Raw genomic sequence first — 57671 nt, 5'->3', positions numbered from 1 at the left:
ATGAGCGCCCTGAGAATATCCGGCTAAGAAATATTCATCATAACGCTTGATGTTCAGTTGTGCCAGTACTTTATTGGCAGCGGTGATAAAATCTATGGTTGCTCCGGCTTCTGTGGCATAATCTACATATGGGTGAGTTCCGTCCCCGGTTCCCATCCCTACATAATCAGGGGCCATCAGAATATACCCGTTGAGTACATACGATAGTTCAACAACAAACCCAGCGGTTAAAGCTCCTTTGAAATTAGACGGAACATTATGCCTGCTGTCTGTAGTTCCATGGTCAGATACCACTGTTGAGAGTTTAAAAGGTACATTAGGATACATGAGTAATCCGGTAGCTTTTACAAGAACGTTGTTCTCATTTTTGGTGTAATAGGTGATTTTGTAACCTTTCAGCCCGATATTGAAACTGTTCAGGTAGTTGGCAAACTCAGGAGCATTCTGATCACCAAGATTATTGGCTATAAAATTGATGACTCCCTGTGGTGTTAAATCCAGTTTCTGTTCGGCACTTACAACATCACCCGCCTGCTGGGCAAAGTAAAATGGAGCTGTAAGACTTAGTAAAAAAGTTGTGATTTTTTTCATATTGTTTGTTTTTGTGTGGTATTAAAGTAATAAATTTAATAAAACAACAAAAACTTTGTAAGATCAATAATTATTCATTGAATATAAAATCCCTGCAAAGTGAGTAAACAAAAGAGTCTGACCATTGGCCAGACTCTTTATTATTTATATTGGTATATTTTTTTAGAAAGCGTTGATTCCTGTAATATCCAATCCGGTGATCAGTAAATGCACATCATGGGTTCCTTCATAAGTAATTACAGATTCCAGGTTTGCGGCATGTCTCATCATCGGGAATTCACCCATGATTCCCATACCTCCAAGGATTTGTCTTGATTCTCTTGCAATGTCAATCGCCATTTTCACGTTATTACGTTTAGCCATTGAAATCTGGGCTGGAGTTGCCTTATGGTCGTTTTTAAGGTTTCCTAGCTGAAGACACAGTAACTGAGCTTTTGTAATCTCTGTTAAGAATTCAGCTAATTTCTTCTGCTGAAGCTGGTAAGAACCGATTGGTTTTCCAAACTGTTTTCTTTCTTTGGAATACTGAACGGCAGTACAGTAACAGTCAATGGCAGCACCTATTACTCCCCAGGAAATTCCATATCTTGCAGAATTCAGACAAGATAAAGGTCCTTTCAGTCCTGTTACTCCAGGAAGAAGGTTTTCTTTCGGAACTTTCACGTTGTTAAATACCAGTTCTCCGGTTTTGGAAGCTCTCAAGCTCCATTTATTATGAGTTTCAGGAGTGGTAAAACCTTCCATTCCTCTTTCAACGATCAATCCCTGTACTTTGCCTTCCTCATTTTTTGCCCATACTACAGCGATGTCGCATAAAGGAGAGTTGGTGATCCACATTTTTGCTCCATTTAAAAGATAATGATCTCCCATATCTTTAAAATAAGTTTCCATAGAACCAGGATCAGAACCGTGGTTAGGCTCAGTCAATCCAAAAGATCCGATCATTTCTCCTGCAGCAAGTTTTGGAAGATATTTCTTTTTCTGTTCCTCAGAACCGAATTCGTTAATAGGGAACATCACCAATGAACTTTGTACCGAAGCAGCAGAACGTACTGCAGAATCTCCTCTTTCCAGCTCCTGCATAATCAGACCATAAGAAATCTGATCTAATCCTGAACCGCCATACTCAACCGGGATATAAGGTCCCAATGCTCCGATTTTCCCCAATTCTCTCATAAGATTAGGAAGATCTGTATGATTTTGAGCGGCCTGATCTATCTGCGGCATGACAAAACTTTCAACCCAGTCTCTCACAGATTGGCGGATTAGTTTATGTTCTTCAGTAAGTAAAGCATCAATTCCATAATAATCAGGGATGCTTGTAAGAGGATAATATGACATGATTTTTTGATTTGGTTAAAAGTAACATTTTTCGTGATGTTCTGAAAATTTTTTTAAAAACTTGTTTTACTATTGATTTTCAGAGGGCTACTGCTACTTTGTTGATGATTTGAGTTAAATTTATATTTTTATGACTCCTCATCATTAGAGATGGGATACTGATTGGTAGAATTATGAACTTCAGTTTTAAATTTATACAGATATGGAGCTTTATTGGCCGAACCGTCATACAGTTTTTCCATTCTGTCCAGAATATTTAAACTTAAAATTTTTCGCTGAAAATTATTTCTTCTGAATTTTTGTCCTAAAATAGTTTCATACAGAGCCTGAAGATCTTTCATGGTAAATTTTTCAGGAAGCAGGTTACTTGCCGCAACCTCTGTATTGATATTCATTCTCAGGTATTCAAGACCTGTCTCTATAATTCTGTCGTGGTCGAATGCCATTTTAGGCAGGTTGTTGACTTCAAACCATTCACAGCTTTCATTGAAAGCATCAGGGAAAGTATCAGCCAGAGAAAAATCAATGAGGCTGCAGTAACCTACTGTAACAAAACGCTGGAATATCCAGTGATCTTCAGGAACGGTTATTCCTTTATTTTTAAGAAGGATCTGATGTACATTATTCTCTGTACGGTCTATTCTTCCAAAGGTGTGAAACTGTTTCAAAAATAATCCTTTAAGATGGGTTCTTTCAAACAAAACCCTTTCAGCAGCTTCTCTCAGGTCCTCATCATTGAAAACAAAACCACCCGGAAGTGACCATAGATCCAGATCGTGATATTTTAAAAGCAAAACTTTCAGAATATTATTATGAAAGCCGAATATGGTGCAGTCAACGGAAATATGCGCTACGAAATCTTTCGTGTCAATGAGTTCCTGTAGCGTTTCTTTACTTTTTGTGTCTTTAATTTTCATGGCAGTAAAAATAAAACTATTTTCTATTTGTGACAGTAAAATATATAAAACTAATCACAAAAAGCAGAATTACAGAAGATAAGATGTATAATGGATAATAATTCAACAGCTGTTTTTCAAACAAAACGGCCATAATGATAGAGCTTACAGAGCTGCCCAGAGAAGAAAAAATAACAATAAGCGAGGTGAAAAGATTAATCTTGTCTTTATCCACCTGTGCAATCATTCTTGAGTTGATTACAGGGTAGAGGGGCGAAAGAAACAAACCAATAACCGGAAATAAAAAAAGTAAATAGCCGGAATCCTCAGAATCAAAATACTGTATCCCCAGTATAATGATCAGTAAGGTGATTATAAGAGCCATACATGTTATATAATATCTGGGCAGTGAAAACTTTTTGATGATATTGGCAGTAACCGTTCGTCCGGCATAAGAAAATACGGATAGAAAAGAAGTGGCCTGAAGCGCAAAAAAAGAATTGACCTTCAAATGGTTTTTGTAAAAAGAAGGAAGCCATGAATTGAATCCCTGCTCTACAAAGACGATAAAAAAGATCACTCCTAAAAATAGAGCTACTGCAGGTGTGGTAAACCCGGAAAGTTCTGAGAGAATGCTTTTGTTTTCCATAGGCCTGGAATCTGCTACTTCTATCTTTGACAGCAGAAAAATGGTAAATGCTGATAATAAAGCAATCATCAGGAAACCAAACTTCCAGAATTCGGAGTACTGGCTGGAAATTATCCATCCAAAACCGGTATTAACCACGAAAATTCCGATCATAAAAGAGGCTTCTACGTTATTCATGGTCTTTGCCAGGGATTTTTCATCCGAAATATTATTCCTGATAATTCCAAAAACACAGATTTTACCAATAGCGAAACAGGCTCCTATAATTGCAAACCACAGTTTATAAAACCAGAAAACCTTTACAAAGGGAAGAAGACAGGAACAGACTCCTACAATAGTCAGGGCCAGAATCAATGCTTTCTTTGGACCGGTTTTGTTGATAAAGCTCACTGCAAAAAGAGAGATAAATGCAATGGGCAGATCTTTAAAAGATTCTAAAAGCCCCAGTTCTCCGTAGGTAATTTTTTCTTCAGACAGCTGCAGAATCACCAACCCCATACAGTTTAAAACCATTGAAAAAATGAGAAAGGTAAGTTTTAGCGGAAGAGAAATTTTGGAAGGCTTGGTGGTCATTTTGGGAGATGAATTTATTAATTTTTTATGATATTTTATGAAATATTGATGCGAAGATAGGGCTTCTAACCCTGAAAAATAAAAGAAAAATTAAAATTTTTATGAATAGAATGTTAATTAATTGAAAAAAAATATATTTTTATTGTCTCAATTTGAGAATTAAACAATAACTGTATATGAATGTAAGAATATCAAGAAGCGTAGGAGTGGTTGCCGTCCTCTATTTTACGGCCAACTTCAGTGCCCAGACCACCAAGTCGAAGGACACAATTGCGAAAGAAAACAAAATAGACGAAGTGGTAGTCATCGGTTACGGTACACAGAAAAAGAGTAATGTAACGGGAGCTATTGCGAGTATTAAAGCCAGCGACATTGAAAACATACCGGCAGGTAAGCCTGAACAGGTATTGCAGGGTAGAGCTGCAGGGGTTTCTGTTGTTACGAATTCGGGACAGCCTGGTGCTGCTGCTACTGTACGTGTAAGAGGGATTACCAGTTTTGGAGCGGGAAGCAACAGCCCATTGTGGGTAGTAGATGGTATTGTGGTAGACAATATCGGATGGCTTAACCAATCGGATATAGAAAGTGTAGAAGTGCTAAAGGACGGAGCATCATCTGCAATCTACGGGGTCTCTGCTGCAAAAGGGGTAATACTGGTAACAACCAAAAAAGGGAAAAAAGGAAAACTGACTTTGTCTTATAATGGTTTTTACGGTTTTTCAAATGCCTCAAAAAAGCTGGATCTTCTGGATGCTACACAATATGCTAAAATTATCAATGAAGGTTTCGTTAATGACGGACAAGCACCAAGGTTTGCCAATCCTGAATCATTTGGGAAAGGTACCAACTGGCAGGATGCTATTTTCGGAACAGGTGAAAAATCATCTCACGAAGTAAGCATTACCGGAGGGAATGAAAAATCCACCTACTATACCTCTTTCGGATATTTTGATCAGACAGGTATCGTAATGAGTGATATTTCTTATTACAAAAGAATCAATGCAAGATTCAATTCAACCCATAAAGTGACAGATTATCTGACCATTGGACAAACCTTTGCGTACACACACGTGAAGTCTCAGGGGGTAAGTGCAAACGAAGAATTCGGAGGACCTTTGGCTTCAGCCGTTAACCTGGATCCTACGACTCCGGTTGTGGTGACAGATTGGTCAATGGTTGACCCAAGCGGTTATACAAATCCTTATATCATCCGTGATTCTGAAGGGAGGCCATACGGAATTTCCAGATATGTAAATCAGGAAATGACCAATCCACAGGCTTTCCGTCATATACAACAAGGAAATTATAGCTGGTCTGATGATTTTGTAGGAAATGTTTTTGCTGAACTTAAGTTTCTTGATCATTTTACATTTAAATCCAGTCTGAATGGTAAGAAATCTTATTGGGGAAGCCGTTCTTTTACCCCGAAATATTATTTAAGTCCAAACTATAACAATACCAGCTTCAACAGTCTGAATAAGGTGGACGAAAATAAATTCGAATGGAGTATGGAAAATACTTTGACCTATCAGAATAAGTTCGGAGATCATAATATCAATATTATGATTGGGCAGGGAGTTTATCGATACAACATTGCAGGCGGGGCTAGTCTGACATACAGTAATCTGCCTATCGATAACTGGCAGGATGCTTCATTCAACTTTAATATTCCGCAGGATAATATTACCGCAACAGGATGGGATGGAATTCAAACCCGTAAAGCATCTTATTTTGGTAGAATTATTTATGATTATGCAGACAAATATTTATTTACAGGAACAATTCGTAGAGATGGATCTTCAAAGTTTGCTACCAATCAGCATTGGGGAACTTTTCCATCAATGTCATTAGGGTGGAATGTTCATAAAGAAAACTTCTGGCCTGAAAATAAAGTCATCAATAACTTAAAACTGAGAGGTGGTTATGGAGTTTTAGGAAATGATGAGATGGATAATTTCAGATTTGCAAGTTTCATGGTTTCAGGGAGTAACTATACCAATTCTGGAAATAATATCATCATTGGCTATGCACCAAGTACACTGGAAAATCCAAATCTGAAATGGGAACAGACCAGCCAGCTGAATATTGCTGCTGATTTGAAACTATTCAACAATTTTACCCTTACGGCAGATTGGTACAAAAAGAAAACAACCGATATTCTCAGACAAATCAATATTCCTGGCTATGTCGGAGTTCCGAATTTACCCTGGTCAAACGTAGGGGATATGCAAAATAGCGGTCTGGAACTTGAATTGGGATATAAGAAGAACTGGGAAGATTTTGGAATTTCAGTTAATGGTAACTTCGCTACGATAAAGAATGAAGTTCTGAGATTGGAAGATGACATCAAATACTTCAATCTAGCTTCTTTCCAAACGATGGGAGCGGTATCCAGAGTAGCAGTAGGACAGCCATATGGATCGTTCTACGGACAAACATATAGTGGTGTTTTCCAGAATCAGGCACAAATTGATAATTATGTAAATGCGAATGGAGTAAAATTATTGCCTGATGCGAAACCTGGAGACTTTATCTGGCAGGATAACAACGGAGATGGTAAAATTGATGATGAAGATAAAGTGAACCTGGGGAGCTCTATTCCGAAATATACTTTCGGACTTACTGTAAATCTTAATTATAAGAATTTTGATTTAATGATGTTCGCACAAGGACAGGCTGGTAACAAGATTTTCCAGGGTCTGAGAAGATTGGATATGCTTGATGCCAACTATCAGACAAGAATCTTAGATAGATGGACAGGTGAGGGATCTACCAATGATAACCCAAGAGTTACGCGTAATGACCCGAACCACAACTATTCATGGATGTCCAATTATTATCTTCAGAAAGGAGATTATGTACGCTTGAAAATTGTTCAGTTAGGATATACCATTCCTCAGGATGTTACCCAACGTTTTGGAATGAGCAAAGTAAGGCTGTATATCACAGGAGAAAACCTGCTTACCTTCACAAAATATACCGGATATGATCCGGAAATTGCAGGAAGAAATAATTCTGAACAAGATATTATTGGAGTAGACAGAGCTTACTATCCACAGGCAAGAACATTCCTGATAGGTGCTAATATTCAATTTTAATGACTAACAAAATGAAAAACAAGAATTTTATATATAAAGGACTTGCTGTAGCGTTTCTTGCAGGTCTGGGTTTTACCAATGTCGCGTGTAGCGATTCTTATCTTGATGACGTACAGAATTCAGGATCTTTTAATACTGATTTGTATTTCCAGAATGAACAGCAGTCTTTCAGTGCACTGGTTTCAGTTTATGATGTTTTAAGAAAGTATTCAGGAGGGTTTGAAAATACTGTAACATTCTTTAATGCAGGATCTGATGATTTCTATTCCGGAGGAGGAAACTCTAATGACGGTGCGGGTATCCAGGGGCTAAACAATTATATGATTAACCCAAACACGATGCCTGCCAGTTACTGGAGAGATTACTATCAGGGAATAGCACGTGCTAATCTTTTAATAGAAAGAGTTCCCGGGGCTAATATGAGTGATGATCTTAAGAAAAGATATATCGCAGAGGCAAAAGTTCTTCGTTCATTATATTATTTTGAGCTATTAAGAATGTTCGGAAATATTCCTTTGATTCTGAAATCCGTAAAATTTGATGATGATTATTGGAATATTCCGCAAGCTGATCCTAGTGATGTTTATACTCAGATAGAAAATGATATCAATGCTGCTATTCCGGATCTGATGATGGTGTCAAGTGGAAATGATAGAGGAAGAATCACACAGGGAACTGCAAGAGCTATTTTAGGTAAAATTTATCTTTATGATAAAAAAATGCCTCAGGCAGCAGCACAGTTTGCCGAGGTAAATGGTACTCCGGGAGGAACCAGCCAATACGGATATAAGCTTGTTGCCAATTATGCAGACTTATTTAAAGTAGGTCCTGAATTATCGGATCCTTATAAGTTTTCTACTGAATCTATCCTTGAAGTAATGCATACCAATAAAGGAAACTCCGACTGGGGCTTCTGGGGGCAGGGCAAAGATGAAGGAAACTCTATTAATGTAATGGTAGGGCCTCGTTCTTATTCCCTAAAAAACATCCCGAATAATGATGCTCCGGATATCTATTCCGGCTGGGCATTTAACACTGTAACAGAAAACTTTGTTACTTTCATGCAGGGAGACCCAAGGCTGGATGTAACCGTTTTCAATGCAAAAAAGCTGGTAACAGATGGTAAAATCACCTACAGCCCTGCTTTTGCTGATACAGGATATTTTTTAAATAAATACTTACCTACAAATGCTTTAAAAAGTTCACTTCCAGGTCCGGCAGAACTGAATTTCCGTCAGAATTATATCGCAATAAGATTAGCAGATACTTATCTGATGGAAGCAGAAGCTTTAGGTGGAGCAGGAGCAAGAGCCCAGGCATTATTAGATGCAGTAAGAGCAAGAGTCGGTTTAGCATCGGTTCCGGTTTCTTTACAGGCTATTAAAGATGAAAGAAGAAGAGAGCTTGCAGGCGAAGGGCACAGATGGTTTGACCTTGTAAGATGGGGAGATGCTCCTTCTAAGCTTGCCTTCAAAGGGTTCAAAGCTAATAAAAATGAAATTCTGCCAATTCCGTTTAATGAGTTGCCGAATACAGTTTTAAAACAAAATCCTGGTTACTAAAATATGAAGTTTCACAACTTATATAGTTTCTTTAGAGGTGCCGCACTACTTAGTGGTGTGGCCCTTTTTTCTTTCTCATGTACCTCAGTGGCTTCCAATAAAGGAAATGAAGTGCAGTACTGGCTTACCAAAGGGGATGAAAGTGTAAAATTACAACAGCAGACTTCCGTTAAATTTGCAAATACTACCAACAGCTTTCAGAATATTGAAATTGATGACACTCAAAAGTTTCAATATATTGATGGCTTTGGCTATACATTAACAGGAGGAAGTGTTGAGGTAATCAACCGGTTGTCGCCTTCCAAAAGAAAAGCACTGCTTAACGAACTTTTTGGAAATGATAAAAATTCAATATCCATCAGCTATTTAAGACTGAGTATTGGCGCTTCCGATCTTGATGGAGAAGTATTCTCCTACGATGATCTTCCTGAAGGACAGAGCGATCCTTCGCTTTCAAAATTCAGTCTGGCAAAAGACAAAGCTTTGATTGGGATGTTGAAGGAAATTTTAGCAATTAATCCTTCCATTAAAATCATTGCTGCCCCGTGGTCTCCTCCGGTTTGGATGAAGGATAATGGAAAGTCAAAAGGAGGAAGTTTAAAACCTGAATTCTATGGAACGTATGCTCAATATTTTGTAAAATACATCCAGGGAATGAAAAAAGAAGGGATCACCATTGATGCTGTAACTCCTCAGAATGAACCTTTACATCCGGGAAATAATCCAAGTTTGTATATGCCGTCTGAACAGCAGGGAGATTTTATTAAGAACCATCTGGGACCTGTTTTTAAAACAAATGGAATTAAAACTAAAATTGTTGTTTACGACCACAACTGCAACAAACCGGAATATGCTATTGATATTTTAAAAGATTCTGAAGCTGGCAAATATATAGACGGATCTGCTTTTCACCTTTACGAAGGCGATATTTCTGCATTAAGTACGGTACATAATGCTTTTCCGGATAAGAATTTATACTTTACTGAACAATGGACAGGTTCAAAAGGCACTTTTACCGAAGACCTGAACTGGCATACGAAAAATGTAATCATAGGCTCTATGAGAAACTGGAGCAAAATAGCTCTGGAATGGAATCTTGCCAACGATCCAAAATTTGCCCCTCATACAGATGGCGGATGTACGGAGTGTAAAGGAGCCATAACGGTTTCTGACAGTGAGAATTTCACCAGAAATGTTTCTTACTATATCATTGCACACGCTTCAAAATTTATTCCTGCAGGATCCCAGCGTATCGCTTCCACTCAGACGGATAAGCTTTCAACGGCTGCCTTTAAGACTCAATTTGGGAAAATAGTTTTAATTGTGCAGAACGATAATCAGGCAGATGAGAATTTTAATATTAAATTTGCCGGGAAAACCGCTGCTGTAACAATTTCGGGACATTCTACAGCAACCTATATTTTTTAATTTGATACTATGAAAAGAGTTTATTTCTTACTGGCATTTTCTGCATTGGGATTGAATGCTTACGGACAGAAGACCATTGATCAGAAAGTAGCAGAGCTGCTGTCTAAAATGACCCTGGAAGAAAAGGTAGGGCAGATGGTGCAATATAGTGGTTTTGAATATGCTACAGGACCCCAGCAATCCAATTCCGCAGCTGTTTTGGAAGAAATCAGGAAGGGTAAAGTAGGTTCTATGCTGAATGTTGCAGGATCAGAGGAAACCAGAGCTTTTCAGAAACTGGCGATGCAGTCAAGGCTGAAAATTCCTTTACTGTTCGGGCAGGACGTTATCCATGGTTATCGTACCACATTCCCTGTCAATCTCGGACAGGCGGCAAGTTGGGATCTGGCCATGATTGAAAAGTCTGAAAGAATTGCTGCTACAGAAGCTGCCGCTTACGGTATTCACTGGACGTTTGCTCCGATGGTGGATATTGCCAGAGATCCGAGATGGGGAAGAGTAATGGAAGGCTCAGGAGAAGATACTTACCTTGGAACAAAAATAGGACTGGCAAGGATTAAAGGATTTCAGGGTAGAGGTCTGGGAAGTCTTGATGCAGTGATGGCCTGTGCCAAACATTTCGCGGCATATGGAGCTGCTGTAGGCGGAAGAGATTACAATTCTGTAGATATGAGTCTCAGACAATTGAATGAAACTTATCTTCCTCCTTTCAAAGCCGCTGCGGAGGCAGGAGTAGCCACTTTTATGAACTCCTTCAATGATATTAACGGAATTCCCGCAACGGCCAACCAATATATACAGAGAAACCTCTTAAAAGGAAAATGGAATTATAAAGGTTTTGTGGTGTCAGACTGGGGAAGCATCGGGGAAATGGTTCCTCACGGTTATGCCAAAGATGGAGCTGAAGCTGCTGAAAGAGCAATACAAGGGGGAAGTGATATGGATATGGAAAGCCGTGTGTATATGGCAGAGCTTCCAAAACTGGTGAAAGAAGGAAAAGTAGATGCAAAACTGGTAGATGATGCAGCGGGTAGAATTTTAACCAAGAAATTCGAAATGGGACTTTTCGATGATCCTTACAGATTCAGCAATGAAAAAAGACAAAAAGAACAGACCGATAATCAGGAAAACAGAAAATTCGGAAGAGAATTCGGATCTAAAAGTATTGTTCTTCTTAAAAACCAGGGAAATATTCTTCCGCTTTCGAAAAGTGTAAAAACAGTTGCGCTGATTGGCCCTTTCGGGAAAGAAACGGTAGCGAATCACGGTTTCTGGTCTGTTGCTTTCAAAGATGATAATCAAAGAATCGTTTCTCAATTTGACGGAATTAAAAACCAGCTGGATAAAAACGCTACTTTATTATATGCAAAAGGCTGCAATGTGGATGATCAGGATAAAAGCCAGTTTGCCGAAGCGGTAGAAACGGCGAAAAAAGCAGATGTTGTCATCATGACGCTGGGAGAAGGCCACGCGATGAGTGGAGAAGCAAAAAGCAGAAGTACTATTGGTTTTACAGGTGTTCAGGAAGACTTATTGAAAGAAATTGCCAAAACAGGTAAGCCAATCATCCTGATGATCAACGCCGGAAGACCTCTGATTTTCAACTGGGCATCAGACAATATTCCTGCCATTATGTATACATGGTGGCTGGGAACAGAAGCAGGAAACTCTATTGCAGATGTTTTGTTCGGGACAGTGAATCCCGGTGGAAAGCTTCCAATGACTTTCCCAAGAACAGAAGGGCAGATTCCTGTGTACTATAATCATTACAATACAGGAAGACCGGCAAAAAATAATACAGACAGAAACTATGTTTCCGCGTATATAGATCTTGATAATGATCCCAAATACCCATTTGGATATGGTTTAAGCTATACGGATTTCAAATATTCTGATATGGTTTTAAATTCCACAAACCTTACAGGAAATCAGACCTTGAATATCAGCGTTACGGTTTCCAACACAGGAAAATATGACGGAGAAGAAGTGATACAGCTGTATATCAGGGATCTTTTCGGGAAAGTAGTCCGACCGATAAAAGAATTGAAAGGTTTCCAGAAAGTATTCATCAAAAAAGGAGAAACCAAAAAGATCGATTTTAAACTGACTCCCGAAGATCTGAAATTCTTTGATGATAACTTGAATTTTGACTGGGAAGGCGGGGAATTTGATATTATGGTCGGGACGGATTCTCAACATGTTCAGACCAAAAGAATCACCTGGACAAAATAAATTGAATTCAATTCAATAGGAGTGGGTTATAATCCTGAGCATGGACGAAGGAAGCCCACTTATGAAAATATAAAAAGAACGGCTTTAGCCAAAACTTAATACACATGAAAATCAAATTCAGAAATACAATAAGTATCTGTGTAATAGGAATATTCTTTCTTTCTGCTTTCAACTGTGCTTCAAACAAGCCAGATTCCCGCAGAACACTGATCTGGAATGATGAATTTAATGGCAAAGGACTTCCGGATTCATTAAAATGGAATTATGATATCGGAGGAAGTGGTTTTGGAAATGAAGAAGCTCAGTTTTATACCAAAAACAGGCTTGAGAACGCCAGAATGGAAAAGGGAAATCTGATCATTGAAGCCAGAAAAGAAAATTGGGAAAATAATAAATACACTTCTGCTAGGCTTTTAACCAAAGGAAAATTCGCCTTTCAGTATGGAACAGTAGAAGTAAGAGCAAAGCTTCCCAAAGGACGTGGAACATGGCCTGCCATCTGGATGATGAGTGAAAATATGAAGAAATGGCCGGATGACGGTGAACTGGATATTATGGAACATGTAGGATACAATCAGGGATTTATACATGCTTCTGTTCACACCAAAAAATACAACCATATCCAGGGAACACAGAAAACAGATACCTTGTTTGTAAAAGATGCCAGCGAAAAATTCCATGTCTATAAGGCAGACTGGACTCCCGAAAAGATTGATGTGTATGTAGATGATAAGAAATTTTTTACGTATGTAAACAAAGAGAAAAACGATGAAGCATGGCCTTTTGACAGACCTTACTTTATCATTTTAAATCTTGCTGTAGGAGGATTTTGGGGTGGAAAAGAAGGCATTGATGATGCGGTATTTCCACAGAAGTATTATATAGACTACGTAAGAGTCTATCAAAATAAATAATGAAAATGAGGACCAGAAGGGTCCGGAAACAGAAAAAATCATGAGAAAATTAATTGTAAGTTGTTTTGTAGTAGGCGTTGTCATCAATGTCAATGCTCAGAATTACTGGAAGAAGAATGCAGGAAAAACAGCTAAAGTAATCCTTACCAACTCGAAAGTGAATGAGAAGATGGCGGATAAAGGAACCGTTACATTTGAACAGTTCGGACAGCCTAAAGAAACTGAGGCGTGTATTTTTGTGGCTCCCAACTTTAAATATCAGAAACTGATAGGAATTGGAGGTGCTATTACAGACGCCTCAGCAGAGACTTTTTATAAAATGCCAAAGAATAAGCAGAAAGAAATTCTGGATGCTTATTTCGGAAAAAATGGATTGGGATACACTGTCGTTCGTACCAACATGAATTCCTGTGATTTCTCCAGCGATTCGTATACCTATGTGGAGGATAATGATACTTCTCTGAAGACGTTTAACATTGCTCATGATGAGAAGTATAAAATCCCGATGATTAAAGAAGCTCAGAAAGCCATTGGTAATAACTTCACATTCTATTTCTCGCCTTGGAGCCCGCCAGCCTGGATGAAATCCAACAAAAGTTTGTACAAAGGAGGAAGATTGGAAAATCAATACTACCAGACATGGGCAGATTATTATATCAAATTCATCAAAGAATACGAAAAGAGAGGAATCAACATCTGGGGGTTAACCGTTCAGAATGAGCCAATGGCTACCCAAAGCTGGGAATCATGCATCTATACTGCTGAAGAAGAAGGAGAGTTCCTGAAAAAGAACCTTGGACCAACGCTTTGGAAAAACGGATATAAAGATAAAAAAGTTATGATCTGGGATCACAACAGAGACCTTATCTATCAAAGAGCAACCACTACATTAAGTGATCCTGAAACCTCAAAATATGCCCATGGTATCGGTTATCACTGGTATGAAACGTGGAATAACAAAACTCAGCTTTTTGACAATCTAGCAGAAACACACAGAGCATTTCCTGATAAATTCCTGGCCTTTACCGAAGGATGCAAAGAACAGTTCAATATGGATAAAATATATGATGTAAGCCTCGGAGAACTTTACAGCAAAAATATGCTGAACGATTTCAACAAAGGAAATGCTTTATGGACTGACTGGAATATTCTGCTGGATGAAACCGGAGGTCCCAATCACAAAGGAAATTTCTGCTTTGCTCCAATTATTGCTGATACCAAAACAGGAGAGGTGTTCTATACGTATGAATACTATTATATAGGACATGTTTCAAAATATATCAAACCCAATGCGCAGAGAATCGGAAGTTCTTCCAACAGAGCAGCTCTTACATCTTCTGCTTTTATGAACGAAAACGGACAGCTGGTAACCGTTATCATGAACGATTCAGACAATGATATTGAAACGAATCTATGGATAGAAGGGATGGCTGCCAAACTGAATGCTCCTGCGCACTCTATACAGACCGTAATTTTGTAATATCATATTAATATTATTTTTGACAGAACGGGCGGCCTTTATTAAGGTCGCCCGTTCAGATTATATCATGTTATTACCATCTTATACTATCATTGTACAGAGAATTTTCCTGAAATAGTACCATTTATGCTTTTAGCAGTATAGAAATATACACCGTTTTTTATATTTGAGGTTGAAATTGTGGTTTTTCCACCTTTTACTGTCTGCTGTTTTATTGTTAGCCCATCTGTGTTTACAATTTGTAATTCATAATTTCCATTTTCAGGAAGATTTATGGTAAGATTTTCACCTTGTTTTACAGGGTTGGGATAAACGGTTGAGGTTATTTCCTGTTTCGCAGACATGCTTGACGTTGTAGTTGTTACCTGTTCAAGCACCCACTGATGATTTATTCCTGCCGTACCATTCATATCCTGATCCCAAATATTAATAGTAGTACCTGCTGTTTGGGAATTGGCAGGATTATCCATCGATTTCATATTTGATAAAGCTGTGCCTATAAGTATGGTATTGGGTGTATAGGATTTTAGTACCCATTGCTGATTGTTATTTCCGCTTTTGGAATATTGTATCAATGTAGTTCCGTTAGTAGTATTAGAACCGGGAACATCAATTACCAATCCGGAAGCATGGTTAATAATAATATAGTTATTTCCTGTTTTTTCAAGCTTCCATTGCTGTGCCGGATTAGTACTTAACGGATATTGTACCATCTTAACATTTGATGCAGAACTATAATTTGCCGGGCTTATATAAAGGTTACTTCCTGCATTTTTTATTCTGTAATAGGCATTCGGGTCAATGACCGGAGGGGTTATGATATTAATATTGTTATATCCAAAATTAGAAGTTTGCTTAAAGATATCGTCCAATACTACACTTACATAATATTTTCCGGATTGAGAATTAGCCGGAAGAGGGATATTTACATTTCTGAGATCAGGACGGATACCGGAAACTACTGCAACAGGAGTATAATTATTTCCCCAGCTGGCTTCAGTATACAAAGCAACTTTATAGGAAAGTTGCGGACTTGTTGTTTCTGAATTGGCCCACGTTACATTGACCGAATTAGTGGATGAATTATATGATGGGGTAACGTTAGTAACACTAATAGGAATAGTGGTGGCAGGTTTGGTGCCTTCCTGAGTAATACTGTTAAAAGTTACCGAGCCACCAGCAGGAGCAGGAGTTGTTCCACACGATGTTATTTTAATGGCAGTATTGTTAAATGCTGTTTGTGCTCCCCAAGAGCCGGTTCCTGCTGAAGCCGTATATCTTAATGGTTTTGACCAGCTTCCCTGTGCATTCATACTCCAGAAATTCCTGTAATATCCACAGCGGGAATCTTTATTCAAGTCGGAATTCCAGTTCTCTACGAAACCTCCCAGTTTTGTTCCGGTAAATGAAGCATCATTTTCCGGGGTTATAATAGTCACATAATGTTTCCATTTTCCCACACCATAATCATACATAAAGAACCCTATTCTTGTCTTTCCATCACCGGTAGACCACCTTCTGGCAACTGTTGCGTACCATACTCCCGGTACCCAAGGCATGGGATTATCTGTATGAAGACCTGTTCCTTCTCCTCCGAAACCATCTACCAAAGTATTGGGGGCTGCATATTCCGTTGTACACTGTGGAAGGCTGGAGTCTTGTATGTCCCACATAGAGAAGATGTTATTATACACTTCATTTGGTTTGTATTGAATTCCTCCATATCCTCCTCGCGGACCTAAAGAAAAGTTCAGCGTTGAATAATAGGTGTTGATTTTTTTACAGGTATTGTCTACCATTACTTCCGAGTACCAAAGTTCCCCGGTATTAGCCATATCAAATCCTTCTATATAAGGCCCCCAGCTTGGGCAGGTCTGAGCCTTTATAGGATTAAAAAATGAAATTGCTGCAATAAAGTGTATTGAGGCAAAAAAAATTAAATGTTTCTTCATAAAACTTGTTTTTAGTTAATGATGTTAAATTATTAATTATTTTGTTTTATGATTTATATTATAGAAAATTAATATTTTTTTATGGGAAATTAATATTGCTGTTATTAATTTAAAAAGATATTTTTAAGAAAATAATAATATTTCAATGTCAGGTTTTTAATTTTCTTTTTCTTAAAATAGAGTTGTTGTTGACTTTCTTAACTAAGAATTATTTCACACATCCGATATATATTATAGATGGTATATATTTTAATGATAACAGATATCTTTATTTATTTCGGATAATGTAGAGAATACAACACTTTTGACTGTCGGTAATAGTGGCCTAGAAGAATTCGCCAAATGAGGAGTCTTCAGATGATAAAAAACAGAAAACCCATGAAAAAACTTCATGGGTCTTATGTATTGTAAATGAAACTTTATCAGTTCATTATTTTTCAGCGTCATATTTACTGATCACTTTCTGAGTAACTCCTGAGCTGCTGAAACCTCCGTCATGGAACAGGTTCTGCATCGTTACTTTCTTCGTAAGATCAGAGAATAACGTTACACAGTAGTCTGCACATTCAAGAGCAGTAGCATTTCCTAGTGGAGACATATCTTCTGCATATCCAAGGAATCCTCCGAAACCTTTAACACCACTACCTGCAGTAGTCATTGTAGGAGACTGAGAAACTGTATTTACACGTACTTTTCTTTCTCCCCAGTAGTTTCCGAAAGTTCTTGCAATACTTTCAAGGTACGCTTTGTTATCAGACATATCGTTGTAATCCGGGAATGTTCTCTGGGCTGCAATATAAGTAAGCGCCAAAATGCTTCCCCATTCGTTCATACAGTCTTTTTCCCATGCTACACGCATTACTTTATGGAAAGAAACAGCGGAAATATCCCAGCCTTTTTCCAACCAGTCGTAATTCATTTCTGTATAGTGTTTTCCTTTTCTTACGTTGATAGACATACCGATAGAGTGAAGGATAAAGTCGATTTTTCCAAATTTTGCAACAGCGGCATCAAAAAGTTTTTCAAGATCTTCTACAGAAGTAGCATCAGCACCTATTACTTCAGAACCTGTTTTTTCTGCTAAACCATTAAGTTCTCCCATTCTTAATGCTATAGGAGCATTAGATAAGATAAATTCAGCACCTTCCTCATGGCATCTTTCAGCAACTTTCCATGCGATAGATTGTTCATTAAGGGCTCCAAAAATAATTCCCTTTTTGCCTTTAAGTAAACCGTATGACATAATTTTTTAATGTTTATTATAATACAAATGTAACAATAATTGTGCTTATGGCATAATAAAAAATGGAGCCTTATCAATTTAAGACTCCATTTTATTGAAAATATTTATATGACTGAAATACTAATTGGTTTTCTTATTCCATTCTGCCTTTACATCTTCCGCCGCATCTTTGGTTTTTTCCCATGCCTCATCTGCTTTATCCTTGATATCTTCCCAGGCATCGGATACATTAGCTTTTACCCTGTCTAGCCAGTCTTCCTGGCTGGCTTCCTGATCATTATTCCTTTTCTCATTAATATAATCTTTAGCCTTATCTGCCAATTCATCGATTTTCCATTTGGCTTTGTCCGTTGCATTCTGTAAAGAATTTTCTACATTGTTTACTGCATTTTCCGCTTTGTTGTACTCTGAATTGTTCATAATAGTATAAATTTTAATTTGGTATGAATAATTAAACAATAACCATTCCTAAAACTGAAGGTCATTGTTAAACTTTTCATAATATTTTGTTATACTTTTCAAAATCAATAGTAACTTTAACCTGTAAAATATGATAATTATGGAAAAAATCCGGTGTGGCTGGTGCGAAAAAGATGATCTCTACAGAAAGTATCATGATGAAGAGTGGGAAAGACCTGTTTATGATGATGAAACAATATTTGAGTTCCTGATTCTGGAGAGCTTTCAGGCCGGCTTGAGCTGGTACACTATTTTATCTAAAAGGGAAAATTTCAGAAGAGCCTTTGACCATTTTGATTATAAAAAAGTAGCAGCATACTCTGACAAAAAGATTGAAGAACTCATGAACAACCCCGGAATTATAAGAAACAGGCTTAAAATTCTGGCAGCAGTTACCAATGCTCAGAGATTTATGGATGTTCAGAAAGAATTTGGAAGCTTTTCCCAATATATCTGGGATTTTATCGATGGAAACCCCATTGATAACAATCCGGAGAAATTGTCTGAAGTTCCTGCTACGACAGAGATTTCTGACCGTATTTCTAAAGACCTTAAAAAGAGAGGATTCAAATTTGTTGGTTCTACAGTAGTTTATGCCCATATGCAGGCCACCGGAATGGTTAATGATCACGTAAGGGATTGCTTTACAAGGAAATAAATGTAGGATGTTAACTTTAATAACGTTTTACACAAAATACCCTTTAAAATAATTGCGAAATATAAATTCTGAAAGGTTTATCAATACCCTGTTTCATAACTTATTGATATTTTTGTGGGATTAAAAATGAAAACCTCTGTTGAAATATGAAGAAAATAGGAATTATAGGCTATGGCTGGCTGGGAGAGAGACTTGCATCTTCCTTATCCGGAAAATATAACCTGTCCGCAACGACCACTACAGAAAATAAAGCAGAAGATCTCAATAATAGAGGAATCACTGCTGTAATAGCTTCTTTCCCGGACTATCAGTTGACAGAACCTCTTTCCCAATGGCAGGAAATTAAAAATATGGATGTTTTAATTATTACAATTCCTGTTTCGGAAAAAAGCTGTTGTGTGAGTTCTTTGTATAACAGAATTCAAAATTTATCAGCTTTTATCGGTGATTTTAAAGGACAGATGTTTCTGATGAGCTCTACAGGTGTTTATCCGGATGTATCCAAAGACTTTACAGAGGAAGACATTCCATTTGTGAGCGTATCAGGGGAAAGAATGCTTAGAAATAAATATCCTCAGCTGAATATTCTGAGACTTGGAGGGCTGATGGGAGATAACAGGCTTTTAAAAAATTATAACGTGAGCAATCTGGACCATGCGGTAAATCATATTCATTATGCTGATATCAGCGGGATTATCTCAGAAATGATTGAACAGAAAACTGAATCAAAACTTTATAATGTTACGGCTCCGATTCATCCGGCAAAAAGCCAGGTGATCAATGCGCAGAAAAATCTACTTGATGCAGAAGAGTTTGAAGTGAAAGGAAAAAAGGTTCTGTCATCAAAGCTGGTTTCAGAACTGAATTATGTATTTCAGCATCCGGATCCGAGAACATTTCATTTATAACCATGGTATTTGTATCATTGATTATTGGCCTTTAACCTATTTTACTTACAAGATTTCCATTGACAACTCTGTCGTTCCGCAGGAATCGCTTCTGTATTTGAATCTCTTCGGAATGAGAAAGGTGAGTGGTAAGTTTATTCATCATGAAAAAAATATTTTCAGCAAGATACAATTCAATAGCAACGGGTTAACATCCTGAGCGTAGACGAAGGGAGCCCGTTTTCAAAAAAGATAAAATTCCATCGGCTTTAGCCAAAATCTAATAAAAAACCTCCGGAAAAAGTTTCCGGAGGTTTTGTGTTTATTATTAATAAAGTAATTATTTAATAATTCTTTCCAATACCCATTCAATAAGGTTTTTCTCGGAAGCATGGTGGTCTGCAGAGAACTCACCGCGTCTTCTGTTGGCAATAACGTTATTCACGGTAATGGCTTTGTGCCCTAATAATTTTGAAAGGGCATAGATTGCAGAAGTTTCCATCTCAAAATTGGTAATTCCAAGATCATTCAGCGTTTCCAGGAATTGATCATCAACCGCTTTCAAACGAAGCTGTCTTCCCTGTGGAGCATAGAATCCCGGGAATGTTGCTGTATTTCCGTGGTATTTGGCATCTTTATAATATTCACCCATTTCTTCCGCCCAGTCTGAGAAATAAAGCATCGGCTTGATTCTTTCGTAAGGGAATTTTTCCATGAAGCTTTTAGAAAACTCATTTTCGAAGTTGTAATCCTGGTAGAAATGCATCAGCCCGTCTAATCCAACTACATTCTGCGTTACCAGCATATTGTCAACCTGTACATCAGGGTTTACACTTCCACAGGTTCCCATACGGAAAAGTTCAAGAGCTTTGTGTTCAGTTTTAAATTCTTTGTTCTGAAGATCAATGTTCACCAAAGCATCCAGTTCGTTCATCACGATATCGATGTTTTCAGTTCCGATCCCTGTAGACATTACGGTAATTCTTTCTCCACGAAGCGTTCCTGTATGCGTATAGAATTCTCTTTTGTTTTTCTTGATTTCCACGGTATCAAAGTATTTTGAAACCTTTGCCACTCTGTCCGGATCACCCACAAGGATGATTTTGTCAGCGATATCTTCAGGTAAAAGATTCAGGTGGTATACACTTCCGTCTTCATTCAGAACAAGTTCCGAGGCAGCAAGTTTGTTTAGCATAATATGTATATTTTTTGTTTTTTAATTAATCATAATGGCTTCTTTATAAGGAGATGCCATCACCTCGTAGATGTCATTGTATTCTTCTACAATTCTTTTCTGGCCGTTCATTACTTCATATACGGTAACAACGGTTTTTTCAATATTTTTAGGATCTTTCCTCTGTGAAGTGATTTCATAGAAGTGATCGTCTTTTTTAAGAATAGAAATCAGTTCTTCCTTTGTGGAATTGTTGGAAGTCATCATTCCCGGAAACTCCGTAACAATGTCTTTCAGGTCAGAATAATTTTTATAAGGCTTGGTTACCCCATTGGAATGTACATAGACATTGGGAATATTTTTATCTTTTTCCAGTCGAACCAAATAATAATCAGAACCTCTTTTCTCAGCATAAACAGCCATTTCCTGTTTCTTTTCAGGTTGTTTTTCCTGCTGCTTTTTCTTTTGGGAAAATGCTGCCACAGAAAGGAAACTTGCTGCCACAGCAAACCATAGTTTTGTTTTCATACTCCTATTTAGTTTTTTTGATGTGTTGAATTTAATGTAAAAAATCCTCTCCCAATAATCTTCCGCCATTATTTTTTACCGGTATTTCGAAAAACCGTTTCTTTAGAATAATGAATTTGATTTCGGGGTTTAAAATTAGTGAAAAATATAATATCAGAAATATAAACATTATTTAATCTCTTATTAAAACTCAGATAACATCAGATGAATAGTTTTGCAGCTAAAAATTCATGAGATCTTATCCACTGCTTATAATCATCCTTCTGACAGGATTTGCAGTAATGTCCTTTAATCCTGTTTATAAAGGAAAAGAAAGCGAAAATACATTTGTCAATAAAGGGTTGTCCGACTTTAGAATAAAGCTTGAACAATTGAAATCAGATGTTGATAAGTTCTCTGAAGACCGTATTTCTCTGGAAGAACTGCAAAAATCGCTGAGCAGTACAAGAAACTCATTCAAGGAAATAGAATTTTATATTGCTTACCATTATCCTGAATTTACCAAAACCCACCTTAATGCAGCGCCATTGTTTCACATCGAAGCAGCTGGGACATCGTCATACACACTTCCTCCTGAAGGATTGCAGGTGCTTGATGAACTTATATTTTCAGAGGAAGCAGAAAATGAGAAAGAAAAAATCAAAACCATCACTACCTTTTTGTACAACAGCTATTCCGGGTTTTATTTAAGTGCTTTAAAAAATGGGTTGAGCAAAGGAAACAACAAAACATTGCCTTTGCGTATAGAGCTGATCAGGATCTACTCACTGGGTGTTTCAGGTTTTGATACACCAGGCTCTTTGAATATTTCCGAAGAAACAAGCCATGCACTTGCAGGAATACAGAAATACATTAATGATGATCTTTATTTTAAAAATTATAATACTGAAAAGGCTAACCAGATTTTAACAGAAGCCATCAGTTATCTTTCAAAAAACACCGACTTTGAAACCTTTGACAGGATTGAGTTTTATAAAAAATACGTACAGCCTTTATATGAAGAGTTCGGGAAATGGGATGGAAGACCGGATGACCTTAAAGAATTCTCAGGATGGAATGTAGGGAATAAGAACTTTTTCAGCAGTGATTTTTTAGATCCTTATTTTTATACCTTATTGAAATCTTCGGAAGACAGTCAGGAAATCCGAAACCTTGGAAAATCCATTTTCTACGATCAGAACTTAAGTGGTAACGGGAAAATGAGCTGTGCAACCTGCCACCTTCAGGAAAATGCTTTTACAGATCTGAAAGCAAAATCACAAAGTAATGTGGAAGGGAAAACAGTGTTGAGAAATTCTCCATCTTTATACAATGCGGTCTTCGCTAAGAGATTTTTCTATGATCTTCGGGCTTTTTATCTTGAACAACAGGCAGAACATGTTATCTATAATGAGCAGGAATTCAATACAAGTTATGAAAGCATTATTCAGAAATTAAAAATAAAACCTGAATATAAAAAAGCATTCCGAAATGCCTTCAAGGACGGAAAAATCAGTAAAGAAAATTTCTCGAAAGCATTAAGTTCTTATGTGGCTTCCCTGTACTCATTTGACAGCGATTTTGATCGTTTTATGAGGAATGAAAAAAATGTTTCCGATGATGTGAAAAAAGGATTCAACCTCTTTATGGGAAAAGCCAATTGTGCAACCTGTCATTTTGCACCCACCTTTTCCGGATTGGTGCCTCCATTTTTTAATGAAAATGAATCTGAAGTCCTGGGAATCACTACCAGACCCATCAAACAGCTTCCTGTAGAGCTTGATCAGGATTTAGGAAGAGGAAACAGCCCTGTGAAAAAGGAAAAATCATGGATTTATGATTATTCTTTTAAAACCGTGACAGTAAGAAATATTGCCCTTACCAAACCTTATTTCCATAACGGAGCTTTCAATACCTTAGAAGAAGTCCTGGATTTTTATAATGAAGGCGGAGGAGAAGGATTGGGATTAAAAATGAAAAACCAAACTTTGGCACCGGATAAATTAAACCTCACCGAAACAGAAATAAAACAGATCATTGCCTTTCTGAATGCTCTTACGGATGTGAGTAAAGCGAAATAGGCGGGATGCGGGGTTTGAGGGTTTTAGAGTGAGAGTGTAGAGATTCGGGGTTCGGGATTTCGGGTTTGTGAGAACCGGGATTCAGTAGGAATGATAGGTTTAATAAAAATAGGCTAAATTTTGAAACTTGTGTAAATGTGATCTACGAAGGTTTCAGAATTTAGCCTAAAGTTTTACAGATCGGATCAACCTGTCTGTTTATTTGTTTTGGATCAGCTTTTCCAGCTTATCAATCATTTCCTGCTGTTGTTTTAGCATACGCTCATAAAGTTCAATCATTTTGTCAAGGGGATTGAAAGTAGGTTGGTTATTAAAAAAGGCTGGTTGTTGACAATGATCAAAAGTGGCCGTATTAGAAATAATGTTTATCGCTTGTTCTTCATCAAAATTCTCAATCGCTTCTGCCGGAACCTTCAAAATCTGAGCTACCTGCGCCAAAACATCAGACTCTACAGTTTCTTTTTGTTCCAAAAGAGAGACTTTCTTCTGATTCCAGTCGTCACCTAATTCAAAACTAATGCTTCATGCTTGATACCAAGCATTTCACGGAAACGTTTAATATTTCTGCCCTGATGTATTTTTTTGTTTTGCATAGCTGTGTCAATCATAATAACAAATATAAAGTTTTAAGAGATAAGAATAAAGCTCGTTTTTAAAATAAATTATCTTCTAAAATACTCATGTTTTTGAATAAAAATTTCTCTTTTCTGGCAGATTTATCGTGTTTAATAGATCCTGTTTGGTAACAATGAGTAAATAAAATAATTGCATTTCACTTCCAACCCGAGATCCCGAACCTCGTATCCCGGATTACTTAACACAAAATTAATCCCCTTAACATTAGGTTTTTGATAAGTTAATATTGGGTGATTTAGATTTAAAATCCTATTAACAGAGGAAAAGCGCTAAAAAAATAGTTTTGCAAGGTCTAATAAATCAAATAAAAAATGAAGAAAAAACTACTAACAGTGGGAGCTTTGGCGATACTGGCCAGTTCTGGTCTTCAGGCGCAGACTCTGATATTCAATAAGAATGCGTCATGGAGCTATAAAGATAACAACCAGGCACAGCCAGCCGGATGGAATGCTCAGACGTATGATATTTCAACATGGGCAGTTGGAAATGGCCCTTTAGGATACGGAGATCCTGTAACGACTACCATCAATTCAGGGCTTACAACCGCTTATTTTGCTAAAGATTTCACTGTAGATCTTTCAACACTTTCCGATACGATGGAACTTGGAGTGATGAGAGACGACGGTATCATTGTATACCTGAACGGAGAAGAAGTGGTAAGAGATAATATGCCTGCAGGAGCTGTTACATTCAATACTTTCTCCAGTACTACTATTGACGGGGCAGCAGAGAGTGTTTATAACATTTTCTCTATTCCAAAATCCAAGTTTGTAAATGGTGTTAACAGATTTTCTATTGAATTACACAACAGAAGTACCACCAGTTCAGACTTAAGAATTGATGCTTATCTGAAAACTACGACCAATACAACTATCCCTGTAGCTTGTAACGGAACGCATATCAGCTGCTTTACTTCCATTGTTCCTACAGCACAAACCAATAAGTTGATTATCCCTGCTGAACACAAATACCAGCTTATTTTAAAAGAAGGGGATAGCTATACTGAAGGCGGAGGGTTGGTAGGAGGTCAGAACGACTTTACCGCTTATGTTCCAAAAACTGGAAGCAGTACCAACGGATATCTTTCTGTAAACCATGAAACGAATCCCGGAGGAGTTACCATGGCAGAAATCAACTATAACGCGACTTCAAAGCTTTGGCAGCTGACAAAATCAAGAGCCGTAAGTTTCTCAGAACCAAGTTTGGTACAAACCATCAGAAACTGTTCAGGAGGAATTACGCCTTGGGGAACTGTGGTGACCGCTGAAGAATCTGTAACTTCCAATGATGTGAACAATGACGGTTATAAAGATTATGGCTGGTTGGTAGAAATTGATCCTGCTACAGCTCAGGTTATATCTAAAAACCCTAACGGGACAAAAGGTAAGCTTTGGCAGATGGGAATTATGAACCACGAGAACGTGGTGATCAATAATGCGGGAACTATAGCGTATTATGGAGAAGACGGTGGAACTCACTTGGTGTACAAATATGTAATGGATACTCCTAATGATCTATCTTCAGGAAACCTTTATGTATTAAAACTGGATCAGGGGTTAACGGCTGCAGGAGATCCGGTAGGAACTACAGCGACATGGATTCAGGTTCCGAATAAAGAAAAAGCAGATCAGAATAATACCAATACCAATGCTCTGACTTTGGGAGGAACAAAATTTAATGGAGTAGAGGATGTTGATATCAGCCCGCTGGATGGTAAAATCTATTTTACAGCCAAAGGATTAGACAGGGTATATCGTCTGCAGGATAACGGAACAACGGCTTCACAGGTAGAAACATTTGTAGGAGGAGGTTCTTCGGTATATTCTTTCAATACAGCTCAGGGAATGAAGTCTGAAGCATGGGGAGACGGAAATGACAACCTTACTTTCGATGAACTTGGAAACCTTTGGGTACTTCAGGATGGTGGTAAAAACTATATCTGGGTCATTGCTCCAGATCATACACAAGCCAACCCTAAAGTAAGATTGTTTGCTTCTATGCCTGCTGGTTCTGAACCTACAGGACTGACATTTACTCCTGATCATAAATTTGGTTTCTTCTCTATTCAGCACCCGGATTCAACAATCTCTACAGACGTAGACGCCACAGGGAATACAATTGATTACAGAGGAAAATCAGCAACAATCGTTATTGCACTTAAAAATAATCTTGGAACTGAGGGAACTTTAGGAACTATTGATACCAAAATTGAAGAAAATACAGTAACGGTAGCACCGAACCCAACTTCAGGAGTGGTAAAAATCAATTCAGCAAAAGGATTGAAAGATATTTCTGTAACAGCTTACAGCATGGACGGGAAAATCGTTTATACGAAGAAATTCAACGGAACCAATAAAGCATTGGATCTTGATTTCACACAACAGTTGGAAGGATCTCGAGTTCTGGTTTTAAATATTGAAGCGGAAGGCGGATTCCAGAAAACAGTTAAACTTGTAAAGAAATAAATTATTTATAATTCTTGTCTGTCGGCGGCCACGGTTGCCGGCAGACCTTTTTATTTTTATGAAAAAGCTTGTCTTACTGATTTCCATCCTCTCACTTTCTCAGATCAAAGCACAGATTGATCCGGTGAGATATCCTACTTTTACTACTATTGAAGAGGCTCTAAAGAGTGAAAAAACAGTTTACAGTATGAGTTTCAGAGAAAAGGGTCTTTTTAATCTTCCTCCTCAGATTATAAAACTGGATTCATTATTCTTTTTGAATATCATGGCCAATAAGCTTGAGAAAATGGATCAGGAACTTTTTGCTTTAAAAGAACTGGAAATTTTAAATGTGAATGAAAACAGCATTAAATTTATTCCTGATGAGGTAAGTAATCTGAAAAAACTGACCACTTTTTCAATGAATCTGAACAGTTTGACGAGTATTAATCCTAATCTTGCAAAACTTCAGAACCTGAAAGTTGTCCATTTTGATGCCAATAATCTGAATACTTTTCCCGAAGCCCTTATGGAAATTCCAACACTGGAAGAAATCAACCTTCAGGGAAACCAGATCAGCTTTATTGCAGACAAACTGGATCGGATCAAAAACCTGAAATTTCTCAACCTTTCGGATAACCAGATCAATGATCTTGGAAATCTTTCTTTTCCAGAAAATTTAAAATATCTTGAACTGCAGCAGAATGCTATCATAAAACTACCGGAAAATCTTTTCAAATCAAAGAATCTGGAATTCTTGAATGTAAGCGGAAATCATATCACAGAAATTTCACCCAAAGTAAAAGGGCTGAAAAATATGGTCAGCATGAATCTGGCCCATAATAATCTGAAAGACATTCCTGTAGAAATCAAACAGCTTAAAAATCTGAAAACATTGATTCTTACAGGAAATCCTATAGAAAAATCTAAAATTGAAAACTTAAAAACCTTACTGCCGGAAACCCAGATCTATTTCTAGAACTATCCGCCAACACGTTTGGTTTTATAGCCCATTTCTTTAAGGATATTCATGATTTTATCACGGTTATCTCCTTGAATGATAATCGTTCCATCCTTCTCAGAGCCGCCTATACCAAGGGTGGTTTTTATTTTCTTTGAGATTTTTTTCAGGTCTTCCTCGCTGCCTTCCCAGCCTTCAACAATCGTTACAGGCTTACCGTTTCTTCCTTTTTTCTCAAATTTGCATACTAAAGGCTCTTTCTGCTTGAATTCTTCTTCAGGCATCTCAAAATCCTGCTCTTCATGATCAGGAAAAAGATTCTTCAATTGATCTCGTAAATCCATACCGCAAAATTAAAAAGAATTATGGATTTATAGGGTAAATACTTCCGAAATTATAATAAACCTTATTGAATTTACGTTTTTCATTTTTTGACACATAACTTAAAAACTAATATGAAAACCAATCTTCTTGCAGCCTTACTGTTGGCTTTTGGGATTACAAATGCACAAACCGGTTTTACTACAGATCCTCTAAACGCAGTTTTAGAAACGAAAGACGCAAAAAACTTTTGGAAAGCATTTGATAAAATGGAAACGTCCACCGCCAATCCTTTTGTAGAATACATAGAAAATGGTTCACCGGGAGTGAAAAGTTTTATAAGGAACCGTATCGTTAATGCAGATTCTCTATATGCTACAGTGAAAAAAAACAAAGAGAAATATCTTAAAACCAGAAATGTATTAGATGGGATCGGAGCAAAAGATAAAAAGCTAAAAGCCAGTTACAGCGCTTTAAAATATTGGTATCCGGAAGCTAAATTCTCACCCGTCTATTTCGTGTATGGAAGAATGAATACAGGAGGGAACTCTTCTGATGATGGAATTTCAATCGGTACCGAGCTCTTTAAAAACCTTGATGGAGTAGTTCCGCTTATCGTCCATGAAATGATCCATTTTCAGCAAAATAACAGAGGAAATGAATCTTTATTAAAACAAGCTCTAACAGAGGGCGGAGCTGATTTTATCGCAGAATTCGTTTCCGGAGAGCAAATGAATGTAAAAGCATTTCAATATGGAGAAGCTAATTCAGATAAATTATATAAAGAATTCGTAACAAGGTATAAAAGTGATGATTTAAGGGATTGGTTTTACTGGACCTCCAAAAAAGACGACAGACCCAATGATTTAGGATATTGGATCGGATACAAAATATGTGAAGCCTATTTCAATAAACAAACCGATAAACATAAAGCGGTACATGATATTTTAAACATTGAAGATCCGTTTTTACTTCTAAAGGAAAGCGGTTTTTTGGATGCTTATATCCAAGCCTATGCAAAAGAAAAGAATATCAAGTATGATGATTTCTTTCAGGAGTTTTCAGGAGAACCTTCATCTGTAACATTAATAGTGAATGTTCCTGATAAAAACGATGAGGTGTATATTGCAGGAAATCAGAAAGGGCTGGGGAACTGGAATGCCTCTTTAGTGAAAATGGAAAGAACAGGTGATCTTGAAAGAACGCTTACCTTAAAAATATATGTACCGGCGCAATTGAAATTTACCAAAGGAACCTGGAATCAGGAAGCAAATGTAAAAGGAGTGGAAAAAGGACAGAACATTAAAATCGAAAGCACAAAATCAAAAAAGCTTACCTATAAGATTAATAGCTGGTTTAAAAATTAGAGTTGAAGCCAGGATTTGAAATCTATAATCATCATTTTAAAATCTGCGAAATCAGCAGGATCTGCGAGAATAATATTGTTCAAAGATTTTGAAGAGGACACAGATTTTTTCTTTTTACTCTGAATACATAAAAATCAGAACTCCAAATTCTTCTATTCATAGGAAATTAGGTAAATTTGTCTAACAAAAGTTTTACAAAATGTCGAAAAAAGCAATACTGGCCATTCTTGACGGATGGGGATTGGGAACAAACCCAAACGTTTCTGCAATAGATAAAGCAAATACACCATTCATAGACAGCTGTTACCAGAAATTTCCACATACCACCCTTGAAGCAAGCGGGCTGGCGGTAGGTTTACCAGCCGGACAGATGGGGAATTCTGAAGTGGGACACATGAACTTGGGAGCCGGAAGAGTCGTTTACCAAAACCTGGTAAAACTGAATATGGCTGTTGAAAACGGAACATTGGGTCAGGAAAAAGTGATTCAGGACGCCTTTGAATATGCAAAAAAAGAAAATAAAAAAGTACATTTCATCGGACTGGTTTCCAACGGAGGTGTACACTCACATATCAATCACTTAAAAGGATTACTGACCGCTGCAAAAGAGTTCGGATTGAATGAGAACGTTTTTGTTCACGCATTTACCGACGGTAGAGACTGCGATCCGCATTCCGGATTAGGATTTATCGATGAACTTCAGAAACATATGGAGGCAACTACCGGAAAGCTGGCAACAGTGGTAGGAAGATACTATGCCATGGACAGAGATAAAAGATGGGAGCGTGTAAAATTAGCTTACGGTGCCCTTGTGGAAGGAATCGGAGAACAGACAACGGATGCTTTGGCAACAATCAAGATGTATTATGATAATAATGTAACCGATGAGTTCCTGAAGCCTATTATTTTAATGAATACTACCGCTACAGGAAATGTAGTACCGGTAGCAAGAATCATTGAAGATGATGTGGTGATCTGCTTCAATTTCCGTACAGACAGAGGAAGAGAAATTACAGAAGTTCTTTCCCAGAAAGATTTCCCGGAATTTGGAATGAAGAAACTGAACCTGTATTACATCACATTGACCAACTATGATAAAACCTTCCAGAATGTACAGGTCGTTTTTGATGAAAATGTACTGACGGAAACTATGGGTGAAATCCTTGAGAAAAATGGAAAAACCCAGATCAGAATTGCAGAAACAGAAAAATATCCTCACGTTACTTTTTTCTTCTCAGGAGGAAGAGAAGAGGAATTTGCAGGAGAAAGAAGATTGCTTTGCCCAAGTCCGAAAGACGTTCCTACCTACGACCTGAAGCCGGAAATGTCAGCCTATGATATCACTAATGCTATCGTACCGGAACTGGAGCAGGGAACGGCTGATTTTGTTTGTTTGAATTTCGCCAATACAGATATGGTTGGACACACAGGTGTTTTTGAAGCCGCTGTAAAAGCCGCTGAGGTGGTAGATCAGTGCATTGAAAAAGTAGCTACAGCTGCCTATGAAAACGGATATGCTGTTTTCATTCTTGCCGATCACGGAAACTCAGATGTAATGATCAATCCGGACGGAACTCCAAATACCCAGCACTCTACAAACCTGGTTCCTTTTATCGTGATGGATAAAGACCATACATGGAATTTAAAACCAGGAAAACTGGGCGATGTAGCCCCAACAATCCTTAAAGTAATGGGCGTTGAAATACCAGATGCAATGACTGGAGAAGTTTTGGTTAATTAATATTCAATAATATTGTTAAAAAAATGCCGTTATGCTTTTGTAGCGGCATTTTTTTTATGATTTATGTCAGATAAAGTATGCAAGTCATACTTTATTATGCGTTAAATAATAAATAAATCATATCTTTGTAAATTAAAACTGAATAGTAAAATGTATCAAAAGCTTGTTAGGAAAGAAGTAATGGGATTATTGGAAAAGGAAGTAGGTTCTTTTCTTGATAAATTTTTAACGCCAATTGAAAAAATATGGCAGCCTTCCGATTATTTACCAGATCCTTCAAGTGAAGAATTTAAACACGACTTAGAAGAAATTCAGACTTTTGCCCGCGAAATGCCTTATGATCTTTTTGTAACATTGATCGGTGACTGTATCACGGAAGAGGCACTTCCATCTTATGAGTCTTGGTTAATGGGCGTTGACGGAATCAATCAGGAAGAAAAAGTAGGCTGGGCCAACTGGGTAAGAGCGTGGACCGCTGAGGAAAACAGACACGGAGATTTATTAAACAAATATCTTTATCTGTGTGGAAGAGTAAACATGAGAGAAGTGGAAATCACTACCCAATACCTGATCAATGACGGATTCGATCTGGGAACAAGTATGGATCCCTACAGAAACTTCATTTATACGAGCTTCCAGGAAACAGCTACCAATATCTCTCACAGAAGAGTAGGAACATTGGCTAAACAATCAGGAAACGGAAAATTAGCAAAAATGTGTGGTGTAATTGCTGCAGACGAAGCAAGACACGCTAAAGCATACAAACATTTCGTAGCAAAAATCCTTGAAGTAGACCCTTCGGAAATGATTCTTGCGTTTGAAGATATGATGCGTAAGAAAATTGTAATGCCTGCTCACTTAATGAGACAGTCAGGACAAAAAGCAGGCGAACTTTGGGGACATTTCTCAGATGCCGCACAAAGATGTATGGTGTACACAGGCCAGGATTATATCAACATTATGAAAGACCTTTTAGATGAATGGAAAATTGAGCATGTAAAAGGACTTACTGAAAAAGCTGAAAAAGCTCAGGAATACCTGATGAAACTTCCTGCAAGGCTGCAGAAGATCACAGACAGGGTTTCTACTCCCGATCTTCAGTTCCAGTTTAGCTGGGTAAAAAGCTAATAAGATCTTTATTATTATTAAAATATAAAAGTATTGAGTGCCTTTCTTTTTGGCACTCTTTTTATTTCTTATCTTTGCAAAGCTAAAAAAAGACAAAATGTTAAATAATAAAAAGATTGCTGTTGACTTTGACGGGACTATTGTTGATGATGCTTACCCGGCCATTGGAAAACCGAAAACTTTTGCATTCGAAACTTTGAAAAAACTTCAGTCTGAAGGATTCAGATTGATACTTTGGACATACAGACACGGAAAAACATTAGATGAAGCGGTGGAATTCTGCAAAAAAAACGGAATAGAATTTTATGCTGTGAACTCAAGCTTTGAAGGGGAAGTTTTTGATCCTGAAAATCAGTCCAGAAAATTAGATGCAGACTGGTTTATTGACGACAGAAATTTAGGAGGATTCCCGGGATGGGGTGAAATCTACAACATCATTCAGGAAAGAATAGAATTCCGTGTGGAAGGAAAAGAGGTTCTTGCCTATTCAAAACTTAAAAAAGAAAAGAAAAAAGGACTTTTCTGGTAGAATAAAACAATTTAAATTTAACAGTGTACCAATTTACCAATCCATATTGTTACACTGATCTATTAATACATTGGTAAATTAATACAATGATTCAATTAAAAACGATAGACGAATTACGTCTGATGAAGGAGAGCGCCCGATTGGTTTCTAAAACATTGGGAATGTTGGCAAAAGAAATTAAACCGGGGATTACTACCTTATATTTAGATAAACTGGCTCATGATTTTATTAAAGATCATGGTGCTGAACCTGCATTTTTAGGATACGGAGGATTTCCAAACTCTCTTTGTATCTCTCCCAATGAGCAGGTTGTTCATGGTTTCCCAAACAATGATGTGGTAAAAGAAGGAGATGTTCTTTCTGTAGACTGTGGAGTTATTCTGAACGGTTTTGTAGGAGATCATGCCTACACTTTTGAAATCGGGGAAGTAAAGCCTGAGATTAAAAAATTACTACAGGTTACCAAAGAATCTCTGTACAAAGGGATTGAGCAGTGTGTCAGAGGAAAGAGGATCGGAGATATCTCCCATGCGATTCAGGCACATTGTGAAAAAGAAGGATATGGAGTGGTAAGAGAGCTTGTAGGCCATGGATTAGGCAGAAAAATGCATGAAGATCCGCAGGTTCCGAACTATGGAAGACAGGGAAGCGGTAAAGTCATTAAAGACGGTTTAGCAATTGCTATTGAACCGATGGTGAACATGGGAACTGAAAAAGTGAAGTTCCATAACGACGGCTGGACGGTTACAACGCTAGATAACATGCCATCTGCTCACTTCGAACATGATGTAGCAGTGATTAATGGTAAGCCGGTATTGCTTTCAACATTTGATTATGTATATGAAGCTTTAGGGATTGTAAGTGATGAAGAAAAGCAGTTCCAACTGGATTTTTAATGAAAAAGATAACTAAGCTTTTACTGAATAAAATTCCACGTCCTATGCTTATTAAAATGAGCATCTGGGCAAGACCGCTTATTTATCAGTTTTTCAAAGGAGATCAGTTTTTAGATCCCATTGACGGAAGATCTTACAGGAAATTCCTTCCGTACGGCTATGGAAAACAAAGAGAAAATGCACTCTCTCCGGGAACGTTAAGTTTGGAAAGACACCGCCAGATGTGGCTGTACCTTCAGAACGAAACCGATTTTTTTATTAAAAATTATAAAGTTCTGCATATCGCTCCTGAACAGGAATTTTTAAGAAAATTCAAGAGAATGAGCAACCTGAATTATATCTCGGCAGACTTATATTCTCCGATTGTAGACGTGAAGGCTGATATTCTGGATTTACCTTTTGAAAATGACAGCTTTGACATTGTTTTCTGTAACCATGTTCTGGAACATATTGAAGACGATGCCAAAGCAATGAGCGAGCTATACAGGGTAATGAAGCCCGGCGGATGGGGAATCCTTCAGGTTCCGATGAAAAACTCACTGGAGAAAACCTATGAAGATTTTACCATTAAAGACCCAAAGGAACGTCAGAAGCATTTCGGGCAGTATGATCACGTTCGTTGGTACGGTATGGATTATTTCGACCGTTTAAGAAAGGCCGGCTTTGAAATAGAACCCAACTTCTATTCACAGAAATTCTCTGAAGAAGAAATAAAAAAATACGGGTTAAGACATAACGAAATCTTACCGGTAGTTTATAAAAAATAAAATAAAAACCCGTTTCAACTTTTGAAACGGGTTTTGTATAATTGAAAAGTCAGTTGTTATTCTTTGACAAAAGGATATGGCTTATAATTTTCTATCTTGATCATATATTGTCCTTTCTGTAAACCGCCTGTATCAATTGACGTTTTGCTGCCGTTAGTTGTCGTTTCAAATACCAGTTTTCCTGATATATCGTAGATCTTAAGGGAAAGGTTTCTCTCAATATTTTCAATATGAAGGACCTCTTTTACAGGATTTGGATATGCTTTAAACGTTTTTGCAGCGGCATCAGTTTCTTTAGTACTCATTTGTGCAGTATTATTGTTGTAATAGACCTTATTTCCTGAAGGATCCGTTATTATCAGTGTTTTGAGGCTGCCATTTGTGATAATCTGATAGCTGTATATAGAAGCATAGGCTCCCGAAACGTAAGTGTCACAGTTTTTCTGATCGTAGGCCCGAACAGCTGGAGCGTTTCCGCCATTATAAAACAAAAGAGTACACGAGCTGGCTGTTTTGATAAGATTGTTACTTCCAGGCATAACTCCGAAACTCATCATGGATGTATTATAATATCTGGAATTAATAACATAGCTTGTTCCTCCTGCCGAATTAAATGTAGTAGCAGGCACTCCATTATCTATTAAAGGTGTGTTGGTGGTCTGGCCGCTACTGGTCACCATTTTGGAGATATACCAATTATTGGAAAGCAGTTCAGAAGTTTGCTGGGCAGTCAGTAAACCACCTGCTAAAAGGAATAGAATTTTTTTCATAGGTTAAAAGTTTCCGGTAAAGATATAAAAGAATTACTTACTGTTTGCTCTTTTTATAAGGATCATCAAAATGAAAATTAAGACAGACAAAAACCGCCTTCATGACGAAGACGGCCCATTTTTAAATATTGTTAGAAGTTTATGCGCTTTCTAGTGTGATGAAGATACAGCCTTTAATCCTACCACAGAACCGATAAGTGTTACAATAAAAAATACCCTCCAGAAACTTACAGGATCCTTAAAAAAGATAATTCCCATTAAGGCAGTTCCCACTGCTCCGATGCCCGTCCATACTGCATAAGCAGTCCCGATAGGCAGCGTTTGAGTTGCTTTAATCAGCAAAAGCATACTGATCGTCATGGTGATCAGAAATCCCGCGTACCACAGGTACATTTCAGTTCCTGACGTTTCCTTTGCCTTTCCCAGGCATGATGCGAAGGCAACTTCAAATAATCCTGCGATAACTAATAGTAACCAATTCATTTTTTAAATTTTTCTACTGCAAAGTTCAGAATTTGACAGGAGAAAAAAATTTACAATTGTTAAAAAATGAAGGCAAGCTAGAAGTTGAAAGAATGAAGCTGGAAGCTGGAGGATTTGAATAGATTTCTGCCATCATATCAATAGGAGCAGACTTTAGTCCGCTTTCAATGTAGATAATCATTCCTTTGGATTTAGCCAAAACATAAGAATATTTAAATCTTTCAATTCTTCAATCTTTGAATCTTTACATTTATTTTATCTCCGCCCTTATTCTGCTCAGACTTACCTGCGTAATCCCAAGATAAGACGCAATATAACCCAGCTGTACTCTTTTAAGAAGCTCAGGCTGATAGGTCATAATATCTTTGTAGCGTTCCAGAGAAGTTTTAAACTGTCTTGAAATAATCAGTTCTTCGGATTTTATCATTTCTGCTTCAGCAAGCTTTCGCCCCCAGTTGGCAATATGAATATCTTCATTGAACAGTTTTCTGAGGCTTTCCGTTTCCATTCGATAGAGATCGCAGTCTTCCAGAAGCTCGATGCTCTCGTAGCCGGGTTGATCTTTCACATAGCTTTTCATCGAGAGAACGCATTGACCTTCGCTTCCGAACCAGAAGGTAATATCATTGTCAGCTGTTGAAGAATAGGCTCTTGCAATCCCTTTTCGTATAAAATAAAGATAAGGAATCACTTTGTCGGCTTCCATCAGACAAAATCCTTTAGGATGGGAAACTTCGGTAATATGTTCTTTTAAGCTGTTTTTTGATGCTTCAGGAAGAAGGTAAATCTTATCAAGAATCTGGTCTATATTCATAAAGATGAATTCTAATATTCAAAAATATCAGTTTTAAGTAATGCAATACAAAATTATTCCTTAATTTTTATCAGAAATCTTGTAATGAATACGATCAAAATTCTTCCTGATTCAGCTTATTTATTGCCAATATTACCACGAAAATAGCAAAATTCACTTCTTCCTGAGGGATGTAGAAAATTCAAAGAATTTTTGGCGGAGGTGGTTAGCTCAGCCATCGAATCCCTTTAGACTTCCTCTTCAATATCCCTTATTTCAAACTATAACTCTCTTTTTTCCTTTAAAAATTAAGATTAACCGTAAAGACCAATTTTGTTTTACTAACTTTGCAGTTCGTAATATTATTTTTATGCACAAAGCAGGATTTGTAAATATAGTTGGAAAGCCCAATGCAGGAAAATCGACCTTGCTCAACCAATTAATGGGGGAGAAGCTGGCGATTGTAACGCAGAAAGCTCAGACAACCCGCCACAGAATTTTTGGTATTTATAATGAAGATGACCTTCAGATTGTATTTTCTGATACTCCGGGAGTATTGGATCCAAAATACGGACTGCAGGAAAAAATGATGGATTTTGTAAAGGATTCTTTGCAGGATGCTGACGTTTTCCTGTTTATTGTAGACGTTACCGATAAAGCGGAACCATCAGAATTCTTAATTGATAAACTGAATAAAATCCCCGTACCTGTACTTCTTCTCTTGAATAAAGTAGACCAGACCGATCAGGCAGGTCTTGAAAAATTGGTGGAAGAATGGCACAACAGAATTCCAAAAGCTGAAATTCTGCCTATTTCTGCCCTGAATGCCTTCAACACTGAAGTTATTTTACCTAAAATAAAATCTCTGCTTCCAGAAAATCCTCCTTACTACGATAAAGATCAGTACACCGATAAACCGGAAAGATTTTTTGTAAATGAGGCCATTCGTGAGAAAATCCTTTTGAATTATGATAAGGAAATTCCCTATTCTGTAGAAGTGGTAACAGAACAGTTCAAGGAGAAAGAAGGAATTATCTTTATTGATTCAATTATTTATGTTGAAAGAGATACTCAGAAGGGAATTATTATCGGGCATAAGGGAGAAGCGATCAAGAAAGTAGGAACTGAAGCCAGAATAGATCTGGAGAAGTTTTTCACCAAAAAAATTCATTTGAACTTATTTGTAAAAGTGAAAAAAGACTGGAGAAAGAACGATAGAGATCTTAAAAATTTCGGTTACAGATAAACTAAAATAGCCGGAATCCCGTTGTATTAAAAGATTTTTATTACCTTAGTATAAATTTTTTAGTAGATGAACTATAATAATTCAAATTGGAGCTCAATACCTAAAGATATTATATTATTAGCAGTGAGAGTGTTTGTTGGTTTTGCCATGCTGTCACATGGTTTTCCAAAACTTCAGATGCTGTTGGCAGGCGGTAAAATTGAGTTTTTCGATTTTATGGGACTTGGCCCTCAGATTTCACTGATTCTTACGGTTTTTGCTGAATTTGTATGTTCGATACTACTTATTTTAGGGCTTTTTACAAGAGTTTCTTTAGGCTTCCTGATCTTTACCATGATCATTGCTGCTTTTGCAGTACATGGAGCAGATCCTTTTGAGAAAAGAGAAATGGCACTTGTCTATCTTTCTGTTTATCTTCTGCTCATGGTAACTGGAGCCGGGAAAGTTTCAGTAGATCATATGATAGAAAGAAGGAAAAGAGCTTCAGACTGGTAATTTTACAGCACAATAAATAAAAGGCACTTCAGGAATGAAGTGCCTTTCTGTTTTTAATAATTGCAATGCGGTAAGAGTCTTTTTAATGTTAAAATTCTTTTAAAATTCACTACATTCGTAGAAAATGAATTTATATGAAGATAAAACTGACTATTTGCCTTCTGGCATTTCTCAATTTTTATGATGCACAGGAAAATATTACGTATCAAAAGCCTTCTGCTGAGATTTTAAAACTGGCAGATTATGACAGACCTCCAGGTGTTCTGATGAACAGCAAAAAAGACTGGGTAGTTTTTACCTATCGTCCAACATATAAAACATTAGAAGATCTCAGCCAGAGTGAAATGAAGCTTGGTGGACTTAGAATCAACCCGGTTACGAATATTTCAAGTAGCATGACCTACTCAAATAATCTGAAGATCAGAAAGATCAATGATAAAAATGAGATTCAGGTAAAAAATCTGCCTTCCAATCCAAAAATTGCCTACGTTTCGTTTTCACCGGATGAAAAAAAACTGGCTTTTACCAATACAACCGCCAAAGGAGTAGAGCTTTGGGTAGTGGATATGGAAACTGCATCTGCTAAAAAAATTACAGCAGATAATCTGAATGCCAATCTGGGAATGCCTTATGTATGGTATAATGACTCTCAAAGCTTCCTGATCAGAACACTTCCGCAAAACAGAGCTGCTCTTATAGATGCCACTAAAGATCTTCCTACAGGCCCGATTGTTTCAACAGCAGACGGTAAGGTTTCCCAGAACAGAACGTATCAGGATCTTTTGAAGAATCCTCAGGACGAAAAAAACTTTGAGACCCTTACAGCTTCCGAACTTTACAACGTAGATCTTACAGGAAATCTTAAGAAACTGAAAGATCAGGATATGTATGCCGGCTTAAGTTTTTCTCCGGACGGAAACTATCTGATGGCTACCATGATCAAGAAACCATTTTCCTATATCGTTCCGCTTAATAGGTTCCCATCCACAACGGTTGTCTATGATATGAAAGGAAATATTGTGAAAACAGTAAATGATGTTCCGTTGAATGAAATCATGCCGAAAGGATTTTCTTCTGTAAGAACCGGAAAAAGAGATATGGCATGGAGAAGTGATGCTCCTGCTACGCTTACCTATGCTGAAGCTTTGGATGGAGGAGACCAGTCTAAAAAAGCAGATTACAGAGATGAAATATTTACCTGGGAAGCTCCGTTTACAGCAGCTCCAAAATCCTTCTTTAAAACCAGACAGAGATATGAAGACGTAGTCTGGACCAATGATCATTATGCGATTGTTTCTGAAGGCTGGTATGACACACGAAATACAAAATCTTACCTGATAGATATTAACAACGGAGAATCCAAAGTTTTTGATGACAGAAATTATCAGGATGTATACAGCGATCCGGGAAGATTTAACACAACGAAAAACCAATACGGGAGATATGTAATCGATATGAAAGGTGGAAAAGCCTATCTGATCGGGGACGGATTTACCAAAGACGGCCAGCACCCATTTATTGACGAAATGGATGTTAAATCACTGAAAAAGAAAAGACTTTACACGTCTAATATAAAAAACGGTAAAGAAGAAATCATTGATATCCTTAATGCTTCAAAGGGTGAAGTCCTTACAACTCAGCAGTCACCAAGTCTTTATCCGAATTACTTCAGAAAGAATATTAAATCTAATAAAGCAGAAGCTGTAACCAATTTTGCCAATCCTTTTGAAAGTATCAAAGACGTTTACAAAGAAGTGATTACCTACAAGAGAAATGATGGTGTTACCTTAACAGGAACTCTTTATCTTCCTGCCAATTACGACAGAAAAGCAAAAAAAGAGAAGCTTCCGTTGCTAATCTGGGCTTATCCAACTGAATATAAAGATAAAAATACAGCAGGACAGAATACCCAAAACCCGAATGACTTTACATTCCCGTATTACGGATCTTTTGTGTATTGGACAACGAAAGGATATGCTGTTCTGGATGATGCCGCTTTCCCGATTATCGGTGAAGGAAAAACAGAACCTAATGATACCTTCATTCCGCAATTGGTAGCCAATGCTGCTGCTGCTATCGATGCAGTGGATCATCTGGGATATATCGACAAAAAGAAAGTGGCTGTAGGAGGACATTCTTACGGTGCCTTCATGACCGCAAATCTTTTGACCCATTCTAATCTTTTTGCATGTGGAATTGCAAGAAGTGGTGCTTATAACAGAACATTAACTCCATTCGGATTCCAGAGTGAACAAAGAAACTATTGGGATGTTCCGGAAATCTATAATACGATGTCTCCGTTCATGCATGCAGACAAAATGAAGACACCGCTTCTTCTGATTCACGGTGATGCAGATAATAACCCGGGAACATTTACTTTGCAGACGGAGAGATACTTCCAGGCATTGAAAAACCTGGGGGCTCCGGTAAAAATGGTTCTTCTTCCAAAAGAAGCTCACGGATACCAGGCTAAAGAAAATATCTTACACCTTTTATGGGAACAGGATCAGTTCCTTGAAAAGTGTTTGAAGAAATAAATGACAAAAGAGACTGTTTGCTATAAACAGTCTCTTTTTTTTTTTTTTACTTAAAATATAATGGGGAAGTAAAATTTCTTACAGCGAAGCTCTCTTTAAATCTTATCTGCTTAATAAATCTTACCTGTTTAAATGGTAAGATGCTTCAGGATCTCGTCAATACTTGTAAGCTCCATAAAATTCGGATGTTCCAGAGTAACATCATGCTGTTCATGGCTCCATGTGACATGGTAAGGAATATGTGCTGCAAAACCTCCGATTTCCAATACCGGTAAAATATCTGATTTGATAGAATTTCCAAGCATCAGAAAGTTTTCAGGCTGGCAATCCAGATGTTTCAGCAGTTTTTTATAGTCATTTTCTTTTTTGTCACTCATGATTTCAATGTGGTGGAAGTGCTCCTGTAAACCGGAGTTTTTCAATTTACGCTCCTGATCCAGCAAATCGCCTTTTGTGGCAACAACCAGCCTGTATTTTCCTTTTAAACTTTCAAGGGTTTCGGTTACACCATCTAATAATTCTATTGGTTTCTGAAGAAGCTCCTGACCCAGATGAATAGCTTTGTTAACCAACTCCAATGACGCTGTATTATTAGAAACTCTAGTGATGGTTTCAACCATACAAAGCATAAATCCTTTTACGCCATAACCGTACAGATGAAGATTCTGCATTTCTGTTGTAAACAATTCCTGTGATACCGAATGTTGGGGAAGATAATCTTCAAGAAGTACACAGAATTCTTTTTCTGCTTCCTGAAAATAAGGTTCGTTGATCCAAAGTGTATCATCCGCATCAAAAGCAATGGTTGTAATATGATTATTCATTTTTGTTTTGTAATTTTCTGTCCGCAAAATTCAGTATAAAAACTCAATAAGAAAAGGACATTTGTCCCGGGAGAATATGTTAAGGACGAACCAGACATTTTTAAACTATCTTGATGAACTGCACAAAAAGCAGAACAGGAGTGACGATATTATAGTGAAATCTTTTTCTGCAGGGGATAAAATACTGATACAGGATCATCAGCTTTCTCATGTCATGATGATTAAAGAAGGGATTGTCAAATGCTTTCTCGCCGAAGAAAACGGAAAAGAATATATTGTTGAGTTTCTGGGAAGCGGGGAAATCATCGGGGAAGTGGAATTGATTAAAAATATAAATTGTCTGTGCAGTATTGAGGCTCTCAATGAAGTGAAAGTATATGCAGTAAAGATTCCCGTTTTTAAAGCTTTGATTAAAAATGATCTTGCCCTGAACCATCTTCTTTTAGAGTCTTTTGCAGAACGAATTATCAATACTTCCAGCAGGGCATCCTATCAACAGTTGTATACGGTAGAACATACTTTAAAACAATTGTTACAAATGCAGGCTAAGCAAAATATTCAAATTTCCAAAGAAGATATGGCAGCCTATCTCGGAATTGCAGTAAGAAGTTTAAATAGAATTTTAAAAGATTTGAAATAATTTTGTTGAATATGCTAATGGAATTACGGTAATTTTTCCCGCAGAATGAAGAGATTGCGTAGATTTTTCACTAGCAATTTTAATCAGCATAATCCTCAAGCAATAAAATGATCAGAATTTAATTTTATCGAAGATAAAATCGTTGCGCCTTAAAAATATTCTAGCTTTCAATCTTATTGCGCCTTTGCGTATTCCAAAAAAAACATTAAAACAGATGCGAGTGTTGGTGTTATTACAAGGGTTTTTCTGTTTTAATATTAAAATTTGGATAAAATATATTAAATCTACAGGGGGGGGTAAAATTTTGTATTTTTGTATTAGAATTAGTTGAATCTAATATTCATGGAAAAATTAAAATTCAGAAATGCTGAGTTGGCAGATTTAAATAAAATCGTAGCTATATATAATTCAACAATTGCCTCAAGAATGGTGACTGCAGATATGGAAGAAGTTTCTGTGGAAAGCAAGCTAAAATGGTTTGAAGAGCATAATCCCCAGACAAGGCCGCTTTGGGTAGTTGAAGATGACCAGAAGCAAACCGTTGGTTGGGTAAGTTTCAGTTCATTCCATGAAAGGGCTGCGTATAACGGTACGGTAGAAGTAAGTATTTATCTGGATGAATCCTGCAGAGGAAAAGGATACGGAAAAACCATTCTTCAGTATTGTATTGATAACGCCGGAAAATTTGGAGTAAAAAATCTTGTAGCCCTTATTTTCCTTCATAATGAGCCAAGTTTAAAACTATTCAGACACTTTGGATTTGAAGATTGGGGAAGTCTTCCTAATGTAGCGATTCTGGATGGTGTGGAAAGAAGTCTGAAGATCTTAGGAAAGAGGATAGATTAAATTAAACACGAAAATAAATACCTTGTGTCTATTCGTGAATTAATTGGTGCTATTGGTGTTTAGAAAATACACATAATGTGAAGGAAGGGCATCAATCATGTTCTGCTGTAAAAAAGAATAAAAAAAGCTGTCTCAAATATTGAAACAGCTTTTTGTTTTTATAAATTCTGCTTCATTCTTTTAGCAGACATATTCAGGAATCGTTTCACCAGGAAAACAGCGGAGACTGTTAATCCCAGTCCAAGTGCGATCCACATTCCGAATGCGCCCATTTCCAAAGTAACACAGAAGAAATATCCCAAAGGAATGGTAATCACCCAGTATGCAATAAAGGTATAAATAGAAGGAATTTTCACATCCTGCAAACCTCTTAACATTCCTAATGCAGTCACCTGAATTCCATCAGAAAGCTGGAATAAAGCGGCGATGATCATTAATTTCGCAGCCAGTGTAATCACTTCCACTTCTTCTTTTTTCGTGAAGAAAGTCGGAAGTATATTTCTGCCTAAAATAAATACCAGTCCACAGATGCACATGAAAATAAAAGCAATTTTCAGGTTGTTGATTCCTACTTTTCTCAATTCAACAAAGTTCTGTTCACCCAGTTTTCTGCCAATCATTACGGTAGAGGCAACACTGAAACCGACACAAAGGTTGAAAGTAAATGAAGCCATACTTAAAGCGATCTGATGGGAAGCAATATCGTGTGCTGAGATCAATCCACAGATAAATGCAGCTCCGGCAAAAGCGGTTACTTCAAAGAACATCTGTAGCGCTGTAGGCAATCCCAGTTTTACCATTTTATCAAACATCTGCTTTGAAAAATTCTGAATTTTTAAAGAAAAATCTTTGATATAACGTCTTGTTCTTTTTTCTTTAAGCAATACAAAATAAAGGAAAACCACCATGAAAATTCTGGAAATCAAAGTTGCTAAAGCAGATCCCTTAACTCCCATTGGAGGTATTCCCCAAAGTCCTTTGATAAATACGTAGTTTAGGGCAATATTGATGATATTGGCAATAATGGTTGCTTTAGTAACTCCAATCGTATAGGAAAGTCCTTCAGAAACTTCACGAAGGGTCTGAAATGCCATGAATGGAATCATACTCACTACCATTATGCTCAGGAAGCTTACCGTATCAGGAATGATCTTGGCAGGCTGGCCGGAATGATAGAGCAGCGGCATTCCCAACAATAAGATGACCATCAGGATAATCCCTACAGACATATTGATAATAAAACCGTGGCTGAAAACAGAGTTGATCGTAGCATGATCCTCTCTGGAATGTGCTTCCGAAACCAATGGCGGAATCGCAAATGAAAAGCCCAGGGCTAGTACAAATATGGAGAAAAATACAGCATTTCCCAATGAAACGGATGCCAGCGCATCGGCACCCAACAATTTTCCGACAATAATATTATCGAATAAGTTTACTGAAACCTGCCCCACCTGGGTAAGCATCACAGGCAGAGCCAAAGTCAGGCATTCTTTCGTATAATTTTTGTTTAAAAAGTTCATAATATTTTAAGATTCATATAGTTTATCATTCAAATAGGGTCAAAAAAAAATTTGCAGTGGTAACACTGCAAATTTTTATAATATGGTAAATAATAGCTTATTATTTCCTTACAAAACTTGCAACGTCACCTTCGGAAACAGTGTTTCCACCAAGAATAATCAATCTTTCAACAACATTCCTTAATTCTCGGATATTTCCAGTCCACGAAAGCGCTTTTAAAGCATCAATAGCTTTATCATCAAACTTTTTCGCAGCAGTACCATGCTCATCAGCAATCATTCCTGAAAAGTGCTCAACCAATAATTTGATATCTTCTTTTCTTTCATCCAATGGCGGAACATAGATTTCAATAACAGAAAGTCTGTGATAAAGGTCTTCTCTGAATTTCCCCTCCTCAATTTCTTTCTGCATATTTTTATTGGTTGCCGCAATTACTCTTACGTCAACTTTAATTTCTTTATCACTTCCCACAGGAGAAACTTTGCTTTCCTGAAGTGCTCTTAATACCTTAGCCTGAGCAATAAGGCTCATATCTCCAATCTCATCAAGGAAAATGGTTCCACCATTAGCCTGTTCAAATTTTCCCTGCTTATCTTTAATAGCACCTGTAAAAGATCCTTTTACGTGTCCGAAAAGTTCAGACTCAATAAGTTCAGACGGAATCGCAGCACAGTTGACCTCTACCATAGGACCTCTTGCACGCTCACTTTGATTGTGGATCGCATGAGCTACCAACTCCTTTCCTGCACCGTTAGGCCCGGTGATCAGAACTCTGGCATCAGAAGCGGCTACCTTTTCAATCATATCCTGAATCTTTTGAAGAGCAGGAGAGGTACCGATCATCTGGTATTTTTTACTTACTTTTTTCTTTAAGGTTTTATTTTCTGTCTGAAGGTTTTTGTTTTCTTTCTTCAGGGTTTCTTTTACCAATGCATTTTTCACACTTGTAATAAGTCTGTTGATGTCAATGGGCTTGGAAATAAAATCATATGCACCCTCTTTCAGGCAGGAAACAGCAGAATCGATGTCTGCGTGGCCTGAGATCATGATAAAAGTAGTTTCCGGTTTTAAGGCAAGACTTTGTTTCAAAAGCTCGGTTCCTGAAAGCTTAGGCATCTTGATATCAGAAATCACCAATGCGAAATCTTCTTTTTCCACCTGCTTGTAACCTTCAAGGCCATCTTCGGCAATAACAAATTCATAATCGGTGAGTTCATCCGAAAGAATACTGTGAAGTACTCCCGAGATTGCTTTTTCGTCTTCTACTATAAGGATTTTTTGCATAGTTGCAAATTTAAATTTTTTGTTTCAATTATTAGCAAAAACTGTACCTAAATATTCTATTTGGAGTAGTCTCTTCTCCCGAAAATGGCAGATCCGACCCTCACAGAGTTGGCCCCACACTCGATCGCTATCGGGAAATCATCACTCATTCCCATTGATAGGGTATTTAATGTTTTTGATTGATTTAATTCATCAAAAAGCTTCTTTAGGGTTAAAAACTCATTTCTAACCTGCTGCTCCTCATCGGTGAATGTGGCCATTCCCATGAGGCCGGTAATTTCAACATGCGGAAATTTACCTTCAATGTATTGCTGGAAAAGATCTTTTGCTTCAGAAATTTCAAGCCCGAACTTGCTATCCTCAGCTGCAATTTTTACCTGCAGAAGGACTTTGATGATTCTGTTATTTTTTTCTGCTTCTTTATTGATTTCTGTTAATAATCTTTCAGAATCCACACTTTGTATGGTATCTATGAAAGGAGCAATGTACTTTACTTTGTTAGTTTGTAAGTGTCCGATCAGGTGCCATTGGATATCCTGAGGAAGGAGAGGAGCTTTTTCCATCAGTTCCTGAACCTTGTTTTCTCCAAAAACCTTCTGTCCGAGATCATAGACTTCCTGTACTGCAGAAACCGGATGGGTTTTAGAAACGGCAACCAGCTGCACAGTAGATGGCAGCTGGCTTTTTATAGTGTTGTAGTTCTCTTTAATACTCATAATACAAATGTCCGAAAATTCTCTGAATGTTCAAAGCTTAGTGATATCAGGTCTTCTGGGGTTATTAATTCAAAACCTCATTGATTTTAGGATATTGAGATATTTTTCTGAACACAAATTTGTTGCTCTTCTGCAATTTCTCAATAAACATATCCAGTTCATTGATAGAGTCTGCATCTCTAAGATACTGGTCGTGGGTAAGGAATACAAGGTGCCTCGATGTCTTCTCAAGATCGTTTAAGAAGATACTGTCTACTTTCTTGATCATGGCTTCATGACTTCCTTTTAAAGTCATTTTTTGAGAAGGTCTCCATTCAAGATCCCAGCCAATAACTTTATAGCCAGCTTTTTTAAGACCGTCAGCAGCTGCTGTTGAACTTTTGATATCTGTTACGTTAATATTGTTGAGTCTCCAGATATTTCTTCCCGGAGTTCTTGCTATTTTATCAGTAAGCTTCAGGCTGTCTTTGGCAATATCAAAATCATGAACTACAGCATCAGCATTTTTATAAAAATCAGTGTATTTGTTATGGGCGTGCGTGAAACTGTGATTGGCCAGTTCTATAAGAGGATTTTGCTTCAAAAGCTGAAAATCATCTTTTTGTCTTTTACTTCCATAAGCATGTTTACCAACCAGAAAGGCAGTTGCGCAAACGTTTCTTTTGTCAAGGATTTTTAAAAGATTTTCTGTTCCCTGATTGGGGCCGTCATCGAAAGTAAGATAAATCACTCTTTTATCAGGGTCTACTTCTTCTTCATTATTATCGGGGACTATTTCTGCGGAAGGATGTTCCTGTGAACTGACGACGGGGTCATTATTCACTTCGTTTTTGAAATTACAGCTGTTCAGTAATGCTGAAGTTGCACTCATCAATGCAACCATCCCAAGAAAAGTCATATTTTTTGACTTTCCCGCAAAAATTTTTTTCATAAAAATAATGGAATTTTAAATTGTTAAAAATCGTTAAAAATAACAGTTGAAAATTAACAAATTATATGCCAAGCTGTGCAGTGTTTTTTCTTTTTAAGTTTATTTTAAGAACTTTATTTTAAGGGAGATTTCCATTACCTGACAAGTTGTAAATTTATGATTTTCTTTTCTTTAAAATTTAACATTTATAAATATGAAAACGATAGTATTCTTCTATGTTTGTTAAGATTTCAACATTCTTCAATTGACGGGGAATTATTTTATTTTAACAAAATCAAATCATTACAGTCAGTTCATTATTTTAGAATGCTTTTTAAATACAGCGAATTTTTAATAGCTGCCGTTCCCCAGGTATTATTAAAGAAAATAAAAGAGGTTTGAGAGGCATTTTTAATCTTTTCAGCTAATGCATCTATGAAATCTTTACTATATTCTGATTTGTAAAGAACAGGTTTTCCATGAAGTCTGTAATAGAGTATTTCCGGATGATTAATAATAAGATCTTCAGGAAGATGGCCTGGAAAACTTACGCCTGAGAAGACAATATCATGTTGTTTTAAAAGACCGAATATCTCTTTTTGCCACCATGAGCTGTGCCGGAATTCAATGACGTTCAGAAATCTGGAATCGATATTGTTGATAATCCGTTCTGTATTCTCTGCCGTATTTTTAAAGGAAGGAGGAAGCTGATACAGAAATCCGGAAAGTTTATCTTTCAGACTGTCCTGAATGTGGTCACAGAATACAGCAATCTCGTCCTTGGAATTTTCAAGCCGGTTTTGGTGGGTAATAGCCTTTGGAATTTTAATGAAAAATCTGAATCCGTCGGGTGTTTCATCATGCCACTTCAACAGTGTTTTTGAGGTTGGCTTCCTGTAAAAAGTAGAATTAATTTCTACGGCATTGAACGTTTTTGAGTATAAAGAAAGAAAATCTTTACTTGGGGCATTTTCAGGATATAAAGACCCTTTCCAGTCATTATTATAAAATCCCGAACACCCTATGTAAAGATTTTCTTTTGTCATGTTATTATTTTATATCCAGATCCACGGAGTTTAATCTCAATGAATTCAGTATCACAGACAGGGAACTGAAGCTCATCGCAGCAGCTGCAATCATTGGTGATAAGAGAATTCCAAAGAATGGATACAATAATCCTGCCGCAACCGGAACGCCCAGTACATTATAGATGAATGCGAAGAACAGATTTTCCTTAATGTTTTTGAGAAGCTTTTCACTCAGTAATTTAGCTTTTGCAACACCTAAGATATCACCTTTTAATAAAGTGATTTCAGCACTTTCAATGGCAACATCAGTTCCTGTTCCCATGGCAATGCCCACATCGGATTGGGCAAGGGCAGGAGAGTCATTGATTCCGTCTCCCGTCATCGCTACAATTTTGCCCTGCTGTTGTAGTTTTTTCACCTCATTAAGTTTGTCTTCAGGAAGACAGTTGGCTTTGAAATGTTTGATTCCTAACTCATCAGCAACAGCTTTGGCAGTATGTTCGTTGTCTCCGGTCATCATGATAACGTCTATACCTTCACTCATCAGCTGTTTTACGGCTTTTTTAGAGCTTTCTTTAATTTTATCTGTAAAGCTTACAAATCCCAGCACTTGCTGTTCCTGTGCGATATAAGAAATAGTATGAGCTTTAGACTGAACTTCTACTGCTTTCTGTTTTAAGCTCTCCGGAATCATAATCTGATGCGAGGTCAATAGACTTTCATTTCCAAGATAAGCGGTCTTACCGTTGATATTTCCTTTGACTCCTTTTCCGGATATGTTTTCAAACTGATTTACTTTTTCAGCACTTATATTCCCTTCTTTTGCTCTTTTTATGACGGCATTGGAAAGCGGGTGTTCAGAATTCTGGTTCAGAGAAAAAGCCAGTTTTAAAATGTGATTCGGATCTCCGTTTACCGTTTCAATATGTTCTACTGAAGGTTTTCCCTCTGTTAAAGTTCCTGTTTTATCGGTAATCAGAACATTTACTTTATTCATCTGTTCAAGAGCTTCTGCATTTTTGATCAGAATTCCATTTTTAGCACCTTTTCCGATTCCAACCATTAAAGACATTGGAGTTGCCAGCCCAAGGGCACAGGGACAAGCCACAATAAGCACTGCAACAGCATTCACAAAAGCAAATAAGGTTCTTTTCCCTTCCGGACCGAAAAACTGCCACAGAATAAAAGTAAGCACCGCAATAAGGATGACTACAGGAACAAATACTTTAGAAACTTTATCGGTAAGCTTCTGGATAGGAGCTTTGCTGCGGCTGGCTTCATTCACCATTTTAATGATCTGGGAAAGCAGTGTTTCATCACCTACCTTTTCTGCCTTCATAATGAATACCTGGTTACCGTTGATGGTTCCGGAAGATACTTTATCGTCTACACTTTTTTCAACGGGAACAGGTTCTCCTGTAATCATACTTTCATCTACGATAGAATTTCCTTCAATGATTTTTCCGTCTACCGGGATTTTTTCTCCTGGTTTTACTTTTAATAAATCTCCTATTTTCACCTGGGAGAGCAGAACTTTCTTTTCTTCACCGTTTATTATAAGGTTGGCTTCATCCGGTGAAAGGTTCATTAATTCTTTGATGGCATTTCCAGTTTTTTTATGAGCTGCTGCTTCCATCAGCTGACCTAAAATAACAAGGGTTAAAATCACACAGACTGCCTCAAAATACAGTGGGATTTCATGATTATGTCCACGAATTTCATGGGGAATAATGTCTGGAAATATCAGAGCAACAATACTGAAAATAAATGCAGCAGCAACTCCCAGAGCAATCAGACTGAACATATTGAGGTTCCATGTTTTGAAGGAAATCCAGCCTCTTTTCAACAGAAACCATCCTGAATAAAACATTACAGGAAGAGTCAAAGCAAGCTCAATAAATCCCTGGATCTGATGAGAGAAAGGGAAGTTGATCACCATTCCTCCCATTGAAAGAATGAAAACCGGGATGGTAAATGCCAGTGAAATGAAAAATTTTCTTTTTAAAATATTATAAGTTTCATCCTCTTCGTTATCACCGCTGTCCGGCATTCTTACGAGATCCATTCCACAGATCGGGCAGTCTCCCGGTTCGTCACGGATGATTTCCGGATGCATAGGACATGTGTATTTTGCGGTTTTCTTTTCAGGATATTTTACAAGGTCCATTCCACAAACGGGACATCCTACATTGGAATCGTAGGTTTTGTCACCTTCACAGTACATCGGACAGTAATATCTGCCGGCCATTTCATCGGTCACTTTTGGCGCTTCGTGATGATGGCTGTGATGGTGATCGTGATGGTTGTGAGCATGGGAATGAGCGTGATGCTGATGAGGGCTTACATTTTGTACAAGTTCTTCAGTGATGGGCTCCAAATCCATATGACAAACAGGGCAGCTGCCTTTTTCATCATATACTTTATCCCCTTCGCAAAACATCGGGCAATAGTATTTTCCTATGCTGTCTTTAAAGTTTTCAGGAAGGTTGGTTGATGAATAGGTTGGTTTATGATTAGGATCCTTAGCCAGCTTTTCTTCAATAGGAACCAGATACATTTTACAGACAGGACATCTTTCGCCCTGTTTGAAATATACCTTATCTCCTTCGCATTCCATCGGACAATAGTATACAGAAGACGGCGATACACGGTCCTGAGGTTTTATAAAAGTTTTCTCAGGATTATCAGGATCTTCAAGTCTGTATTTTCCTATCTCTGCCAAAGCGTCATTCAAAACTGAAAGTTTCACTCCATGATCAGAAGTGATGGTGGCGGTATGGGTTTCCAGATTTACATCGGCAGTGACGCCCTCAACACTGTTCAGTTGGTTGGATATCTTTTTCTGGCAGCCGGAACAGGTCATTCCGAGTATTTTATACTGTTGTTCCATGATTCTTAAATTTATACTACAAATTTCCAAAATGGAAACCTAAGGTTGTTATAAATTTAAGGATAATAGTTATAAAATTAGGTGGAGTGGGAGAGGTTGAGAGTATAAGCGTAAGAGGGTTTGAGAGTTTGTAAGTGTGATAGGGATATTTAACTCCTTCACTCATTAAACGCTCAAACACTCAAATATATTAAAGATTGTCAAGCGCTTTGCGATGGTGTTCTTTAAGTTTTTTAAACTCTGTCGGAGTAAATCCGGTTATATTGCGGAATTGGGAAGAAAGATGCTGAACGCTTTTGTAGCCAAGCTTTCCTGCGATTTCGGTAAGATTGAATTCATTATACAAAAGAAGTTCCTTTACCTTTTCAATTTTCTGAAGAATGAAGAACTGCTCTAATGTGATATTTTCGTTTTGTGAAAATGTTTTTGAAAGAGCGCTGTAATCCTTGTGAAATTTTGAACTTAAAAATTCTGAAAGCAGGAAATCTTCTGAGATATCAAGATCACTTATTTTTACAATAATCAGGTTTTTGATTTTTTCTACGGTCTGATGTGCAGAATCCATGATCCTTTCAAAACCTGTATCGAGCAATTCCTTTTCTATCATCTGCATTTTTTCAGGTGAAATTTCATTCTCTGTTTCTACTTCACCTAATAAGATATTGCTTATCCTTACATCTGCATTGCGGAAAATATTTTCTACTGCCGCAATACATCTGTTGCAGACCATATTCTTTATGAATATTTTCATAAGCTTTTGTTTAACCTGTCTTTTACGAATTCAATCTGGGTTTTACCATGAGGAGCCGGATTGCCCTCCGCATCAAGGTTGACCATAACAATTCTTTCTACAGTAATAATCGTCTGATGCGTCATTTTGTTTCTTACATCACATCTTAAAGTAATGGAAGAAGAACCGAAATGAGTAGCTTCAATTCCTATTTCTATAATATCTCCCTGTTTGGCGGAGCTCACGAAGTTGATTTCAGAGATAAATTTGGTTACTACTTTTGTGTTTTCCAATTGGATAATAGCATACAATGCCGCTTCTTCGTCAATCCATTGAAGAAGTCTTCCTCCGAAAAGTGAATGGTTGGGATTTAAATCTTCGGGCTTCACCCATTTTCTGGTATGGTAGTTCATATCTTTTAATAATTTGAAGTACAAATTTAGTGTTAAAAGCTGATCTTTTCAAAAGAATAGTATTTATTGAACTGAAAAGAATTATTCATGTTCTCAATCATTTTCTTTTGGAGCGCATGGCTTTTGTTTTTGCTATGGAAGGTTCATTCAGCAATGTTTGATATTCTTCACTCTCCACAGGAATCAGGGCAACTTTTCCTTCGGAATTGTGATGAAACCCGAATCCGTATTTTTTTGCAAGAGGAGAGCAGCGGAGGCAGGGCTGGCCTTTGGAAAAGAATTTTTCTCTTTCACTTTGTTTTTCGCTTTCTGATAGATCATTTTTAATTGCATAACATTCAAAAATAAGATCATCGGACGAGTATTGATAAGGCTGTTTTATCAGCTTCTCATATTGAAGGTTGGCGAGTGTCTTTGTTTTCTTTTCCGGAGGAATCTGTGCCTGGGAAACCGGACAGTCTTCAGCAATTTCAATAAGAGTATCTGTGTAATTGGTGGTATGCTGTTTCATATGTTGATGATTTGATGTTTTTTCGAATTTAAAATGAAAATAAGTGCGTCAATACAAATGCAGGATTAAGTTGGATAAAGGTTGTTTTTTACGTCAAATGTTAAATAAATTAACTAAATGATAACGTGGCGTTTAATTATTTGATTTTCAGTTATTTAAATTGGTTTTATATCCTTTTTGATCGCTTGTACTCAACATAATGTGAGAAATATGTAAAAAAAGCTTTGATTTGAAATTTTTAATTGTATCTTGCATACGTTTATATTTGGAATCAATATTTGTTCATTAATTTATGTTGTTTTTCTTTTATATACCAAATTTTTATTAATTTTTTAATTTATTTAAAATGAACATTTTTGTTTCAAACATCAATTACGCAACTAAAGAGTATGAGTTGCACGATCTATTCGCAGAATTTGGAGATGTATCATCAGCTAAAATCGTTACAGACAGAGAAACTGGTCGTTCCAGAGGTTTCGGTTTCGTAGAGATGGGTGATGAAGAAGGAAAGCAAGCTATTGAAGCTCTTAACCAAAAAGAATTCAACGGAAAAACTCTAAACGTATCTGAAGCTAAACCAAGAGAAGAAAAACCAAGAAGAAGCTTCGATAACAACAGAGGTGGAGGTTATGGTAACAACAACAATAGAGGCGGAGGCTATGGTAACAACCGTGGCGGAGGCGGAAATCGTTGGTAAAAATATGAAGCGGCTTTTAAGCCGCTTTTTTTATGGAAATTTAATTTCCAGTAAATCATTTAATTATAATTTTGTGGTGAGATGTTGTGGTATTTTATAACAAATCCGGTGTTCCTGTATGGGAAGCAAAGACAACCAGCAGAGGAGTAAGAGCAATTTTCCAGGAAGATGGTAATCTGGTAGTGTATACACGTGGAAATGGCGTTGCCTTCAGTTCAAATACAGATGGTAAAGGAGCAAACAAGTTATCCGTTCAGGATGACGGAAATCTTGTGATCTACGGAAGAAACTCTCCGCTTTGGAGTTCCGGAACGAACAGATAAATTATACAACTCAGATAAATAAAAGAGACTATCCAGAAGGTAGTCTCTTTTTTATTGGAACGCTTATTTTAATTTTATAAGAATGTAAACGTTTTCGTAATAAATATCGGCAGTGTTATTTTCAGAGTATTTTTCCTTTGTGATCTCATTGAAAATAAGTTTAACGTGATACTTGCCTAAGTCAGATTCCATCGCAATTTCAGGAAGTTTTACGTTTCCTGTTTTGTTTTTATTTTCCTCAAATAGTTTAATGATCTGTGGTCCGAAATCTACTTCTTCCTGATCATTTAAACTTAGTTTTAATGAGGATTTTTTTGTCAGTTGGTCTGTAAGCTCAAACTGGTCATTATTCAGTTGTTGTGGATCTCTGCTATAACGATGGAAAGAAATTAAATATTGATAATTCCCGATTTCTACAGCCTTTTCTTCACGAACAAGAACGAGTCTGTTCATTTCGTACGCCCTGTTTTTTACAGTGACATTCACATCTGAAAACTTATTCTGAATACTGTAATTGATGCTGTAAAAGGAACCTTTTTCAATATTTTCTGACAATTCAGCCTGATCTTTTTCATTCAGTAAACCCGATAGGAATGCTCCTTGTTTTCTTTCAGCCAGAAATTCAAATTTATTGGCAATTTCAGTACGGATTGTATCTGTAACCTTTTTCTGGAAATTAATCTTGCCGGCACTGATCAGTTGATGTTGTTTTAAGATATTCATTAATTCCGTTTTCTGACTTCTTTTAGCCACGCTAAAAGCATTAAGGTAAGGGAAAATCAATGCAAAAACACCAAATAAAAATAAGCTGACAGGAAAGAATTTTATGGTGGCTTTTTTGTTGAAAATAAAGTAGACAACTATGCTTGACAGCCATAAAGCAAGCAGGAGAACAAAGTACCTTGGTTCTGTATAGCCATATTCTAAAATTCTGGTAAAAATTGCAGTGAAAAGCAGAACAATCAAAGGTAGTATTGTATAATAGAACGCTTTTGAGAATATCCTGACCCAGGATTTTGCGTTTTCTTGTTTCAGAGGATGTACAAGAAGCAATGCTAGAATTCCCACGATGCTGTACGCTAAAACAAGATAAGAAACCCAGCCTCTCGGAAGCTGCCAGTTGATGACTATTTTAACAGAATAGAAATAAAGGATCGTTACATAGAGCAGGAGTAAAGGAATTAAAATAAACTGAGTGAAAAACTTCAGAACAACAGGATAGGTACCATCTTTTTCAAGGTTGTTTAAGCCTTTATCATTAAATAAAAGGAATATAAAACTACTCCCGAAAATAGCGAGAACAAAGAAAGTATCTCTGTAAATTCTGTCATGAAAGTTAAAATCAAAAAGTTTATCAATGGCCAGAATTGCCAATTCAACGCCACCAGTCAAAACCCCTGTAAATACGGCAGTAAGAAAGATATTGATAAAAAGATTTTTGTTGTACTGCCAGAACCTGAGCTCTCTGTCTCTCTCCAGAAACGGAATAAATGATACGAGTAAATGGGAGAGAAGAGCGGTAACAGCAATAACATAAGTATGCACTTCTGTAAAACTTTCCTTTCTGTCAGGGAGAATACAATAAAAACCGATGAGAAAGATAACGCCGGATACGTGCAGTAATAATTCTTTTCCGATTCTTTGTGACAGCATTTTTAATGCAAACATCAGGGAAATTCCCAAGCAGGCACAAATGGTAAATTTGATATAAGAAGTGATTTCAAAGCGATCTGTTTCCGCAATACATATGGCACCGGCAGAAGCTAATAAAGCCATTACCAAAACCATTGGATATCGGAAAATGGCTTCATTGGCCCGGCTTAGAGTTTCCTGGAATTTTGTTTTCATGATTTGGTGTTTTTTGAATTTAAATTAATCTTTTTTCTTTTTCTTCTTTTTGTCCTTGTCCTTGTCTTTCTCTTTTTCCTTTCCTTTGGTTTTCTTTTCTTTTTTGGGATTCAGGATTTCTTCAGCTACTTCGAACTTAGGTTCTTCAATTTTTGCCGGCTTTATTTCGATTTTAAGATCAAAATAGCCTTTCATATCTTCCTGGGAAATTAATTTTTCACTTAATAAAAGCTCCAGAATTTCTTTCCCTGAATGATTAAAAAAGTTGTGTGAAAGCTCTTTTAACAGGAATTTTTTATACTCTTCTAAAGGAACAAGCACGCTGTATTTGAAGATTCTCCCTTCTTTTACAGTGGACAGATAGCCTTTTTCAACTAATATTTTCAAATAAGTGGAAACCGTATTCTGGTGTGGTTTCGGTTCCGGATGCTGCTCCATAACGTCCTTTAGATAGAAAGATTCCATTTTCCAAAACAGCTTCATAAAGTTTTCTTCTGCGGCAGTAAGATGATTTATTTTCATAGAGTATTCTAATGTTGAAATTGAATATTGCAATAAAGATAGATAAAAGATACCAGAAAAGCTATTCCAGCCCCCATAAATACTTCTTTTACGGTATGTCTTTTTAAAATGATACGGGTGATTCCGACCAAAACAGCAATTCCCAGCCACACCAGACCCATTTTCCAGTCAAGTGAGAAAAATAATGCTGCTACAAATACATTAAATGCTGTATGCATCGAGCTTTTTATAAAAAGATTGCTGATCTGCAGGGCGAAAAGCAGTACCAGAATAAACAGCATGACAAGATCAATATATCCGTTTCTGATATAATTAAAAAGAAGATAAACAATGACACAAACTGCAATAAATATATACAGGCTTTTCCTTTGAACACGGTTGGAGACATCCATATTGGTGTATCTTCCCGTTTTTACATTCCATACCAGCCATACAACAACCGGAATAATGATCATTAATAATACAGGCAGAAAATACAGCATAGAATCCTTAAGAGAATATTCCCTGATGCTCATGTAGGTAAAGAAAATGATCAGAGAGACCAAAGGATTAAAAAAATCAGAAATGACTTTTGAAATTTTGTGTAATAATGAAGACTGCTTTTCTTCCATAATCAAGTTTAAAAACCAAATATACTATTATAACCTCAAAAAACAAGGGGAAGAAGCCGATGGAAGTTGGTGGATAAATTGAGAAAATAATTCATTATTATAGGTTTTGATGTACTAACTTTTTTTACTTTTTAGATTAATATTAAATTTTGCAGGAAATGTTTTATTTTTAATTGATCAGTTTAATCATTATCATGAAACACCTATTCACATTCGTATTGGTTATCTTAGGATTTTTTACTTTCGGACAAAAGGTTTCCACGGAAAATATTTCTTCGCCGCCTGTACATCAATTAAGAATTTATGAAATTCCTAAAGAGAACAAGCAGGTTTTTCTGGACCGCTTCAGAGATCATGCTCTGAGAATAATGAAAAAATATGGATTTACCATTGTATCGATCTGGGAATCGGAATTTAAAGATAAGACAGAATTCGTTTATTTGCTTGAATGGAAAGATGAAGCTACTATGAAAACCGCTTGGGAAGGATTTATGGCAGATCAGGAATGGAAGGAGATT

General features: G+C 37.1%; 51 protein-coding genes and 1 pseudogene (2 of these 52 running past the window's edge). 25 read left to right on the top strand and 27 right to left on the bottom strand.

Annotation, left to right across the window (positions count from 1 at the left end; all coding sequences use genetic code 11):
- From AC5YGI_RS08145 to AC5YGI_RS08130, 4 genes are all read right to left on the bottom strand, one after another.
- Nucleotides 1-591 carry the beginning of a T9SS type A sorting domain-containing protein gene (locus tag AC5YGI_RS08145; protein ID WP_496167970.1) on the bottom strand. 1365 nt of this gene lie to the left of the window's left edge, so only the first 591 of its 1956 coding nucleotides appear in the window; the start codon lies at nucleotides 589-591; its stop codon lies off the left edge, out of view.
- 162 nt (nucleotides 592-753) lie between these two features.
- The gene (locus AC5YGI_RS08140) at nucleotides 754-1932 is read right to left on the bottom strand and encodes an acyl-CoA dehydrogenase family protein (RefSeq protein WP_110008646.1); all 1179 of its coding nucleotides are present in this window, start codon (nucleotides 1930-1932) and stop codon (nucleotides 754-756) included.
- 128 nt (nucleotides 1933-2060) lie between these two features.
- Entirely contained in the window at nucleotides 2061-2849 is a 789-nt protein-coding gene (locus AC5YGI_RS08135; RefSeq protein WP_052186977.1) for an NUDIX hydrolase, read from the bottom strand.
- 16 nt (nucleotides 2850-2865) lie between these two features.
- The gene (locus AC5YGI_RS08130) at nucleotides 2866-4050 is read right to left on the bottom strand and encodes an MFS transporter (protein ID WP_330746163.1); all 1185 of its coding nucleotides are present in this window, start codon (nucleotides 4048-4050) and stop codon (nucleotides 2866-2868) included.
- Nucleotides 4051-4226: 176 nt separating this feature from the next.
- On the opposite strand from AC5YGI_RS08130, the gene AC5YGI_RS08125 reads away from it, so the two are divergent.
- The 6 genes from AC5YGI_RS08125 (at nucleotide 4227) to AC5YGI_RS08100 (ending at nucleotide 14764) form a co-directional block, all read left to right on the top strand.
- Entirely contained in the window at nucleotides 4227-7148 is a 2922-nt protein-coding gene (locus AC5YGI_RS08125) for a SusC/RagA family TonB-linked outer membrane protein (RefSeq protein ID WP_330746164.1), read from the top strand.
- Nucleotides 7149-7159: 11 nt separating this feature from the next.
- Entirely contained in the window at nucleotides 7160-8710 is a 1551-nt protein-coding gene (locus AC5YGI_RS08120) for a RagB/SusD family nutrient uptake outer membrane protein (protein ID WP_330746165.1), read from the top strand.
- Nucleotides 8711-8713: 3 nt separating this feature from the next.
- Entirely contained in the window at nucleotides 8714-10138 is a 1425-nt protein-coding gene (locus tag AC5YGI_RS08115) for a glycoside hydrolase family 30 protein (RefSeq protein ID WP_496167968.1), read from the top strand.
- 9 nt (nucleotides 10139-10147) lie between these two features.
- Nucleotides 10148-12370 (top strand): beta-glucosidase BglX, encoded by a 2223-nt coding sequence (gene bglX, locus AC5YGI_RS08110; protein WP_330746167.1) that lies wholly within the window; start codon nucleotides 10148-10150, stop codon nucleotides 12368-12370.
- A 104-nt stretch (nucleotides 12371-12474) separates the two neighbouring features.
- Nucleotides 12475-13284 (top strand): glycoside hydrolase family 16 protein, encoded by an 810-nt coding sequence (locus AC5YGI_RS08105; protein WP_496167967.1) that lies wholly within the window; start codon nucleotides 12475-12477, stop codon nucleotides 13282-13284.
- Between the two features lie 40 nt (nucleotides 13285-13324).
- Nucleotides 13325-14764 carry a glycoside hydrolase family 30 protein gene (locus AC5YGI_RS08100; protein ID WP_330746169.1) on the top strand — a complete coding sequence of 480 codons (1440 nt, stop codon included), beginning with the start codon at nucleotides 13325-13327 and terminating at the stop codon, nucleotides 14762-14764.
- Between the two features lie 89 nt (nucleotides 14765-14853).
- Here AC5YGI_RS08100 and AC5YGI_RS08095 read toward each other — a convergent pair whose 3' ends face one another.
- From AC5YGI_RS08095 to AC5YGI_RS08085, 3 genes are all read right to left on the bottom strand, one after another.
- Nucleotides 14854-16716 carry a DUF3472 domain-containing protein gene (locus AC5YGI_RS08095; protein ID WP_330746170.1) on the bottom strand — a complete coding sequence of 621 codons (1863 nt, stop codon included), beginning with the start codon at nucleotides 16714-16716 and terminating at the stop codon, nucleotides 14854-14856.
- A 430-nt stretch (nucleotides 16717-17146) separates the two neighbouring features.
- Nucleotides 17147-17959 (bottom strand): enoyl-ACP reductase FabI, encoded by an 813-nt coding sequence (locus AC5YGI_RS08090; protein WP_202842680.1) that lies wholly within the window; start codon nucleotides 17957-17959, stop codon nucleotides 17147-17149.
- Nucleotides 17960-18079: 120 nt separating this feature from the next.
- A complete protein-coding gene (locus AC5YGI_RS08085) occupies nucleotides 18080-18379 on the bottom strand; it encodes a hypothetical protein (RefSeq protein WP_114821904.1) in 300 nt (99 codons plus the stop codon).
- A gap of 139 nt (nucleotides 18380-18518) precedes the next feature.
- Here AC5YGI_RS08085 and AC5YGI_RS08080 point away from each other — a divergent pair, with 139 nt between their 5' ends.
- Nucleotides 18519-19076: a DNA-3-methyladenine glycosylase I gene (locus AC5YGI_RS08080; protein ID WP_496167966.1), complete on the top strand. Its 558-nt coding sequence runs from the start codon at nucleotides 18519-18521 to the stop codon at nucleotides 19074-19076.
- Nucleotides 19077-19222: 146 nt separating this feature from the next.
- On the top strand, nucleotides 19223-19984 hold the full coding sequence (locus AC5YGI_RS08075) for a Rossmann-fold NAD(P)-binding domain-containing protein (RefSeq protein WP_330746172.1): 762 nt from the start codon (nucleotides 19223-19225) through the stop codon (nucleotides 19982-19984).
- Between the two features lie 319 nt (nucleotides 19985-20303).
- Here AC5YGI_RS08075 and AC5YGI_RS08070 read toward each other — a convergent pair whose 3' ends face one another.
- Both AC5YGI_RS08070 and AC5YGI_RS08065 read right to left on the bottom strand, forming a co-directional pair.
- The gene (locus AC5YGI_RS08070; protein WP_110366003.1) at nucleotides 20304-21158 is read right to left on the bottom strand and encodes a nucleoside phosphorylase; all 855 of its coding nucleotides are present in this window, start codon (nucleotides 21156-21158) and stop codon (nucleotides 20304-20306) included.
- A gap of 21 nt (nucleotides 21159-21179) precedes the next feature.
- Nucleotides 21180-21665 carry a hypothetical protein gene (locus AC5YGI_RS08065; RefSeq protein WP_330746173.1) on the bottom strand — a complete coding sequence of 162 codons (486 nt, stop codon included), beginning with the start codon at nucleotides 21663-21665 and terminating at the stop codon, nucleotides 21180-21182.
- A gap of 230 nt (nucleotides 21666-21895) precedes the next feature.
- On the opposite strand from AC5YGI_RS08065, the gene AC5YGI_RS08060 reads away from it, so the two are divergent.
- Nucleotides 21896-23725, top strand: a complete 1830-nt coding sequence (locus tag AC5YGI_RS08060) for a cytochrome-c peroxidase (protein ID WP_330746174.1) — start codon at nucleotides 21896-21898, stop codon at nucleotides 23723-23725.
- A gap of 198 nt (nucleotides 23726-23923) precedes the next feature.
- Here AC5YGI_RS08060 and AC5YGI_RS08055 read toward each other — a convergent pair.
- Nucleotides 23924-24333, bottom strand: a pseudogene (locus tag AC5YGI_RS08055) (XRE family transcriptional regulator).
- 339 nt (nucleotides 24334-24672) lie between these two features.
- On the opposite strand from AC5YGI_RS08055, the gene AC5YGI_RS08050 reads away from it, so the two are divergent.
- Both AC5YGI_RS08050 and AC5YGI_RS08045 read left to right on the top strand, forming a co-directional pair.
- The gene (locus AC5YGI_RS08050) at nucleotides 24673-26826 is read left to right on the top strand and encodes an alkaline phosphatase PhoX (protein ID WP_330746175.1); all 2154 of its coding nucleotides are present in this window, start codon (nucleotides 24673-24675) and stop codon (nucleotides 26824-26826) included.
- 58 nt (nucleotides 26827-26884) lie between these two features.
- Entirely contained in the window at nucleotides 26885-27784 is a 900-nt protein-coding gene (locus tag AC5YGI_RS08045; RefSeq protein ID WP_330746176.1) for a leucine-rich repeat domain-containing protein, read from the top strand.
- Nucleotides 27785-27786: 2 nt separating this feature from the next.
- On the opposite strand, the gene AC5YGI_RS08040 is transcribed toward AC5YGI_RS08045, so the two are convergent.
- Nucleotides 27787-28110 carry a translation initiation factor gene (locus AC5YGI_RS08040; protein WP_002979957.1) on the bottom strand — a complete coding sequence of 108 codons (324 nt, stop codon included), beginning with the start codon at nucleotides 28108-28110 and terminating at the stop codon, nucleotides 27787-27789.
- A 111-nt stretch (nucleotides 28111-28221) separates the two neighbouring features.
- On the opposite strand from AC5YGI_RS08040, the gene AC5YGI_RS08035 reads away from it, so the two are divergent.
- The 6 genes from AC5YGI_RS08035 (at nucleotide 28222) to AC5YGI_RS08010 (ending at nucleotide 34515) form a co-directional block, all read left to right on the top strand.
- Nucleotides 28222-29454: a DUF2268 domain-containing putative Zn-dependent protease gene (locus tag AC5YGI_RS08035; RefSeq protein WP_496167965.1), complete on the top strand. Its 1233-nt coding sequence runs from the start codon at nucleotides 28222-28224 to the stop codon at nucleotides 29452-29454.
- Between the two features lie 199 nt (nucleotides 29455-29653).
- On the top strand, nucleotides 29654-31195 hold the full coding sequence (gene gpmI / locus AC5YGI_RS08030) for a 2,3-bisphosphoglycerate-independent phosphoglycerate mutase (protein ID WP_227941400.1): 1542 nt from the start codon (nucleotides 29654-29656) through the stop codon (nucleotides 31193-31195).
- A gap of 150 nt (nucleotides 31196-31345) precedes the next feature.
- Entirely contained in the window at nucleotides 31346-32323 is a 978-nt protein-coding gene (locus AC5YGI_RS08025) for an acyl-ACP desaturase (RefSeq protein ID WP_110008663.1), read from the top strand.
- A gap of 97 nt (nucleotides 32324-32420) precedes the next feature.
- Nucleotides 32421-32852, top strand: coding sequence for a BT0820 family HAD-type phosphatase (locus AC5YGI_RS08020; RefSeq protein WP_330746178.1), 432 nt, complete (start codon nucleotides 32421-32423; stop codon nucleotides 32850-32852).
- Between the two features lie 86 nt (nucleotides 32853-32938).
- A complete protein-coding gene (map, locus tag AC5YGI_RS08015; RefSeq protein WP_110366009.1) occupies nucleotides 32939-33748 on the top strand; it encodes a type I methionyl aminopeptidase in 810 nt (269 codons plus the stop codon).
- Nucleotides 33748-34515: a class I SAM-dependent methyltransferase gene (locus tag AC5YGI_RS08010; RefSeq protein WP_262908293.1), complete on the top strand. Its 768-nt coding sequence runs from the start codon at nucleotides 33748-33750 to the stop codon at nucleotides 34513-34515. The genes map and AC5YGI_RS08010 overlap by 1 nt, the downstream gene beginning before the upstream one ends.
- Before the next feature lie 56 nt (nucleotides 34516-34571).
- Here AC5YGI_RS08010 and AC5YGI_RS08005 read toward each other — a convergent pair whose 3' ends face one another.
- From AC5YGI_RS08005 to AC5YGI_RS07995, 3 genes are all read right to left on the bottom strand, one after another.
- Nucleotides 34572-35285: a T9SS type A sorting domain-containing protein gene (locus AC5YGI_RS08005; RefSeq protein ID WP_330746179.1), complete on the bottom strand. Its 714-nt coding sequence runs from the start codon at nucleotides 35283-35285 to the stop codon at nucleotides 34572-34574.
- Nucleotides 35286-35435: 150 nt separating this feature from the next.
- Nucleotides 35436-35768, bottom strand: a complete 333-nt coding sequence (locus tag AC5YGI_RS08000; protein ID WP_202842646.1) for a DMT family transporter — start codon at nucleotides 35766-35768, stop codon at nucleotides 35436-35438.
- A 250-nt stretch (nucleotides 35769-36018) separates the two neighbouring features.
- A complete protein-coding gene (locus AC5YGI_RS07995) occupies nucleotides 36019-36582 on the bottom strand; it encodes a Crp/Fnr family transcriptional regulator (protein WP_330746180.1) in 564 nt (187 codons plus the stop codon).
- 349 nt (nucleotides 36583-36931) lie between these two features.
- Here AC5YGI_RS07995 and era point away from each other — a divergent pair, with 349 nt between their 5' ends.
- The 3 genes from era (at nucleotide 36932) to AC5YGI_RS07980 (ending at nucleotide 40839) form a co-directional block, all read left to right on the top strand.
- Nucleotides 36932-37807, top strand: a complete 876-nt coding sequence (gene era / locus AC5YGI_RS07990) for a GTPase Era (RefSeq protein ID WP_110008669.1) — start codon at nucleotides 36932-36934, stop codon at nucleotides 37805-37807.
- Nucleotides 37808-37873: 66 nt separating this feature from the next.
- Nucleotides 37874-38302 (top strand): DoxX family protein, encoded by a 429-nt coding sequence (locus tag AC5YGI_RS07985; protein WP_110008670.1) that lies wholly within the window; start codon nucleotides 37874-37876, stop codon nucleotides 38300-38302.
- Between the two features lie 134 nt (nucleotides 38303-38436).
- Entirely contained in the window at nucleotides 38437-40839 is a 2403-nt protein-coding gene (locus tag AC5YGI_RS07980) for an alpha/beta hydrolase family protein (RefSeq protein WP_454510057.1), read from the top strand.
- 128 nt (nucleotides 40840-40967) lie between these two features.
- Here the strand turns inward: AC5YGI_RS07980 and AC5YGI_RS07975 are convergent, their stop codons facing one another.
- Nucleotides 40968-41663, bottom strand: coding sequence for an HAD family hydrolase (locus AC5YGI_RS07975; RefSeq protein WP_496167963.1), 696 nt, complete (start codon nucleotides 41661-41663; stop codon nucleotides 40968-40970).
- Between the two features lie 76 nt (nucleotides 41664-41739).
- Here AC5YGI_RS07975 and AC5YGI_RS07970 point away from each other — a divergent pair, with 76 nt between their 5' ends.
- Together AC5YGI_RS07970 and AC5YGI_RS07965 are read left to right on the top strand one after the other, a co-directional pair.
- On the top strand, nucleotides 41740-42303 hold the full coding sequence (locus AC5YGI_RS07970) for a Crp/Fnr family transcriptional regulator (RefSeq protein ID WP_496167962.1): 564 nt from the start codon (nucleotides 41740-41742) through the stop codon (nucleotides 42301-42303).
- Nucleotides 42304-42645: 342 nt separating this feature from the next.
- Nucleotides 42646-43149 (top strand): GNAT family N-acetyltransferase, encoded by a 504-nt coding sequence (locus AC5YGI_RS07965; RefSeq protein ID WP_330746184.1) that lies wholly within the window; start codon nucleotides 42646-42648, stop codon nucleotides 43147-43149.
- Nucleotides 43150-43307: 158 nt separating this feature from the next.
- Here the strand turns inward: AC5YGI_RS07965 and AC5YGI_RS07960 are convergent, their stop codons facing one another.
- From AC5YGI_RS07960 to AC5YGI_RS07920, 9 genes are all read right to left on the bottom strand, one after another.
- Nucleotides 43308-44669, bottom strand: coding sequence for an MATE family efflux transporter (locus tag AC5YGI_RS07960; protein WP_330746185.1), 1362 nt, complete (start codon nucleotides 44667-44669; stop codon nucleotides 43308-43310).
- A 100-nt stretch (nucleotides 44670-44769) separates the two neighbouring features.
- Nucleotides 44770-45954, bottom strand: a complete 1185-nt coding sequence (locus AC5YGI_RS07955; RefSeq protein ID WP_110008675.1) for a sigma-54-dependent transcriptional regulator — start codon at nucleotides 45952-45954, stop codon at nucleotides 44770-44772.
- Nucleotides 45955-46010: 56 nt separating this feature from the next.
- A complete protein-coding gene (locus AC5YGI_RS07950) occupies nucleotides 46011-46670 on the bottom strand; it encodes a YggS family pyridoxal phosphate-dependent enzyme (protein ID WP_330746186.1) in 660 nt (219 codons plus the stop codon).
- Between the two features lie 64 nt (nucleotides 46671-46734).
- Entirely contained in the window at nucleotides 46735-47601 is an 867-nt protein-coding gene (locus tag AC5YGI_RS07945; protein ID WP_330746187.1) for a polysaccharide deacetylase family protein, read from the bottom strand.
- A gap of 296 nt (nucleotides 47602-47897) precedes the next feature.
- Complete coding sequence (locus AC5YGI_RS07940) at nucleotides 47898-48626, bottom strand: DUF72 domain-containing protein (protein WP_496167961.1); 729 nt, start codon at nucleotides 48624-48626, stop codon at nucleotides 47898-47900.
- A 4-nt stretch (nucleotides 48627-48630) separates the two neighbouring features.
- The gene (locus AC5YGI_RS07935; protein WP_496167960.1) at nucleotides 48631-51498 is read right to left on the bottom strand and encodes a heavy metal translocating P-type ATPase; all 2868 of its coding nucleotides are present in this window, start codon (nucleotides 51496-51498) and stop codon (nucleotides 48631-48633) included.
- A 190-nt stretch (nucleotides 51499-51688) separates the two neighbouring features.
- The gene (locus AC5YGI_RS07930; protein WP_330746190.1) at nucleotides 51689-52249 is read right to left on the bottom strand and encodes a helix-turn-helix domain-containing protein; all 561 of its coding nucleotides are present in this window, start codon (nucleotides 52247-52249) and stop codon (nucleotides 51689-51691) included.
- Complete coding sequence (locus AC5YGI_RS07925; protein ID WP_137903989.1) at nucleotides 52246-52641, bottom strand: acyl-CoA thioesterase; 396 nt, start codon at nucleotides 52639-52641, stop codon at nucleotides 52246-52248. Before AC5YGI_RS07925 ends, AC5YGI_RS07930 begins: the two co-directional genes overlap by 4 nt.
- Before the next feature lie 97 nt (nucleotides 52642-52738).
- Entirely contained in the window at nucleotides 52739-53152 is a 414-nt protein-coding gene (locus AC5YGI_RS07920) for a DUF6157 family protein (RefSeq protein ID WP_330746191.1), read from the bottom strand.
- Between the two features lie 346 nt (nucleotides 53153-53498).
- Between AC5YGI_RS07920 and rbp the strand changes: the two genes are divergently transcribed.
- A complete protein-coding gene (rbp, locus tag AC5YGI_RS07915; RefSeq protein ID WP_034696719.1) occupies nucleotides 53499-53849 on the top strand; it encodes an RNA-binding regulator in 351 nt (116 codons plus the stop codon).
- An 86-nt stretch (nucleotides 53850-53935) separates the two neighbouring features.
- Nucleotides 53936-54172, top strand: coding sequence for a hypothetical protein (locus AC5YGI_RS07910; protein ID WP_330746192.1), 237 nt, complete (start codon nucleotides 53936-53938; stop codon nucleotides 54170-54172).
- A 63-nt stretch (nucleotides 54173-54235) separates the two neighbouring features.
- On the opposite strand, the gene AC5YGI_RS07905 is transcribed toward AC5YGI_RS07910, so the two are convergent.
- From AC5YGI_RS07905 to AC5YGI_RS07895, 3 genes are read right to left on the bottom strand one after another with little or no spacing between them, the layout of a single operon-like run.
- Nucleotides 54236-56020 carry a DUF4153 domain-containing protein gene (locus AC5YGI_RS07905; RefSeq protein WP_496167959.1) on the bottom strand — a complete coding sequence of 595 codons (1785 nt, stop codon included), beginning with the start codon at nucleotides 56018-56020 and terminating at the stop codon, nucleotides 54236-54238.
- Nucleotides 56021-56044: 24 nt separating this feature from the next.
- A complete protein-coding gene (locus tag AC5YGI_RS07900) occupies nucleotides 56045-56542 on the bottom strand; it encodes a BlaI/MecI/CopY family transcriptional regulator (RefSeq protein ID WP_110008685.1) in 498 nt (165 codons plus the stop codon).
- Nucleotides 56543-56550: 8 nt separating this feature from the next.
- Nucleotides 56551-57153: a phosphatase PAP2 family protein gene (locus AC5YGI_RS07895; RefSeq protein ID WP_110008686.1), complete on the bottom strand. Its 603-nt coding sequence runs from the start codon at nucleotides 57151-57153 to the stop codon at nucleotides 56551-56553.
- A 194-nt stretch (nucleotides 57154-57347) separates the two neighbouring features.
- Between AC5YGI_RS07895 and AC5YGI_RS07890 the strand changes: the two genes are divergently transcribed.
- Nucleotides 57348-57671: the 5' portion of an NIPSNAP family protein gene (locus AC5YGI_RS07890; protein ID WP_330746194.1), read on the top strand. The gene runs 102 nt beyond the window's last position; 324 of the gene's 426 nt are visible here — the first part of the coding sequence; it begins with the start codon at nucleotides 57348-57350; its stop codon lies off the right edge, out of view.

The sequence above is a fragment of the Chryseobacterium sp. CS3K3.1 genome, assembly GCF_059515165.1.
This window is presented reverse-complemented; position numbering and strand designations above follow the sequence as displayed.

Bases quoted from the DNA above. Each gene is read 5' to 3' on its own strand.
- AC5YGI_RS08140 (WP_110008646.1), bottom strand. From the start codon at position 1,932: ATGTCATATTATCCTCTTACAAGCATCCCTGATTATTATGGAATTGAT.
- AC5YGI_RS08135 (WP_052186977.1), bottom strand. From the start codon at position 2,849: ATGAAAATTAAAGACACAAAAAGTAAAGAAACGCTACAGGAACTCATT.
- AC5YGI_RS08130 (WP_330746163.1), bottom strand. From the start codon at position 4,050: ATGACCACCAAGCCTTCCAAAATTTCTCTTCCGCTAAAACTTACCTTT.
- AC5YGI_RS08125 (WP_330746164.1), top strand. From the start codon at position 4,227: ATGAATGTAAGAATATCAAGAAGCGTAGGAGTGGTTGCCGTCCTCTAT.
- AC5YGI_RS08120 (WP_330746165.1), top strand. From the start codon at position 7,160: ATGAAAAACAAGAATTTTATATATAAAGGACTTGCTGTAGCGTTTCTT.
- AC5YGI_RS08115 (WP_496167968.1), top strand. From the start codon at position 8,714: ATGAAGTTTCACAACTTATATAGTTTCTTTAGAGGTGCCGCACTACTT.
- bglX (WP_330746167.1), top strand. From the start codon at position 10,148: ATGAAAAGAGTTTATTTCTTACTGGCATTTTCTGCATTGGGATTGAAT.
- AC5YGI_RS08105 (WP_496167967.1), top strand. From the start codon at position 12,475: ATGAAAATCAAATTCAGAAATACAATAAGTATCTGTGTAATAGGAATA.
- AC5YGI_RS08100 (WP_330746169.1), top strand. From the start codon at position 13,325: ATGAGAAAATTAATTGTAAGTTGTTTTGTAGTAGGCGTTGTCATCAAT.
- AC5YGI_RS08095 (WP_330746170.1), bottom strand. From the start codon at position 16,716: ATGAAGAAACATTTAATTTTTTTTGCCTCAATACACTTTATTGCAGCA.
- AC5YGI_RS08090 (WP_202842680.1), bottom strand. From the start codon at position 17,959: ATGTCATACGGTTTACTTAAAGGCAAAAAGGGAATTATTTTTGGAGCC.
- AC5YGI_RS08085 (WP_114821904.1), bottom strand. From the start codon at position 18,379: ATGAACAATTCAGAGTACAACAAAGCGGAAAATGCAGTAAACAATGTA.
- AC5YGI_RS08080 (WP_496167966.1), top strand. From the start codon at position 18,519: ATGGAAAAAATCCGGTGTGGCTGGTGCGAAAAAGATGATCTCTACAGA.
- AC5YGI_RS08075 (WP_330746172.1), top strand. From the start codon at position 19,223: ATGAAGAAAATAGGAATTATAGGCTATGGCTGGCTGGGAGAGAGACTT.
- AC5YGI_RS08070 (WP_110366003.1), bottom strand. From the start codon at position 21,158: ATGCTAAACAAACTTGCTGCCTCGGAACTTGTTCTGAATGAAGACGGA.
- AC5YGI_RS08065 (WP_330746173.1), bottom strand. From the start codon at position 21,665: ATGAAAACAAAACTATGGTTTGCTGTGGCAGCAAGTTTCCTTTCTGTG.
- AC5YGI_RS08060 (WP_330746174.1), top strand. From the start codon at position 21,896: ATGAGATCTTATCCACTGCTTATAATCATCCTTCTGACAGGATTTGCA.
- AC5YGI_RS08050 (WP_330746175.1), top strand. From the start codon at position 24,673: ATGAAGAAAAAACTACTAACAGTGGGAGCTTTGGCGATACTGGCCAGT.
- AC5YGI_RS08045 (WP_330746176.1), top strand. From the start codon at position 26,885: ATGAAAAAGCTTGTCTTACTGATTTCCATCCTCTCACTTTCTCAGATC.
- AC5YGI_RS08040 (WP_002979957.1), bottom strand. From the start codon at position 28,110: ATGGATTTACGAGATCAATTGAAGAATCTTTTTCCTGATCATGAAGAG.
- AC5YGI_RS08035 (WP_496167965.1), top strand. From the start codon at position 28,222: ATGAAAACCAATCTTCTTGCAGCCTTACTGTTGGCTTTTGGGATTACA.
- gpmI (WP_227941400.1), top strand. From the start codon at position 29,654: ATGTCGAAAAAAGCAATACTGGCCATTCTTGACGGATGGGGATTGGGA.
- AC5YGI_RS08025 (WP_110008663.1), top strand. From the start codon at position 31,346: ATGTATCAAAAGCTTGTTAGGAAAGAAGTAATGGGATTATTGGAAAAG.
- AC5YGI_RS08020 (WP_330746178.1), top strand. From the start codon at position 32,421: ATGTTAAATAATAAAAAGATTGCTGTTGACTTTGACGGGACTATTGTT.
- map (WP_110366009.1), top strand. From the start codon at position 32,939: ATGATTCAATTAAAAACGATAGACGAATTACGTCTGATGAAGGAGAGC.
- AC5YGI_RS08010 (WP_262908293.1), top strand. From the start codon at position 33,748: ATGAAAAAGATAACTAAGCTTTTACTGAATAAAATTCCACGTCCTATG.
- AC5YGI_RS08005 (WP_330746179.1), bottom strand. From the start codon at position 35,285: ATGAAAAAAATTCTATTCCTTTTAGCAGGTGGTTTACTGACTGCCCAG.
- AC5YGI_RS08000 (WP_202842646.1), bottom strand. From the start codon at position 35,768: ATGAATTGGTTACTATTAGTTATCGCAGGATTATTTGAAGTTGCCTTC.
- AC5YGI_RS07995 (WP_330746180.1), bottom strand. From the start codon at position 36,582: ATGAATATAGACCAGATTCTTGATAAGATTTACCTTCTTCCTGAAGCA.
- era (WP_110008669.1), top strand. From the start codon at position 36,932: ATGCACAAAGCAGGATTTGTAAATATAGTTGGAAAGCCCAATGCAGGA.
- AC5YGI_RS07985 (WP_110008670.1), top strand. From the start codon at position 37,874: ATGAACTATAATAATTCAAATTGGAGCTCAATACCTAAAGATATTATA.
- AC5YGI_RS07980 (WP_454510057.1), top strand. From the start codon at position 38,437: ATGAAGATAAAACTGACTATTTGCCTTCTGGCATTTCTCAATTTTTAT.
- AC5YGI_RS07975 (WP_496167963.1), bottom strand. From the start codon at position 41,663: ATGAATAATCATATTACAACCATTGCTTTTGATGCGGATGATACACTT.
- AC5YGI_RS07970 (WP_496167962.1), top strand. From the start codon at position 41,740: ATGTTAAGGACGAACCAGACATTTTTAAACTATCTTGATGAACTGCAC.
- AC5YGI_RS07965 (WP_330746184.1), top strand. From the start codon at position 42,646: ATGGAAAAATTAAAATTCAGAAATGCTGAGTTGGCAGATTTAAATAAA.
- AC5YGI_RS07960 (WP_330746185.1), bottom strand. From the start codon at position 44,669: ATGAACTTTTTAAACAAAAATTATACGAAAGAATGCCTGACTTTGGCT.
- AC5YGI_RS07955 (WP_110008675.1), bottom strand. From the start codon at position 45,954: ATGCAAAAAATCCTTATAGTAGAAGACGAAAAAGCAATCTCGGGAGTA.
- AC5YGI_RS07950 (WP_330746186.1), bottom strand. From the start codon at position 46,670: ATGAGTATTAAAGAGAACTACAACACTATAAAAAGCCAGCTGCCATCT.
- AC5YGI_RS07945 (WP_330746187.1), bottom strand. From the start codon at position 47,601: ATGAAAAAAATTTTTGCGGGAAAGTCAAAAAATATGACTTTTCTTGGG.
- AC5YGI_RS07940 (WP_496167961.1), bottom strand. From the start codon at position 48,626: ATGACAAAAGAAAATCTTTACATAGGGTGTTCGGGATTTTATAATAAT.
- AC5YGI_RS07935 (WP_496167960.1), bottom strand. From the start codon at position 51,498: ATGGAACAACAGTATAAAATACTCGGAATGACCTGTTCCGGCTGCCAG.
- AC5YGI_RS07930 (WP_330746190.1), bottom strand. From the start codon at position 52,249: ATGAAAATATTCATAAAGAATATGGTCTGCAACAGATGTATTGCGGCA.
- AC5YGI_RS07925 (WP_137903989.1), bottom strand. From the start codon at position 52,641: ATGAACTACCATACCAGAAAATGGGTGAAGCCCGAAGATTTAAATCCC.
- AC5YGI_RS07920 (WP_330746191.1), bottom strand. From the start codon at position 53,152: ATGAAACAGCATACCACCAATTACACAGATACTCTTATTGAAATTGCT.
- rbp (WP_034696719.1), top strand. From the start codon at position 53,499: ATGAACATTTTTGTTTCAAACATCAATTACGCAACTAAAGAGTATGAG.
- AC5YGI_RS07905 (WP_496167959.1), bottom strand. From the start codon at position 56,020: ATGAAAACAAAATTCCAGGAAACTCTAAGCCGGGCCAATGAAGCCATT.
- AC5YGI_RS07900 (WP_110008685.1), bottom strand. From the start codon at position 56,542: ATGAAAATAAATCATCTTACTGCCGCAGAAGAAAACTTTATGAAGCTG.
- AC5YGI_RS07895 (WP_110008686.1), bottom strand. From the start codon at position 57,153: ATGGAAGAAAAGCAGTCTTCATTATTACACAAAATTTCAAAAGTCATT.